This window comes from Rhodococcus sp. 05-2256-B1, from assembly GCF_002258465.1.
Classification (GTDB): domain Bacteria; phylum Actinomycetota; class Actinomycetes; order Mycobacteriales; family Mycobacteriaceae; genus Rhodococcoides; species Rhodococcoides fascians.
In genome coordinates this window covers 112477-167935 of sequence record NZ_NOZA01000038.1, presented here as the reverse complement: position 1 = coordinate 167935, position 55459 = coordinate 112477, and the positions used below count along the sequence as shown (strand labels likewise).

Sequence of the window (55459 nt, the reverse complement as noted above, 5' to 3'; positions counted from 1 at the left end):
GTTGGTCCTCATGGAACCCAGTCCGTATGCCATCCCGCCCGCCTCCATATCGATAGTCGATAACAACGAATATCGATAACCTATCGAAAATCGATACGGTGTCAAGGGGTGGGCTGTGTCATCGGCGTAAGGCCGACTCCAACTGTCGCCCGATTTCGGCGACGAATCGGGTGGAATCGGCGGGCACGACGTCGATCGACGCGTGGGAACGAACGAGGTAGCGGCCGTCCCCGTCGAAGTCCATCCAGAAGAACGAGACGGCATCGGTATCGCGGCGGTGGTCGTAGGTGGCGCCGCGCGCGACGATCACCTCGCCGACTGCCGATCGCGGTCGGGCGAAAAACGCCTCGAATTTCTCGTCCGCAGTCGCGTTTCGAGTGGCCGTGGACAGGATTGCTCCGCTCGATGTGGTTGCAGTGCAGGGATGTTCGAGGGTCGCGGCCGCACGGCGTCCGGCCTGCACGGTCGGCACGGACTCGGCGATCCGTACGGGGGCAGATGCCGGGGTCACCGTGTCGATCGTGACCGAACAGTCCGGCCCGGGTCGTTGGGTGAGGACGACCGCGAGATCGTGGGTCACCGCTGCATGAACGCGCACCGGGCTCTGCCCGAGAGCGTGTGTATCGCTTCGGCATTCGATGCGCACAGCGGGGTCGATCACCACTCCGATGGCTGCCTCGAGCCGCTCGTCCACCAGCGCGTCGATCCTCGCCGACGCTTCGCGCCGCAGCTGTCGGAGCTGACCCTCGGTATCGACGTCGACGGTGACGGCGAGAGGGTAGGGCAGCCGATCCCGTCCGAATCGACTGCAGAGCATCGCGAAATCCATGCCGCGCACGGTCCACTGCGTCACCGTCAGCCGCCGAGCACAGGGGGTGCGACGAGTGGCAGGTCGCCGATCAGTTCGCTGCCGTTGCCGACGTCGATCAAGTAGCCGGGGGTGGTGTGTTCTCCGTCGTTGTCGCCGGTGCCACGACCTCCTGCCGCGCCCATACCGCCCGCTCCGGGCATACCGTGAGCCCCTGCTCGACCGGCCGCCGCCGCACTCGCGCCGCCCGGGCCGCCGCTGGAACCGCCGGAACCGATCGGAGACCCGAGAACAGAGCCGCCGAAACCTGCACCGGAACCCACACCGCCACCGGATCCGTTGTAGCCCGAGCCGCCGTAGTTGGAGCCGCCGTAGCCCGAGCCGCCGTAGCCGGCACCCGGGGAGCCTGTCCCCGAGGAACCGCCGCCTCCCACGTTGCTTCCGAGTCCCCCGGGAGCATTTCCGGGGCCACCGGCTGCGGCGGCCCGGGTTTCCCCGGACCGATCTGCAGGCGGCAGCGGTCCGGATGGACTCGAACCCGGTTGCCCGGGGCCCGATGGTCCAGGCGTCGCGGTGCCGGCATCGGTCTGCTGCGCAGCCGACTGCGCTGCGGGATCGACGGCTCCTGCCGAGCCTGCGCCCCCACCGGACGTCGCACCGCCGCTCCCACTGGCGGCCGGGAAACTGCCTGCCGGGAAACCGCCTGCCCAGCCGCCGGTGGAACCACCGCCTCCGCCGTCGACGGGATTGTGCGCCGTCGGCAGCACCGGAACGTTGGTGTCGGACAGCACCACGCCCGGTACGTACACCGATCGCATGATCCGGCGCGCTTCGTTCTGCTGCTCCTCCTGCACTGCCGCCGCCGTTTTGGTAGCGAACGGAACGGGGAGCAGGGAACCGATCAGGGTGCTGGCCTCGGACGCGACCACCGGCGGCATTCTCGACTTGGTCTGCTCGAATCCCGCGTGTGCTTCGAGCAGCTTGTTCCCGATCAGGCTCATCGACGTGGCCAGCGCGGACGCCGACGAGACGTAATCGCCTACGCCGCCGCGCACGGCGTCGGACATCGGCCCGGACCAGCCCGACGCCATGGCCGCCTCGATTCCCGTTCGGAAGCCGTCGGATCCGGAGCCGGCGGCGGCCGAGAGGTCGTTCCAGTTCTTCGACGAAGTCGCAATGGGACCGATGGCCAACGACCCGACCATGCCCGCGATGTCCTCGTGTGACATCACCTCGAACGGTTCGGTGATCGTCACTTCGTTGGGTTCGTAGTCACCGCGGTAGTCGAATGCCCCGTTCGCTTTCTCGAACGCCTCCCCGAGCATGGTGCCGACGAGCTCGGGCCCCACCGGGGTCACGAATATGTTGGTGACTATCCCGTCGATCGTCGCTTCGAGTTCCTCGTACGGATTCGCCATGCCCACCCCTTGCCACGCGCCTGTCCCCCCGACGAACTGTTAGACGCGGTGCGCAGTGGTTCGGTTCCGCAGCCACTCGAGAATTTCCTCGCTGGCCCGTACGCCGGAGGAATCGGTGACGGTCAACCCGGGGCGGGTGAACCCCAGCAGTTCGAGCTCGCCGTGACGCGGCCTAACTGCCTCGTCGGCGGCCATGAGCATCTCGGCGTCGAGTGCGCCGTCACCGGCAGCGAACACGCCGGCCTCGGCATCCAGGGAACCGTCCTGAACCAGCCTGGCACGGACCTCGGCCACGGCGGAGCTCTTGCACACCGCGTTGGGCATCGTGTAGATCTTGCGACCCTGCTGGGAGACGTTCCAGTCGCGTGCCGCGCACCACTGCGACCAGTCCGAGACGAAGTCCGGCGGGACGGCGGTGACGTCGACGACGAGGTAGCAGAACAGGCCGTCGGCCTCGCGGTATTTGAGCACCCAGTCTTCGGAGACCCTCGATCTCAACTCTGCGCCGATGCCGGCCAGGTCCAGATCGAAGCCCTTGCGCCAGGCCGTATCCGGCTCACCGTCGACGAGAATGTTGCCACCGTTGCTGGTGATGGCGTACCGCCACGGGGCACCCGGCAAGTCGATGCGCTGGAACTGTTCGATGGTCCGCGTCGTCGTCGGAACCACGGGGACGCTCTCGCTCAACCCGCGGAGCAGCGACATCGACCGAGTGCTCATGTACGACAACGGTTTGCCCTCGTACACCTCCACGCACTCGAACGTCTCGTTTAGGGGCACACCGAGCGCGCCTTCGGAGAAGATCATAGTGCGATCGAGGTCGACGGCGACGAGGGCGCTCACGAGGCATCCTCGGTGGAGACGTTCTTGATCAGACCCATGCACGAGTAGGCGAGGTCGGGTACCACGTCGACCGGTACTCCCCTGGCTTCGGCGAGCATCCGAATATGTTGGTGCTCCGGAGCATTCGCGTCGCGCACCAACACGCGCCACGGTACTCGGCGTAGCAGCACCCGCGTGGTCTCGCCGACACCGGGCTTGACGAAGTTGACGTGCGAGATGCCGTACTCCTGGCGGACCTTCTCCACCGATGCCCATCCCGACCAGGTGGGAGTCCTGTCGGACGCGAGCACCGACGACACCGTCTCCGCGACCTCGTCACGCACGTCGTCGAATCGAGCCGTCACCGCGTCGAGTAGATGCCGCGACACGTCGTCGGGTGCGAGATCCGCATAGTACTTCGCGCCGTGGTAGTCTCCGGGACGAATCAGGCTGTCGTTGAGCACTGTTCGCGAAACGAGGCCCGAGACGGTCGAATTCAGGCAGGCCGAGGCGATGAGGAAGTCGTCTCGGGTCCCGTAGGTGCGAGCGCAGTGTCCGGGATCGGCGAGCACGGCCAGATCGTCGTCGAAGTCCGCCCCAGGGAAGTCGCTTAGTGCCGCTGTGAGTTCGCGTGCAATGGCACCTTTGCCGGTCCAGCCGTCCACGAACACCACCGAGCGTGAATCGTGGTGCTCGGCGAGGTAGCGCAGAGCGACGCTGTCGATACCCCGATCACGCACGATCGAGACGGCGTAATGCGGTATCTCGATGCCGTGGGCGGCGAAAGCCCAGCGCCGCATCAGAATTCCCACCGGAGTACCGGCCCGCGCCAGTGATGCGAGCACGATGTCGTGTCCGCGCTCGGCGAGCACCACCTCGGTGACGGTTCCGACGGCGACCGCGAGCCGCGCCGCACTCTCGTGCAGTACCTTCTCGAACAGTTCGCGATACGCGAGATCGGGTTGGAATTCGACCGGCAGCGATTCGGCATAGTGCGCCGTGCCGGCCTGAATCGCCTTCTCGCGCTCTGCCGTTGCCGCTTCCAGCGAGATCCCTGACAGGTCTTTGAGTAGCCAGGTCACCTCGTCCGGCGCGTACGAGCCGAACTCGGGCCCACGCAGCGGACGGGCGCGTCTGGCGATCTCGAGCGCCTGCGGATCGGCACCGGTCACGACCACGACCAGCACGTCGGTGCCCGCCGCTGCGAGTGTCTCCGCCGCGGCGGTGAGTGCGTCGGTATCCGCGGGGGTATCGGCGACGAACACCAGGGTCGAGCCGGCCGGCGCGTCGGCGTTGTAGAGGTAGCGCAGAGAGGATTCGTCCTCGGGCGCTGCGAATTCGAAGCCCCGGCGCAGTGGGTAGCCCGCCACGTCGAGTACGTAGGCGGGCGAGCGGGTGGTCGTCTGGAACAGGGCGCTGTGTCCGCGTCGTTGCAGCGCTGCCGCCAGGCGTAACGGCAGGTACATCAGCTCCTCGTGCCCGACGACCACGACGGCACCCGAGTCGGGGAGCGACGCGTCGACGGTGGCCGCGACTGCTTCGATCGCGTCGTCGAACCCGGCTGCATCAGACCTGAGGAAGCCGTGGCGGCCGCCGTCGGGTAGAGCTGCGGGCCAGTGCGCGTCGATGCGGCGTACCGAACCGGGTTGTGCAGCAATCGGATTGAACGTCGGATCGGGAAGGTTCAGAACCGTCTCCACGAGCCCGGGTGTCAGCTCGACCGATCCCTGAGCGAGGCTGACGTTGTCGATCACGACGCCCAGTTCGGCGGCCGTTGCTGCGGTCGCGTCGAGATGCTCGGCGCTGCGCATGTCCACCAGGGATGCGATGACGTAGTGGGAACGCGCAGCCGTGGAATGGATCTGGCGGAGCGCATCGAGCGCGGTGGCTCCGGTCGAGATCTCGTCGTCGACGAGAACGAGGGGTAGTTCGCCGCCGAGCAGGTCCGCCGAGGTCGGCATCAGCAGATGGTCGGTGGCGTGCGAGTGCCCTTCCTCGAACTCTCCGTGCACCGTCATGCCCGGTACCGTGCGGCGGGTCGAGTGCACATAGCAACGCGCATCGAGGGCGGTTGCCACCGTGTGACCCAATCCCGTTGCCGTCTCCGCGAATCCGAGAACATCGACGTCGGAGCCGTCGACCGCCGCGGCGACCAGGCCGGCCAATTCATCGCCGGCACCGATGACGACGTCCGGATCCACGGGTATGTGTTTGCCGAGCACAGTGGACACCAACAGATGTGCCCGTCGGGGATTACGGCGTAGGCCGGGACGCACCAGTTGTCGTGCCGTCCACGACGACGAGGAGCCGGTGTCGGTCAGGACGATGCCGTCGGCCGGGTTGTCGGTCATCGCTGAGCCAACGCCGTCAGTAGGTCCACGAACGTGATCCCTTCGTTGGTGACCCCGAATGCCCGGGCGCGGACCATCGTCTGTTTCGCCCAATTGCGATGTGGTCCCAGCTCGTTCATCTTGTTTCGGTAGCCGGAGGCCTGCGCGCCGCCCTGATCGGAGGCCAGAATGTCGAGGGCGTCGTGGTATTCCTCGTGCGTCACTGCGGACAATGCGTGCACGGCAGGAACGTGGGATGGATGGATGACCGTCTTGCCCTGGATACCGTTGGCGCGGTCGAGGGCGACCTCGCGCAGCAGTGCGTCCAAGTCGCTGCTGACCAGTTGCTGCCGGAAGCGCACGGCCTCCTGGTCGGCGAACGGCGTCTGGCGCAGCAATGGCCGGAACATGCGTTCGTGGTCTGCGAAGTACTCCCACACCGGCCCGGTGATGACGAATCCCGATCCGTCGTTGCGGCCCAGATGATTGACGATCGCGCTGATCACGTCGGCTACGACGCGGACGTCGTAGATCGTCAGGTCACGGTCGCGGCGAATGCCGAAGGTGCCGCACATGTCGGTGGCTCCGATGCGGACGGCCAGCACGATGTCTCGGTATTTTCCCAGTAGTTCCCGGATGGCAACGAGTTCGGTGTCGCGTGTTTCGCGGTGGACCACCTCGGCCGACTCGAGAACCGGCATCGCCAACAAGCGGGTGTCGTGCGCGGTGGATGCGGCGAGAATCTCGTCGAGGTACTCGGCTCCGGTTGCCGAGGTGAACTTCGGTACGACGAAACCGGCAAGTCCAGCGGCCCCAGGAGCCAGACCGGCGCAGACCGTCCGAATCTGTTGGGCCGTGCGGGCTCGGACGAACACCAGTGCATTCGAACCCGAGAGTTCGTTCAGAGTTCGGATGGTGTTCTCCACCGCGTACTGCAGATCATGATCTGCGACTGCATCTTCGAGATCGATCACGATCGATCGAACGCCCTCGTCGGTGCGCTTGTGCACCGTCGCGGTCAGGTCCGCACGGGTCGCGGGAATGTACAGCGTCGCACCGAGTGCTGTTGCTACGACGTTGTTTCCGTCGCTGACCGCGATGTCCTCCGGTTGCAGGAAGAACATGCGTTCGCGGGTGTCGGCGTCGAGATGGCGAAAGTGTTGCACCATGATCCTTCGTGTGAATGCGGTCGGTGCTAGCTGCGCATGCGTTCGATCACGCCTGCGATGAAGTCCGAAATGGTAGCCAGATCCTGCAGATATGACCAGTAGTCGGGATGGGTACCCGTCAGTGCGTTGCTCGCCCTGTCGATCCGGGCGAGCTGAGCATCCAGCACCGAGCCCCATTCGGCAACCAGACCCCGATTGATCGCGAGTTGTTGAGCGTCACGAAGTTTGAACCGGACCTTGCTCTCGGTCTCGCTCGGATCGGCTTTGACTGCGCGCAGCAGGCGAACACGATCGGTGACGGCATCGACCAGGTGCTCGGCATCGGTCAGGTGCGACCGGGCCTGGGCGACGAGATCCAAGGCCTGCTCGGGGTTGCCCGTGTCGAGCGCCGAACGGGCCGCTCGCAGATCCTCGTCGGCCTGTTCGATGTGGCGTGTGCTCGATCGTTCGTTGTGCGATAGATCCGCCGAGCTCTTGGCATTGAATTCGCGAAGCAAACTCGAGAAGGCCGGCGCGATCCCCTCGGATCTCGTTAGTACGGCTTCGATTCGGGTCCGCACCGAGACCAGTGCGGTCCGGGCCTCCTGCTGGCGTCCGGGGGCCGAGCGAACCGCCTCGCGCAACGCAGTGGATCTGTCCCGGACGACGGCAGCCTGCTCTCGCGCACGCAGCGGATCCCGTCGAACATCGTTCAATTGTGTTGTGGCGGCGTCCAGTTCGTTCCAGGCCTGCCGTAGTGATGGATAGGTGGCGTACTGCTCGTCGACGGTGGACCGCGCAGCGTCCGCCTCGGCCAGTGCGTCCTGCACCAGGCGCGGGGTGGCCGCGAACTGTGCCGAGGCGTGCTCGAGAGTGCTGCGATGAGCCTCGTAGAAACGGTCGACGGCGACACTGGCGTCGTGGAGCAGTCGCGTCGCGTTGTCGAATGCCGACCTGGCGGCGGCAGTGGTGATTCCGTCGAACTGTTCGACGGCAGCGAGATACGCCGCTCCCGCGTCGAAACACAGCTTCTCGGTATCGAACCATCGACGGGCGAGTCCGTCCTCCGGGCGCAGCGCGGTGGATGCCTCGACGCCGGCGGATGCGATGGACTGTCGCTTGTCCATGTCGAGAAAGGCGGCGACAGCGGCGTCCTGGGAACGACGCGCGGCGGCGTCCGATTCGGAACCTCGGCGAAACACCCCAGGCCAGCGACTTGTCACCTGTTCGATACTACCGACGGGAACCTCCGCATCACCGCGCTCGTTGGTCGAGTACGTCCAGAAACCGGACATTCCCACTACGGTTGTACCCGTAACGGGAAACCAATTGCGAAAGGACCTCTCAATGGGCGTCAGCCTCAGCAAGGGTGGCAATGTCTCGCTCACCAAGGCAGCACCGAACCTGACCGCGGTCGTGGTCGGCCTCGGTTGGGACATCCGCACGACGACGGGCACCGACTTCGACCTCGATGCCAGCGCCATCGCATTGAACTCGACGAAGAAGGCCCTGAGCGACGGGCACTTCGTGTTCTTCAACAACTTGAAGTCTCCCGACGGCTCCATCGAGCACACCGGGGACAACACGACCGGTGAAGGCGACGGAGACGACGAGCAGATCAAGGTCGATCTCGCCGCTGTGCCGCCGGAGATCGAGACCATCACGTTCCCCGTGTCGATCTACGATGCGGACGCTCGCTCGCAGTCGTTCGGTCAGGTGCGCAACGCGTTCATCCGCGTCATCAACCAGGCCGACAACTCCGAGCTTGCTCGCTACGACCTCAGCGAGGATGCCTCGACCGAGACCGCGATGGTCTTCGGCGAGCTGTACCGCAACGGCGCGGAGTGGAAGTTCCGCGCGGTCGGCCAGGGCTACGCGTCCGGGCTCGCAGGCATCGCCCGGGACTTCGGAGTAAACGTCTAGTAAAGGCACTCCCAAGATTGGGGATACCCCCGCCTCGTCATTCATGATGGGCGGGGGTTTTTCCGTTTCGTCCCCCAACTTGGTCGCGCCTGCGGGCTCTGCTCCTAGCCAGAAAGGCCACTGACGTGGTTATGAGAATCTTCGGCTGGTCGATTGCGGTCACCATCGTGTCCGTCATCGTGGCCTTCTTGTACGGCGGACTCGAGGCGATGATTCTCGTCCTCATCCTCGGTGTGCTCGAAGTGTCCCTGTCCTTCGACAACGCCGTCATCAACGCCACCGTGTTGCGACGGATGAGTGAGTTCTGGCAGAAGATCTTCCTCACCATCGGCATCGTCATCGCCGTGTTCGGCATGCGGTTGCTGTTCCCGCTGGTCATCGTCTGGGCCGCGTCGGGCCTCGGTCCGGTCGCCGCCATCGACCTGGCGCTCAACCCGCCCGCCGACGGTGCCGCGACCTTCCCGGACGGTTCGCCGAGCTACGAAACGCTCCTCACCGACGCACATCCGCAGATCGCAGCCTTCGGCGGCATGTTCCTGCTGATGCTCTTCCTCGGCTTCATCTTCGAGGATCGCGAGATCACCTGGCTGAGCTGGCTGGAGAAGCCTCTCGCCCGGATCGGTCGCCTCGATCAGCTGTCCGTTGTCGTCGCGGGCCTGCTGCTCGTGCTCAGCGCCGAATTCCTCGCCGACGACGACAAGATTTCCACCGTCATGGTCTCCGGCGTGCTCGGCATGATCACCTACATTGCCGTCAACGGTCTCGGCGAACTGTTCCACATCGAGGAAGAGGGCGAAGAGTCCTCCGGCGGCCCGAGCGAACTGGCGAAGGCGACCGGCAAGGCCGGCTTCTTCCTGTTCCTCTACCTCGAGGTCCTCGACGCGTCGTTCTCGTTCGACGGGGTCATCGGAGCCTTCGCCATCACCGCGGACCCGATCATCATCGCGCTCGGCCTCGGCTTCATCGGTGCCATGTTCGTTCGCTCGATCACGGTGTTCCTCGTTCGCAAGGGAACGTTGTCGGACTACGTCTACCTCGAGCACGGCGCGCACTGGGCAATCGGTGCCTTGGCCCTCATCCTGCTCGTGTCGATCGGCGTTCACATCAACGAACTGATCACCGGCTTCGTCGGAATCCTCTTCATCGGTGCCGCACTGATCAGCAGCATCCGACGCAACAAGCGTCTCGAGAGCGAAGGCGTGGACACCGAAGTCCACGTCTGACCTACGCTCTCGAACCGCAACAGCTCGAAGACTTACAGCTCCGAGATGTCGACGAGTCCGTCCTGCAGGGCCCTAGCCACCAGGGCGGCCTTGGTCGGGGCGGACCGTCCGACAGAGGTGTATTTCGCGCGGATGCGCGTCAAGTGGGTGTTGACGGTTCCCAGCGACAGGAACAGTGCCTTGGCGACCTCGGTCTTGGAGTCGAGGCGAATCCAGCACAGCAGTACCTCGATTTCACGGTCGGTCAGGCCGGGCCGCATGGGGAACGTGTCCAGCTGCTCAGCGGGCGGCACCAGGCTGATCAGTCCGCGAGCGAGCGGTGCGGCAGAGATGGAGTTGCTGTGTTCCGAGGGCATGGGATCGAGCAGTGCGGACATCAGTTCTCCCGAGGGCCGAGGCAGGTTGAGACGGTCTAAACCTGAGCCAACTCATTCTCACAGGTCGATCACAGACTCGCTGCCCTGATTTCTATGGGCATTTGAACCGTCAACTCTGAGGATGCGTCATAAATCGCGTTCCAACCGGTCATCAGTCCTGCGAGGGGAGCTCGGGCATCGGGAGCCACCCGTCTTCGACCGCGCGTTTGTACAGATCGGTTTTGGTCGGTGCCGGACGCCCCGCCTCGGCGTATTTGTTGCGGATGCGCACGAGGTAGTCGTTCACGGTCTGTTCCGACAGTCCGGCCAGGCGGGCGACGCGTCCTGCCTTCTCGCCCGACGCGTAGAGGGCGAGCACCTCGCGTTGACGTGGGCTCAGGCCGACGTCGGGCAGCTGCGGATCGCCGTCGATCGCCGCGGCCCAGTCCGTGGTGACCACCTGCCCGCCGCTCGCGGCTCGCCGGATCGCGGACACGATGGCCGATGCGGGCGCGGACTTGCGCACCACGCCGAGCACTCCCGCGCGTGCAGCGGACCGGACCAGGAATGCGTTCTCGGCACCGGTGTACACCAGCACTCGTGATCCCGCGGCGTGCAACTGTTCCACGTTCGAGCGCGGAGACGATCCGTCGCCGAGGCGCAGATCGAGTACCACCAGGTCGAGCTGCTCTCGGTGGGCGAGCAAATCGTCCACGGTGGAGGCCATGATCACGAGATCGAGATCGGGTTCGTCCGCCAGCATGGCCTTGAGGCCGAGCGCGACGGATTCGTGGTCCTCGATCAAACCGATCCGACGTACCGCGGCAGTGCCGTCCTCGGTACTTCCCTGAGATTGCGACACCTGTGCCATGTTCCCGCCCCGCTCTGCGCCCTTTTTCCCCAGCGCCCTGTTCTACCGACGCTCTAGTGCCTCGGTGATGCCGTCACAGATGTCGTCGACGAACGAGGCGACGTTACCGACTCCGAGTCGGTTTCGCCCGGTTGGGCAAACCGCAGGCGAGCGCGGGCGAACATCACGAACAGCACCACCAGCAGCAGCGCTCGCCCCCAGACTCCGACGAGGACGAAGAATTCCTCGTCGTTGGCGTCGACGCCGGAGGCCAGCGCAGCGAAGTACTTGAACACGCCGATCCCCATCGACAGATCGACCATCAAGTACGCGGCGACGATTCCCCAGGGGATCCGAAGCAACACGAGGAAGGGAAGCAGCCACAGCGTGTACTGGGGTGAGTGCACCTTGTGCAGCAGCATGAAGCCGCACAGCATCGACCCGCTCACTGCAACCCAGGGATACGTGCCGATCACGTTCGCGCGCCGGAAGCCGAGCCACAGCGCGAGCGCGAACGCGACGAACACCAGGAGCGGCGACGCCACGTCGACGACTTTCTGGAACGACGCTTCGGCGTCGTTGTACGCGTCGGGCGTCATGCGGTCGTTGACATAGAGATGGCGCAGCCCCCAGTACCAGATGGAGTTTGTCGTCAGATCCGCCTGGCGCAGCGACTGGAAGGTGAAGGACGCGCGCCAGCCCTCGTAACCGATGACGGCGAACGGCAGGTTGACTGCGACGACGGTGGCGATCGCGGCTCCCGCGACCTGCAGGCCGCCGCGTATGTCGTAGCGGCCACGGACGGTCTCCGGTTTTTCTCGACCGTTCGTTCCGCCGGTGACGACATAGGCAATGAGCGGGAGCACGAACGCGCCCGGATAGATCTTGAGGCAGAATCCGATCGCCAGCAGTACCGAAGCCACAATTGCCTTGCGCCGCAATGCAATCGGCAATGTCATGACGAAGATCGCACCTACCGCAGAGGCGACGACCGGTAGTTCCCAGTTGTGGAAGGCGTACATCACCAGGGGTGGGGAGATGGACCACAGCAGCGCCGGCCAGCCGGCCATCCGCCCGAGCATCCAGGCGGTGAGAAGCCCGAACGGTGCAAGGATCAGTGCCGAGGTCAACAGGAACTGCGCGTCGGTGTGGGCCGGGATCGCGCCGAGCCACATCAGCAGACCGCTCAGAACCGGATACTCGACCGTCCCTCCGGTGAGGATTCCATCGCTCGTGATTGCCCCGTGGATGTAGGGAAATATGTGATTGTCGATATCGCGACCGAGCCACAGGAACTGGATGTCGGAGTAGCAGACGGACGAGTCCTTGATGACGTCGAACACCGTGCTGCGTCCGGACTCGTCGAACGGTGCGACGGCGCAGCGGGCCTTGTTCAGATATCCCAGAATCAACCCGATTGCTGCCATCGCGACGACCACGACAACCGTCGTCGGACTGGCGCGGACCCCGGATCGCATGGTGCAAGAGTATGACGAGCGAATGCCCGACTGTGCGCCCAGAGGGAATTAGCAGGTCAGGGCCCTGTCGTGTATCTTCGAGGGGTTGCTGACGCAACGACCCTCCTGCCACGGATAGTCCGTGGCCGTTTTCACTAGTCCACAGGAGGTGATGAGGTCTTATGCGTCATTACGAATTGATGGTCATTCTCGACCCCAATCTGGACGAGCGCACTGTCGCTCCGTCGCTCGATACGTTCCTCAACGTCGTTCGCAAGGATGGCGGCACCGTCGACAAGGTCGATGTATGGGGCAAGCGTCGTCTGGCTTACGAGATCCTCAAGCATGCCGAGGGCATCTACGCCGTTGTGAACCTCAACGCAGAGCCTGCCACCGTCAGCGAGCTGGATCGTCAGCTCGGACTCAACGAGTCCGTGTTGCGTACGAAGGTCCTGCGACAGGGCAAGTAATTGTCGGTGTCCGGCCCTAGGCTGGCACTCACAACGCTTACTACTGAAAGAGGAACCATGGCAGGCGAGACCGTCATCACCGTCATCGGAAACTTGACGGCTGATCCAGAACTTCGATTCACCCCCGCCGGTGCGGCAGTTGCCAACTTCACGGTTGCATCCACCCCGCGCACATTCGATCGTCAGACGAACGAATGGAAAGACGGCGACGCGCTCTTCATGCGCTGCAACATCTGGCGCGAGGCAGCGGAGAACGTTGCCGAGAGTCTGACCCGAGGCTCACGAGTGATCGTGAGCGGACGGCTGCGGCAGCGTTCGTACGAGACGCGCGAGGGTGAGAAGCGGACAGTCGTCGAGCTCGAAGTCGACGAGATCGGACCTTCACTTCGCTACGCCACCGCAAAGGTCAACAAGGCCAATCGCGGTGGAGGTGGCGGCGGAGGCGGCTTCAACTCCGGCTCGGGTTCCTCCGGCGGATCGGGCGGCGGCCGCTCGAACTCCTCGTCCAACTCCGGTTCCGGTGGAGACGATCCCTGGGGCAGTGCCCCGGCGGCGTCGGGCTCCTTCGGCGGACGTGGCGGAGACGAAGAGCCACCGTTCTAGATCCTTCGATCGAGAACAACCAGATGTAACGGAGAAAGACCCATGCCCAAACCGCCATTGCGCGACAAGGTGCTCAAGAAGAAGGCGTGTTCCTTCTGCAAGGAAAAGAACACGGCGATCGATTACAAGGACACGACGTTGCTGCGTAAGTACGTCAGCGATCGCGGAAAGATCCGTGCTCGCCGTGTCACCGGCAACTGCGTCCAGCATCAGCGTGACGTGGCCGTTGCCGTGAAGAACTCGCGTGAGGTAGCACTGCTGCCTTACGCCGCGACGGCTCGATAGAAAGGGGCGATTGGTATGAAACTGATCCTCACCGCTGATGTGGACAACCTCGGTGCGCCTGGCGACACCGTAGAGGTCAAGGACGGCTACGGCCGTAACTTCCTGCTGCCCCGCGGATTGGCCATCCAGGCCACCCGTGGAGCTCAGAAGCAGGTCGACGGCATTCGCCGCGCTCAGGAAGCTCGGGCCGTTCGCGGCCTCGAGCACGCCAACGAGCTCAAGCAGGCCATCGAGGGCCTCGAGTCCGTCACGCTGTCTGTCAAGACTGCCGGCGACTCGGGCAAGCTGTTCGGCTCGGTCACCGCGTCGGACGTCGCTTCTGCACTCAAGGCTGCCGGTGGACCGGTCGTCGACAAGCGCAGCATCGATCTGCCGAAGGCTCACGTCAAGAGCACGGGCAAGCACGACATCGTCGTGAACCTGCATCCCGACGTGACCGCCAAGTTCAAGCTGGAGGTCGTCGGAAGCTGATTTTCAGCTTTCGGCCCGAAACGGCTGCGAGAAACCCCACGAACTTCGGTTCGTGGGGTTTTTTCGTGCCATCTCACAAAATTCAACTGTCACAACGGTTTCCAAATTGTGAAGGATCTCTCTCGGTGCCACCTTCGGCCGAGGTTTGCGTACCCTTTACTTGGGGGCGACATTCCAAGCCGGAACACGATCGACCGACCTGACGCCTAGACGCCCGGAGGAACTGCCGTGACAACGACAGCAGAGCACGATTCAGAACCCAGTCCGAAGACCCGATCCGAGCCGCCGTCTCGGGTCGGGTCGATAATCAAGTACGACCTACCGGCCTCGCTGGTCGTTTTCCTTGTGGCAGTGCCACTTTCGATCGGTATCGCTGTCGCCTCCGGCGCTCCCATCATGGCCGGCCTCATCGCCGCTGTGGTCGGCGGCATTCTCGCCGGTATTCTCGGCGGATCGCCGTTGCAGGTCAGTGGTCCGGCTGCGGGTCTGACTGTGGTGGTCGCCGAGTTGGTCAACCAATTCGGTTGGGCCACAACATGTGCCATCACGGTGTTGGCCGGCCTCGTCCAGGTTCTGCTGGGTATGAGCCGCATTGCTCGTAGTGCACTTGCCATTTCGCCGGTGGTCGTTCACGCGATGCTCGCCGGCATCGGTATAACCATTGCGCTGCAACAGATTCACGTGCTGCTCGGTGGAGAGTCCGAAAGCTCCGCGGTGCAGAACCTCCTCGCCATTCCGCGTTCCGTGGCCGACGGCCAATGGCCGTCCATCGTCGTCGGCGGCATCGTCGTCGTGCTGATGTTCTCGTGGCCGCGACTGGCCGGCGTGTCCAGTGTGATGGCCAAGGTTTCCAAAGTGCCTGCGGCACTGGTTGCAGTGGTCACTGCAACCGCGGTCTCGATCTTCTTCTCGCTCGACGTCGAGCGAATCGAGTTGCCGGGCAACCTCATCGAGTCTCTGAGCTTCCCGATCATGCCCGACGGTCAGTGGGGTGCATTCGCCACCGGTGTCATCACCATCGCGCTGATCGCCAGCGTCGAGAGCCTGCTGTCCGCTGTGGCCGTCGACAAGATGCACAGCGGTGAGCGCACCAACTTCGACCGCGAATTGATGGCGCAGGGTGCGGGCAACATGGCGTCCGGTGCCATCGGTGGCCTGCCGATCACCGGCGTCATCGTGCGTAGCGCGACCAACGTCAAGGTCGGTGCCAAGTCTCGTGCGTCGGCGATTCTGCACGGCGTGTGGATCCTGATCTTCTCGGTGCTGTTCATCTCGATCGTCGAGCTCGTGCCGTTCGCGGCGCTCGCCGGTTTGCTCGTGATGATCGGTGTGCAGCTCATCAAACTGGCCGACATCAAGATCGCCAACAAGACCGGTGACATCGCTGTCTATGCAGTCACGGTGCTGGGTGTCGTGGCGCTCAACCTGCTCGAGGGAGTGCTGATCGGCCTGGCGCTCTCGATCATCCTGGTTCTGCGACGCGTGGTGCTGGCGAAGATTCGGGCCGAGGAAACGGTCGACGGAACCTGGCGGGTGACTATGGAGGGCTCGCTGAGCTTCCTCGCGCTGCCGCGACTGACTCGTGTGTTGGCCACGGTGCCCGCAGGCACGTCTGTCACCGTCCATCTCGGAGTCGACTTCCTCGACCATGCTGTGCACGACGCGTTGAACGAGTGGGTCCGCCAACACGAGGCGACCGGTGGTTCCGTGCGCGTCGAGGAGGTGGGCACGGCGTCGATGGCTGCGGCCACCGAAGGGCCGCCGCGGCGCGGATCTGCGACGGTCCGCAGCTCGTTGGCACCGTGGCGGGCGTGGCAGCTCAAGAGCGACGACACGCAGGAGGATTCGCCTGCCGCTCTGCGTCCGGTGTTGAGCGGAGTGGCTGAGTACCACCGCACTCATGCCCCCAACATTCGTCCGCACCTGGAAGGTCTGACCGAGTCTCAGGACCCGGACACGCTGTTCCTCTGCTGCGTCGACTCACGCGTCATGCCGAACACGATCACCAGCAGCGGCCCCGGTGATCTGTTCACCGTGCGCAACGTCGGCAACATGATCCCCACCCAAGGTCAGGATTGTTCGGTGGAGGCAGCCCTTGCCTTCGGCGTCGACGAAGTGGGTACGTCGTCGGTCGTCGTGTGTGGCCATTCCGGTTGCGGTGCCATGAAGGCGATTCTCGGCGGGGCGGAGAACGCCGCCGACCCGTCGGTGGCCGAATGGCTCGGGCACGGGAGAGCCAGCCTGGACGCGTTCCGCAGTGGGCACGCGGTGGGCCGCCAAGCGGCGGAGCTGGGCTTCGGCGAGGCCGACCAGCTCGCGATGGTCAATGTCGCGGTGCAGCTGCAGACGTTGACCCGTCACCGGGTGGTGGGACGCGCGAACGCGGAGGGTCGTCTGCGGATCACCGGTCTCTTCTTCGACATCCCGTCGGCCCGGGTGCTGCAGATCGGTACGAAGGAGATCACGGTTCTCGACCCGGCGCTGTGCCCGCAGAAGGCCGATCTCTGACGGATGTTCGAGCGAAGTACGAGGGCCCGATTCCCGACGGGGATCGGGCCCTTCGGCCCGAAAACCAGCTTTAAGACTTTTTCGGTGCCAATTTCCAGCCGGTGTGACGTACTTCACCACGGAGTTCACTCGGCATTTACTCAACACGCCCGAGTTGTCAATTCGGCCGACACGCCGCCCCCAGAACGATGCACAGGCAAAAAACTTTATGTACACGCCTTGACGTGCGGGAATGGTGCAATGTCCAAAAGTTATACCCAGGTTATCCCCAGACGGTCAACACCGTTGTTCAACCTCGTCCACATTTCATCCACAGATCCATCCACAGCCTGTGTTGTGACTCCTGGCGATACCGCTTAACGTCCCTCCAGCGTCTCTCTCGATGCCGTCGAACGGTGCCGGGGCAGCGCGGATCCGGTACCGAACAGGACCTGTCGGTGCCCGGGGGTAGAACTTGCTTGACCGCACGTCCGGGTGTTATCCGGCCGTGCTCGGACTATGGGGAGAGGACGGCCGGTTCGCGTGGCAGTTGTGGACGATCGAGGACAGTCCGACTACTCCGGCTCCTCCTCCAGCGAAGGTCCGGGCGAAGACTTCGGGCGACAGCCGCCACAGGACATGGCCGCCGAACAGTCCGTGTTGGGCGGCATGCTGCTGAGCAAGGATGCCATCGCCGACGTGCTCGAGGTGCTCCGTCCGGGCGACTTCTACCGGCCGGCTCACCAGAACGTCTACGACGCCATTCTCGACCTCTACAGCCGCGGTGAGCCTGCCGACCCGGTGACCGTCTCGGCCGAGCTGGATCGCCGCGGCGAGCTCAAGCGCATCGGCGGCCCGCCGTACCTGATCACGCTGACTCAGACGACGCCCACCGCCGCCAACGCCGGGTACTACGCCGAGATCGTGGCGGAGAAGTCCATTCTCCGGCGGCTCGTGCAAGCCGGTACCCGCATCGTGCAGTTCGGTTACGCCGGAGCCGACGGTCAGGACGTCGCCGAGGTCGTCGACCGCGCACAGGCAGAGGTGTACGAGGTCACCGAGCGACGTACCTCCGAGGACTTCCTCCCCCTCGAAGAGCTGCTGCAGCCCACGATGGACGAAATCGACTCCATCGCCAGCCGCGGCGGCATCTCCCTCGGCGTGCCGACGGGATTCGCCGAACTCGACGAAATCACCAACGGTCTTCACCCCGGTCAGATGATCATCGTTGCGGCAAGGCCTGGCGTGGGTAAGGCGCTGTCACTCGACACGCCGCTTCCCACGCCGGATGGCTGGACCACGATGGGCGAGGTGGCCGTGGGTGACCACCTCATCGACGCCCATGGCATGCCGACGCGTGTCGTGGCGGCCACGGACGTCATGCTCGATCGACCGTGCTACGAAGTCGAATTCTCCGACGGCACAGTCATCGTTGCGGATGCAGAGCATCAGTGGTTGACGGAGACCAGGGCGTCGCGTAAGTCGGCGCAGGCGGCGGCGGTCGACTACAACCGGACTCGCAATCAGAAGACCTTCGCTTCTGTGCGTACCACCGAAGAAATTGCGAACACGGTGCGCTGCGAGACGAAGGACGCCCGCATCAATCACTCGGTCACCAATACCGAGGCCGTTCAGCTGCCCGAGCGTGAGCTTCTGGTGCCGCCGTACACCCTCGGCGCATGGCTGGGAGATGGAACGTCGGCCTGCGCGCAGATCACCAGCGCGGACCCGGAAATCATCGCCAGGATCGAAGGCGAAGGCCTGCACGTGGTGGCGTCGGAGAAAGCCGCACTCCGATACTCGATCAAACTTCCTACCGAGGTTGTCGAGGCAAAGGATTGTGTCGTCTGCGGCAAGCAATTCATGCCGTTTCCGCTCAATGTCCGTACCTGCGGTCAATCCTGCGGTGGCAAGGCACGTTTCATGTCCGCTCCTGTCGCTGCCCCGGCGTGCGTCGACTGCGGCAAGGTAACGACCGGTCTGCGCCGCTGCCAGGCATGCCGCAACTCGGTCGGGACCGTGCAGGCGCGTTTACGGACAATCGGTGTGCTGGGCAACAAGCACGTACCTACCGACTACCTCCGCGGTTCCGAAGCTCAGCGACGTGCGCTCCTTGCGGGTCTGCTCGATACGGACGGCACTGTCACCGGGGGCGGCTCGGTTCAGTTCTCGGTGACCAGCGAGCGGCTCGTTCTCGGGGTGCGCGAGCTGATCGTCAGTTTGGGCTATCGCGTGCAGATGTCGACCAAGAGTGTCCGAGGCCGGAGCGAAGCGTCGTCCACTGCTTTTACTCTGACGTTCGCGACGGACGATGTCGTCTTCGGTCTGCACCGGAAACAGATCCTGCACAAGGAGCGTCGTGCCGCTGGATCGACTGTGCGGTCGGGTTCGCGGTTCATCGTCGACGTTCGTCGAGTCGATTCCGTTCCTGTTCGTTGCGTGGAGGTCGACAACGCGGATCATCTGTATCTCGCCAGCGAATCGATGATCCCGACCCACAACTCCACGCTGTCGATGGATTTCATGCGTTCGTGCTCCATCAAGCACGGTATGCCCAGTGTCATCTTCTCTCTGGAGATGAGTCGCACCGAGATCGTCATGCGTCTGCTGTCCGCGGAAGCGAAGATCAAGCTCGGTGACATGCGTTCCGGAAAGATGACCGACGACGACTGGACCAAGCTGGCCCGTCGCATGAGCGAGATCAGCGAAGCACCGCTTTTCGTCGACGATTCGCCCAACCTGACGATGATGGAAATTCGAGCCAAGGCGCGACGCCTCAAGCAGCGCAACGGCCTCAAACTCATTGTGGTGGACTACCTTCAGCTGATGTCGTCCGGCAAGAAGGTCGAATCCCGTCAGCAGGAGGTCTCGGACTTCTCCCGTCAGCTCAAGCTGTTGGCCAAGGAACTCGAATGCCCGGTGGTCGCGGTCTGCCAGCTCAACCGTGGTCCCGAGCAGCGAACCGACAAAAAGCCGATGGTCTCGGACCTCCGTGAGTCCGGCTCACTCGAGCAGGACGCCGACATGGTGATTCTGCTGCACCGCCCCGACGCCATCGAGCGAGACGACCCCCGCGGCGGCGAGGCCGACTTGATCCTCGGCAAGCACCGTAACGGTCCGACCGCGACAATCACTGTGGCACACCAGCTGCACCTGTCCCGATTCGTGGACATGGCACGGGGCTAGGGACTTGCCCGCGCCACGGAATCCGGCAACGCCTCGAATGGCGGGCTCGACTGGTGGCGTCGCGGACAAGCTAGGTAATAAGTACGAGTTGGCCTGGGCCATCCGTCATGCTTTGTTCTGCATCCAAGACGAGCGCCGCAGTCTCACGCTGGAAGAGATCGACCCGAATTTGGCTGACGGCTCGGAGTTCACCTACGTCAACGAGCACGGCGATATCTCGGTGACCCAGGTGAAGCGCCAGAACAACATCACCGATCACTGGACCGTCGCAGCCCTTAGGGGTCGGGGAGTTTTGGCGGCGGCTGCTCGTCATGTTGCCGATGGGCGTGAGTTCCACTTCAGCTCGATGACGCCGAGCGGGGCACTTCGCGTCATGGCAGGCCTGTCGCGGCAATCGGCTGACGCTAAGCAGTTCGTCGCGCATCAACTCACGCGCGAGATGAGACCGACCTTCGATGAGCTGACCGCGGCGAATGTCTTCGGAAGCGTTGACAGGGCTTGGCAAACCCTGCGGGGGCTGTGGATCGAGATCGAAGTCGAAGAGCAGCTGATCAAAACCAACGCCACGCTCGCCGAAATGAGCTTGGAAGGTGCGACGGGCAATTTAACGGCGGTTGCTATTGGTGCCGTATTGCTCAACAATCTGCGTACGCGAATGACCCGTCGCGGACTGCTCGACGCGCTTGCTCGCGACGGCATCACACCTCGCGATTCCATCGCACGGCAAACATCCCATGAGCAGGTGTTGGCAGCAACCCGGAGCTGGCGGGGCACGATCGAGCGTGAACTGCTTTCACCGCCGATCGAGAGGCACGAAGCTCGCAATCTCGTCGACCTGATGTCTACGACCCGCGTCGCACTTGTAGTTGGGGCGGGCGGTGGTGGGAAGAGTTGTGTGCTTTACCAGGCTGCCCGGGAGTTCGAGACGCAGGACGCCGAGGTATTGGCGTTCCGGCTCGACCGCCGTGGTGCCTTCGGTTCGACAGTGGAACTGGGCAGTCATCTTGGCCTCTCGACCTCGCCGGTCGCGGCGCTGCGGCAAGCAGCAGACGGGCGTGACGCCTTCCTGATCATCGACCAACTCGACGCCGTATCGCTAGCGTCAGGGCGCCTGTCGGAGCGCTTCGACGTCATTGCCGATCTCATTCAAGAAGCAACGACTATTGACGGGGTGCGCGTCATCTTGGCGTGCCGACTGTTCGACGTGGAGAACGACCACCGCATCCGCAAACTCGTCGCGCGGAGCGAAGTCGAGCGCCTGACCGTCGAGCCGCTGTCAGACGAAGCGGCGGCGGACGCTGTCTCAGTCATGGGTCTCGATCCCGACTTACTCACTGCGACACAACGTGCACTCCTCAGGTCGCCGCTCAACCTCGTCCTGCTTGAGACGATCGCCGACCAGCCAGCTGCCCTGAACTTCACCTCCAGAGGATCGCTCTTCGAAGCATTCTGGCAGCGCAAAGAACAGGCTTCTGAGCAGCGAAGGCCCGGAACGTTGTATAACGACGTGCTGGCTCGGATCGCCAACACCGCAAGCGACAACCAGGCGTTGTCCGTCCCCGTCGAAATCCTCGATCCTGGCGACTTCATCAAACACGCCCGAGTCCTCGCCTCCGAACAGGTCATCGCGATCGAAGATGGCCGGGTTTCGTTCTTTCACGAGACGTTCTTCGATTTCACATTCGCCCGCCAATGGCTGTCACGGCAGCAGTCGATGGTCGATTTCCTGTGCGCCCAGGAGCAAGAACTGTTCCGACGCGCGCAAGTGCGGCAGGTCCTCGAGCTTCTCCGTGAGCGAGATCCCGATCGGTTCCGGACTGAGGTCGAAGCGGTCCTGCTCAGCGCGCATGTTCGCTTCCACATCAAGGAGACGGTCGCGGCCGTCTTCGCGAACGTCAGCTCTCCGACACCTGAGGATGTTGATCTTGTGCTGCGCCTTGCTGGCAGCAAATCGACGCTCACGAAACGGCTGTTGCTTCAGCTCGCGCGGCCTACTTGGTTCGGCCCCTTCTACGCCCAGGGTCACATCGAAAAGTGGCTCGACAGCGACGACGCAGCACTATGCGCCAGAGGTGTCCATTGGTTGGGCAACGCCGGCACCGAGCATGGCGACGAGGTGACTGAGCTTCTGAAGGAACGCAACCAGTCACCCGACTACGTGGCGTGGCTCCTTTCGGTGACTCAGCGCACCGACCTGCACCATCACCGGCAACTGTTCGAATTGTTGCTAGACGCAGTCCGTGCCGGCGGAATCAATCCAGCCGCTCAGAACGTCTGGTTCTCGGCACATGAGCTTGTGGAACACAAGCCACTCTGGGCAATCGAGATGCTCAAGGCCTGCTTCGTGGACAGTCCTTCAGCTCTGACGCTCGGCGGCGACGGCAAAGTAGCCCTTCTTGGCATTCGTCAATACGGCGTCACTCAGATGATCGAGGCAGCGTGTAAAGCAGAGCCGCAAGCATTTGCCGAGGCGTTCGTGCCACACCTGTTGGAGGTCATGAAGGCGACATCCTACGACCGCCACGAGCAGGATCTTCTTCGTGACCGGCACTTCTGCTTGAGATTCCCAACGGAGCGGGGGTATCGCAAAGTCGATGACGCGTTGTACAACGGCTCGGCCAACGCCCTCGGAGTGTGGGCGCAAAGGTCGCCGCATACCGTCAAATCGATGCTGCAGCGCCTGGCTACTAGCGAATACGACGCGGCGCAGTCGTTGTTGTATCGCGCCCTCATTGCCGGGGCCGTGACCTTTGCCCAGTGGTCAGCCGACCTGATTCTCCAAGGGGGCAACCGCCTGCAAGCGGGCTACCTATCCAATGTCCACTGGCTTTCGCGCGAGGTAGTCGAGGCCATCGCGCCGCACATCAGCGATGAGGTCCACTTGCAACTTGAGGAGTACTTCCGCGACCTTCCCGCGACATACCAATCTTCCGACCTCCACCACAGGCTCCAGTGGTTCGGAGACACCGCCTTCGAATTCCTCACAGCGCTCGACCCCGGACGGTTAACACCGTTTGGGCTTCGACGGCTGCAGGAGTACCAGCGCAAGTTCGGCCGCGATTTGCCCGAGCCACCGACCGGCATCATCACTTACACGGTCGGTTCTCCGATCGGTGGTCCAGCCACAGGCAAGATGAGCAATGCACAGTGGCTGCAGGCCATGGCGAAGCACGACAACGACGACCGTGAGCTCGGCAGCGAGGTAGGCGGTGCTCGCGAGTTGTCGCAGCAGCTGAAGGCACGAACGGCTGAAGATCCGCTTCGGTTCGCTGAATTGGCCATGCAGTTGACGCCCGAGACGAATAAGGCCTACCCCAGCGCGATCCTGTGGGGCTTCGGAGAAGCCTCTATTCCAGGGGAGGCACGTCATGCCGTGTTCGACGCGATTCGACATGTCATGAGCCTCGGTTTCAACGACTGCGACCGTTGGCTTGGTTGGGCGGTCCGCCACGTCTACGACGAGACACCCCTTGACATCGTTGAGATGGTCCTCGATCGGGCGCTGCACGCTCCTGACCCCGTCAACAACTCGCCCGTCTTCGTACGCCAAGACGACCATCAACCCGGGCGTGACTTGTTCCAGAACGGTTACAACACGTCACGAGGAAGCCTGGCCGAGTCGCTCGGCGACCTCCTGGTCCACGACCCTGACGGCACGCGCACGAAACTCGTGGCTCCGCACCTCACGCAACTGGCGAACGATTCGGTACTGAGTGTTCGCGCATGCGTTGCCCACACCATCGCTGCCTGCCTACGGCACGCACGGCCAGCGGCCTACACAGCCTTCGAACGCCTCATTGACGCTGACGATCTGCTGCTTGCCTCAGACAAAATGGACGATCTGATGATGTACATCGGAAATGCCAATCCAGAATTGATCGATCCACTCATCGATCGCATGCTCAGCTCAACAGATACCGAGGTCCGAAGGGCAGCGGGACGTATGGCGGCATTCGCCGCGATGCAATGGGGGCGTGCAGCCCTGATGGAGCAAGCTCTGGCCGGCGATGTGGAAGTTCGGGGCGGCCTGGCTGAGGTCTGTGCGGCAAGGATTGATCAATCCGCCGATTCAGAACTCGTGTTGTCCACCCTGCGCCACCTGATGCATGACGAGGACGATGACGTCCGTAACAGCGTTGGCAGTCTCGCCGGTCATCTGCGTGGTAACGATCTGCGCCCATACGCCGAATTCCTGTCTGACTTGATCGCCTCACCAAGTTACGTACACGCAACCCCGCAGTTGCTCATCACGCTGCAGGAAGCGCCGGACAAGGTCGATGACCTCGTCGACCGCGCTGCACATCAATTTCTGAATATCCACGGCGAAGACGTCGCTGACATCGCGACCGGCGCTGCCGGGGATGCTCATTACATCTCGGAGCTTGTGATCCGTGGGTTGGCACAGACTCGCGACCCACGGCGCATCGAGGCGCTGCTGGATATCCTTGATCGCATGCTCGAACTCGGTGTTTACGGAGTCGATAGAGCAATTGACGGAGCAATGCGCAACTAAACAGCACGCCACTGCTAGCGGTGCGCATATTCACAGCCGGCTGCTGGGCGCGTTCATTACCTCGGACGTGCTTCGTATCGTGGCCTACGATCCAGAGGGGCAGGAATCCGGCGGGCGATGGAATGGCCATCGTCGCAGCGGGTTTGAGCACTCAGCATGTCGGCCACGTCAACGCTCATGCCACGGCGACCCCGATAGGTGACATGCTGGAGGCTAGGGCTATCGGCACTACCGTGGGCCACGCCTCGGTACACGCGCCCAAGCCCACGCTTCGGCAACGGCGCAGGGCTAGGGACAGCGGCGCTGGTCCAACGCTGGGTCGCGTATTCTTCATGGGGTTCAGACCCCAGCACCCAACGCAGCACATCGACGAAAGTAATCATGCCCGAGGACCAGAACACAGACGTTCCACCGAATCATCTCTCGATCGATCCGAGCAGCCGCTTCTACAACGAAGAGGTTCTTCGCCGCGACGTGGGCATTCGCTTCAACGGCGTCGAGAAGACGAGCATTCGCGAATACAACGTGTCCGAGGGTTGGGTGCGTGTCGAGGTCCCGACCGCGAAGGATCGCTACGGAAACCCCATGCTCGTCAAGCTCAAGGGCACAGTCGAACCGTACTTCCGCGACGCAAAATAGCGGACACCGATAGACAGGTCCGCTGCTGTCGATCAGCCGCGGCCACGTGGATCCCAACGTAGTAGGGGCCCAACGTCACCAGACCACCGCGATAGTCTCTCGGCACACCGGCGTTCCTGTCGAGGTGCGTATATGTAGCGCGGGTGACACCCGAGCATGGACTACTCGAGAGTGGCACCGGCTGCCGCTATGGATTCGAGGGCTCGCTGATGCTCGAATTCGGGCGATCCCGCGCAAGCATCGGAGTGCACCGTGACGCGGTATCCCAGTTCGCACGCACGTTCCGCGGCAATCTGGACCCCGAAATCCGTGAGGTACCCGGTGATCACCACGTGCTCCACCCCGACAAGTCTCAGCTGGGCATCCAGATCGGGGTTGGACCAGATGTCGCGGTCGAACTTCGTTGCGATGAGGTCTCCCGGCCGAGGCGTCATCCTCGGGTGGAAGCGGGCTCCGACGCTCTCCGGGTCGGAACGCAGAGGATCGGCAGCGTCCTGGCTCAGATAGCGGCTGCACACCACCAGTGCGCCCGTAGCGCGCTGGGCTGCACGGACCGATTCGGCGCGAGCCACTGCGTCGGGATCGTGCCCGAGCTCGATGATCCAGGGCTGAAAGTCGATCTCCACCAATGCCGTTCGCGGCATGTCAGTATCTGGTTCCGACTGCAGCGGGTGCATCGTCGAGCGCGGTGAGATCCTCGGCGGTGAGCTTAAGCGCCAGTGCCGCCAGGTTGGCGTCGAAATGCTCGATGTTGGTGGTGCCGGGAATGGGAATCACGTGGGGACCCTGGGCGAGTACCCACGCCAATGCCACAGCGGCAGGGGTGGAGTCGTGCCTCGATGCAACTGCGGACACCACCTGGACGATCGATCGGTTCTGTTCGGCGGCAGCTCCGGAGAATCTGGGAAGTGCCAACCGCATGTCGGTCGCCGGAAGTGTGGAGGTATCGAGTGAACCGGTGAGAAATCCTCGACCCAACGGCGAGAACGGCACGAACACCGCGTCGTTCTCACTCGTCCACTCCACCATGTTTCCCATAGGTTCACCGTCGGGTGTTGTGCCCTGTCCCAGCGCGTTTCGAGTCCATAGGGATAGTTCGGACTGCACCGCGGAGACCGGATGAATACTGTGGGCCACCCGTGCCTGCTCGACGGTGACCTCGCTGAGTCCCAGGGCGCCCACCTTGCCCGCCGCAACCAATTCGGACAGCGCTCCCCAGGATTCCTCGATCGGCACCTGGTCGTCGACGCGATGGAGGTAGTACAGATCGATGGTGTCCACACCGAGGTTCCGCAGGCTCGAGTCGCAGGCCTGCGCGAGGTGCTTCGGCGTACCGTTTCGGGTCAGAACAGGCGCTCCGCCGTCGACGTTGCCGATCAGCCCGGCTTTCGTGGCGATCACGGCATCCGTCCCGGCCAGAGCGCGGCCGACGACCCTCTCGTTGTGTCCGGCGGCGTAGGCGTCGCTGGTGTCGAAGAAGTCGATCCCCGACTCGAGTGCGTGCGCAAGGATTGGTGCACCGGCAGTGTCCGAGGAGGTGTCGGCACCGGCATAGGCCCAGCTGATACCCATGCAACCGAGGCCGATGGCACCAACATTGCGTCCGAGTGCCGGGACGTTACGAGTGGGAATCGACATCAATGCTCCTGTGCTCGTTGAATGATGGGGTGACGACTGCAAGACCGTCACAGTCGAGACCCTGGGCGATCAGGTCCTCGTAGTGCGAAATTTTCGACTCCAGCGCCGACCGTGCTTCGGCGAGACGACGTTGCTTCTCTTCGACACGTACCCGGTGCGCGGTCAGAATGTCGATCCGTTCCTGATGCGTCGACGCACCCAGATTCACCAGAATCACGAATCGGCGCATATCGGCTGTGGGCATCCCGGTCGTCCGCAGACGGACCAGAAGTTTCACGAGTGCGACCAGTCGCGGGCTGAACGCGCGCCGACCCATCGCCGTGCGAGGAATCTCGGGTATCAGGCCCTCCCGCTCGTACCAACGCAGCGTGTCCTGCGTCAGCCCCGAGGACTCGGCCATCTCGGCAATGCCGATACTCACGTCCTCGGCGTCGGTCGCGGCCGGTGAATGCGGTGCTGCGGTCATGGACCAGACGCTACGTCTTGGAGTGCACTCCAACGCAAGCCGAAATCGGCGAGGATCACACCGCTGGTAAACACGGTCGCGCTGCAGCGCGAAAGAGCATGGCGGCGGCAGCGTCGGTGCGTTCGGAATCCCCCGTGGTGAAGCGGTCGAGCAGTAGCCCTCGGAATGCGGCCCCCATGGTTGTCGCCTGTAACGAGGCCGTGGTCGAGTCCATCCCGCAGCGCGCCATCGCACTGGCCAAAGCGTCGGTCAGTGACCGAACACTGTCGCGTGCGAAGTCCGCGAGGACTCCGGACTTGATGGAGGCAATTCCGATGACCTGCATAAGGATTCGTGAGCTGACCACGTCGTGACCGTCGGACATCGACTTCCACAATTCGAGCAGTCGGCTCTCGAGCTGGTCGGCAGTGTCGACGTCGCCGAACATTTCTGCGAACGCCGGCCGCTGACTGGTCAAGGCCTGCACTATCAAGTTCTCGCGGGAATCGAAGTAGTAGACCAGCATTCGCGAGCTGGTGCCAAGTTCGGCGGCCAGGGGGCGAAGGGTCAGATCGTCGAGACCGTGAGTGCCTATGTAGTCGACAACGCGGCTGAGCAGCTCGACGCGCTTGTCGTGATCGAGTGGACGGGCCATGGGTTGACTGTACCGGTCGCTACATGTATCCATGGACTTCATGAGTGAACCGATCGCTACACAAACGCTTCATCGCAACGCCGTCGTCACCGGGTACGTAGCCACGACGGCTCTGGCCGACGACGCCGACACAACATGGGATCGCCTCATGGACGGGCAAAGTGGGATAGGCCCGCTCCTGAGTGACTTCGTTGCGAGGTATGACCTTCCGGTTCGCATCGGAGGTGTCCTTCAGGTGGCGCTCTCCGACCATCTGACCCGCGTGGAGCAGCGGAGACTGTCCTTCGTCGAGCAGTTGGCGGTTGTGCTGGGACGGCGACTGTGGCGTGCCTCGGGTCTGGAGGACATGGACTCGGATCGTCTTGCCGTCGCAGTGGGGACCGGACTGGGTGGCGGCGATGCGTTGATCGGGGCCGTCGACGCGATGAGGGCGGGCGGATACCGGAAGGTGTCGCCGATGTCGGTCCCGATGGTGATGCCGAACGGACCGGCTGCGCACATCGGGCTCGAGGTCGGCGCTCGGGCGGGGGTGTTCACTCCGGTGTCGGCATGCTCGTCGGGTTCGGAGGCGTTGGCTCACGCATGGAGACTGATCGCTTCGGGTGAGGCGGATGTCGTGATCGCTGGTGGCGTCGAGGGGCATATCGACGCAGTGCCGATCGCTAGCTTCTCGATGATGCGGGCGATGAGTACTCGCAATGACGAACCGACGCGGGCTTCGCGGCCCTTCGATCGTGACCGTGACGGATTCGTGTTCGGTGAAGCGGGTGCGCTGCTGATCATCGAGTCCGAGAGACACGCCACGGCGCGAGGTGCACGAATTCACGGCCGACTGCTCGGTGCAGGAATAACATCGGACGGGTTTCACATAGTCGCACCGGATCCTGAAGGTCGAGGGATCCGTAAAGCCATGCAGAAGGCCATAGGCACGGCTGGTTTGACTGCCCGAGACATTGACCACGTCAATGCGCATGCAACGGCAACGCCGATAGGTGACCTGTCGGAGGCCAGGGCCATCGCCGCTACCGTTGGCCATGCATCCGTCTACGCACCGAAGTCTGCACTGGGTCATTCCATCGGTGCAGTCGGAGCAGTGGAGGCGATTCTCGCGATGCTGTCGATTCGCGAATCGGTGGTGCCGCCAACTCTCAACCTCGACAATCAGGATCCCGCAATCGATCTCGATGTCGTCGGTTCACAACGCCGCCAGCAGATCGACTACGCGTTGAGTACGTCGATCGGCTTCGGCGGGCACAACGTTGCCCTGGCGTTCGGGCGCTACTGATCAGAGTCGGTATCGGATCAATCGCGAACTGTTGCCCACCACCGCGACCGACGAGGCGTTGTGCAGGATTGCCGCCAGCACCGGGGACAGCGCACCACCGGCGCTGACAGCCAAGCCGAGAGCGTTGACGGCGATGGACATTCCGTAGTTCTGACGGATGACCGACACCGAGTGCCGGCCGAGGTCACGTACGTCGAGCAGACGCGACAAGTCGTCGCTTGCCAGTGCCACGTCCGCGGTCTCGACGGCAACATCGGTGCCCGCCAACCCCATCGCGATTCCGATATCGGCGACGGCCAAAGCAGGGGCATCGTTGGTGCCGTCACCGACCATCGCCACGACGTAACCTGCGTCCTGCAGTTCTCGGACGGCTTCGAGCTTTTCGTCAGGCATCACTTCGGCCCGCCACTCGGTGATACCGAGTTCCGCTGCGACCGCCGCCGCCGTCTTCGGGTGGTCGCCGGTGAGCATGATGATGCGTTCGACACCGTCGGCACGGAGCGCGTTCAGAACGGCGGATGCGTTGGTACGGACCTCGTCCCGGAGACTGATCAAGCCGACGAGTACGCCGTCGACGGCCAACAGCAGCGGAGTCTCGGCCTCGTCCTGCAGCCGCGAAACCCATTGCTGCGCATCCTCGGACACCGCGACGTCCTCGCTGCGTAGGAGAGATGGACTGCCCAGGAGCAGCGTCCGTCCGTCTGCGACCGTCCGCATGCCGAGTCCGACGATCACCTCGCACTCCTCGTGCGGCGGGATGACGATGTGCCGTTCCTCGGTACTCCGAATGACAGCCTCTGCCAGAGGATGTCGCGAGTGGATCTCGGAGCTCGCCGCGTAGGCCAGCACCTGCTCCGGTTCCCAATCGTCCTGGAACGACACGACATTGGTCACTACGGGGCGTCCCACCGTGAGGGTTCCGGTCTTGTCGAACACGAAGGCGTCGACCCTGCCGGCCTGTTCGAGGTGAGATCCGCCCTTGATGAGAATGCCTCTGCGAGCACCGTTTCCGATGGCTGCGCTGATGGCGGTCGGCGTGGACAACCCCACCGCGCACGGGCACGCCACGAGCAGCATCGTCATGGCACGTCGAACATCCCGGCTGACGACGAGAGTCAGCGCCGACAGGATGAAGGACGCGGGGACGAAGCGTCGTGAAAAGTTCTCTCCTACAGTCTGAATCGGTGCACGATCTTCCTGCGCCTCCTCGACGCGAGAAATGATGCGGCCGATCGTGGTGTCGCGACCGACGGCGGAGGCACGCACGACGAGGCGGCCACGGACGACGACGGATCCCGCATGAATACGGTCTCCGGCGACGATCGATACCGGCAAGGTTTCGCCGGTGATCGCGGACTGATCCACCACCGCGTCACCGTCGACCACGGTGCCGTCGACGGGAACGCCCACGTGGTCGTGCACGACGACCTCGTCGCCGATCTCGAGTCGATCGACGTCGACGGAGATCTCGGAGCCGTCGGGCAGCCTGATCCAGGCGGTGTCCTGTGTGCCGGTCAGCAAATCGGAGATCGCGCGTCGAGTTCGCTTGAGGGTCAATTCCTGCAGGTACTCGCCGATGTTCAGGAGCCACAGCACGGTGAGGGCGACGACGTTCTCGCGCAGCACGAGGCTGGCTACGGTTGCGGCGCTGACGAGTGCGTCGGTTCCTGCCGTCCTGTTGCCGGCCAGCGAGCGCACGGCTCCCTTGAGAAACGGGTAGCCGGTGAAGATCGTTGCGCCGGTGGCAACGAGACGGCTGGTGGGGCCGAGGATGGGCGGCCGACGGAACGCGTAGCGGCGAAGACCGAGAAGGACCAGTGCCGCGCCGCCGATGGTCATCCGCAGCACGTCGCCGCTGGTGACGTCAGCTGAGCGCGGACTACGGACCGGTACCAGGGCCCAATTCGTCGAGCGCCCGGCATTCACCGCGTCGAAGAGTTCTGCCCTGTCGATTCGTGTGCGGGAGTACCAGATGACGACCGACGCCGTCCGCGGGTACGCATGAACGGCGCGCACTCCGCGGATCTTGTCCACATGGTCCTCGACCGCAACTGCACGGCCAGGGCTCGAGCGGAGCCAGTCGACGCGCAGTCGCATACGTCCGGCAGCGTCGGAGAGGATCTCGATGCCGTCTGCCTGCGTCGCGTCGATGTCGAGGGGGCGTTGGGCGAGGGTCGTCATAATCGGAAGCAGTCCCGGTCAGTGCGCGTGGCCGTGGCCTGCATCGGAGGCCGTGGGCGGCTGAACCTCTTCACCGATCCGGTCCCGGGCCTCGGCGACGACGTCGGACACGGCCAGTCGGGCCGATTCCGCGTGAACCTCGGCCTTGCGCGCTGCGCGCAGACCGAGTTCGGTGGCCGACACCGCAGCCTTGCGGACGGGGGCCTTCTCGTACAGCTTCTTGGCACCGTTGTATGCGGCGACGCCGACTGCACCCGTCACGACCGTCGATACTGCCTTCGCGACGATGATCGGAAACGCCATGATTGAACTCCTCGTATTCGAACCGGTACCCACTTATTGGGAATCATATTCGTTTCCTGTGATCATGGCGACTTGCGGGGTCCCCGGGGCGCAGGGCCACCCATACGTCGATCGGGCCCGGGTGAGGTTGGGCGAGCCAGTCGCAGGCACGTCGATCGACGTGTAAATACCCCAATGTCACCACCAGTGTTCCATCGCTGTCGCGATACGCGCCCGACGCGCTACGAAGATCCGAAGCGCTCTGCTCTACGGATTCCAGGACGGCATTCCTGGTCCAGGTACTCCCGGCCGGACCAGGAATGCGCAGTGCGGGTTCCCCAGGAAATTCGGGCCTGTCGATGCCATCGATCACGTCGGCTTCGATGGCTCCATCGAGCAACGTGCCGCTTAGCGACACCCACCCACCCGATGGCATGACGGGGCTGCGTACAGACACCGGGACGGTCGCTGCGCTTTCGGTCGCTGCCCGCTCGTCGGGGGCATTGGGCGTGAAGCGAATCGATCCGTCTCGGACGAGTAGTGCGCCGATTCCCACGATCGAATCGCCTGATTCGACAACGAACGAACCGATTTCAGATGTCATCGGTTCGCCTGGTGGATCGAAACGCTCTGGTCACATAAGGCAGGTGGATCGTTGTGGACCCATGCAGCCCTAGCTCGTCGAACAAGGTGGCGAGATTCTGATCTATGCCGTTGCGCTCGTCGGCCGTCGCGGTGATGTAGAAACTGCGCGATCGAACCAGGTCGGTCAACAGCGATCGGTTCACCGTGCGAGACCACGCCCATCGTCGCTCTTCGAGATGGTCGAAGGGCTCCGCTATCGGCGGCGGTCCGTCGTCGAACATGGCCATCGCTCCGCCGCGTGAGACCACCGAGTTGAGGCGGCGAACCCAGGCCTGTGACTCGTCGCGAACGTTCCAGATCAGGCCCAGCACGCCGCCCGGACGCAGGACCCGTCCGATCTCGCGTGACGCCACAACCGGATCCACCCAGTGCCAGGCCTGTCCGAGCAGCACTCCATCGAGACTTCCTTCTTCGACGGGGAGGGACTCGGCAGTACCGACCAGGATCGGGACACCCGGTACCGCGATGCGCAGGGCGTCGAGCATAGCGGGATCAGGGTCGACGGCAATGGCGTCGCAACCAGCGGCAACGATGCTGCGCGTGAGCTTGCCCGTGCCGGCACCGACGTCAGCGACTCGTGGGCGACGATCGGACGCGAGAGTGGGCTCCAACATCCACGCGACTGCGTCCGACGGGTATTCGGGACGAGCAGATTCGTACACCTCGGCGGCGGTCCCGAACGACGTCGAGCTGTTATCCCGGCTAACCATAAGGTCACGTTACCCGTCCGGTTCGAGCTCGAGTTCGTAGTAGAGAGCCTTCGGTCCCTCACCGCGTCCTTCGTGGCAGTCGAAGCCGCGCTTCTCGTACACATGGCGCGCTGCCTCGTCGTCTTCCGAGGTATTGAGGTCCATATAGGTCGCACCCCTGCCGCGGGCATGGTTGATGACGTCGTCGAGAAAGGTTGTGCCGTATCCCTTCCCGCGTAGACCAGGCTGAATGTAGAACTCGGCGAGATAGGCCTCGATATCTGCGCTCCACGTTCCGGTCCGGAATCGAAGAACTGCAACACCGATCGGGGGAGTCCCGAATGTCAAGACGCTTGTGTCACCGGATGTGACCAGCCTGTTCAAATGGGCTGCAAACCATTGGGGCTCGGGTGCCGGGTCGTCGTACTCGCGATTGAAATCGACCAACAGGTTCGCGGCCTCGAAGAGCCCGTCGGAATCGCTGACGTCACTTGTGCCGGTCATGTCTACTCCTCGAGGTGTCAATTTTCTGGTTGAACAAGCCTTTTGGCATCGAGCAAACCGAGACCGGGATGCATTTCGCGCAGCGCTTTGATGGCGTAGACAGTTCGGCCGGATTCTGCGACAACCGCGTCGACATCCTCGGCGGGTACGGCCTCAGGAGCAATCTTGTTGGGCACGAGCCAGGACCGTCCGTGTCGGTACCAGAGCCACGGGGCGGCTACCGCCAGCACTACCAGCTTCGACCAGTTCCACATCGACGACGGTTCGGACACGATATCGGCGATCGCTGAAAATACGAGCAAGGCCAGCCAGATGCCGAGCAGGTACCGGGTCCAACGACGTTGACGATCGTTCATGCCTCCATGCTGTCACTGCCGTTCGATCCCGACAACGCGTCAGCGTCGCAATTCGGCATCGAGTTGAGTGAGAAGTGTGCCGAAACTCGTGCGCCCGGTGGCCGGTGTTGGAAAGCGGCGCAAGACCGAACGCACGGTCGCGTCGGCTCGATCATGGATCCATTCGATCTGTTCTACAACAGCTTTGGAGTCCGTCAGCATCAGATGCACGGCAGAACCGAGAATGTGCTTGACCTGATGGGGGCTGTACAGCGGATGGAGAAAGGCGGCACCGGCGGCGTGCATGGCGGACAGTGCGGCGTCCGTGGCCGCAGATGCCGGCACCTCGCGGGCAGCTTTGTGCGCTGCCCAGGCGAGTTGGCGGAGTGCTGCCGTGCGTTGGCCGGTCTCGGCAAACGTCTCAGCCCCGTCGATCGCCGAACGTGGACGGAGATCGTTCGGGTGCGAGGCCTCGAAAACCGGCAAGGCACGACGGGCGCAGGTAGCTGCGAACGCCGTCACGTGTCGAATGTCGTCGATACTCAGATCAACCTCAGCGGATTCGCCCACCTCAGAATCGCCTCAACCGTCGTACACCTCTGTAGTGATGCAGAAGGGGTGGCCGGCGGGGTCGAGGAGAACTCGCCACCGCGGGTCCGGTTGCTCCTCTGCTTCTGTTGCCCCACATTCGACTGCATGAGCGACGGATTCGTCGAGGCTCACTCCCGCATCGAGATCGAAGTGCACGATGGACGCCGACGGCCATGTGGGCGGGATGTACTTCGCCACCTTTTGCGCAACGATGTTCAGGCCCGAGTGCGTGCGAATCCCCGAGCTCGACGTGTTCTCCCACAACAGGTCTCCGCCCAGAAGCGCAAGGTAGAAGCGAGCGAGGTCTACCGGTTCGGGGCAGTCGATGGATATCCCTGCTAAGTCGAGGTGTGGACGCGACATGTCACGAGAATACGATGGCCCCCAGCGTGACGACGACAATCACGAAGACGACCAGAAGCGGCCAGCCCTCCCAGGTGTGCGGGCTGATTCCCCAGCCGTACCGTTTCGGGCCAAACCACGTTCGGGGTGGATTGAAAGCCATAGCGCCGTCCTGCCTGTTCGGAGTCGCGTCCACCCTACGAAGGCACCAGACTATTCGCAATGCTAATGACTTGGTCGTCGGTGGTGCGCTGAGTGTCCACAATTCGGCTCGAGAATCGGGAAAGCGCGTCGGCCTAGTAATAGTGGACACGGAGCACACCTTCCGAGAGGATCCAGCCGCGACGTCAGCTGTACAACCGCGCCGTTGCCGTAGCCCGTTGAGCCAATTCGTCGCGAATTGTGTTCGGCTGCAGCACTGTTACCGCAGGCCCGCAGTGCCACAACGCCCCCACAGCGTGATTGTGGCCGGAAAACTCGATGACTGCGAGGCGTCGTCCGTCGTCCTGTACTTGGTCGCTGATCACGCGAACGACGTTCTTCGTCAACAAGATCCATACCGATTCTTCTGCGATGCAGGTGATTTCGATGTGGGTCAAACTCGCACGGAACGACCTCCAGTGTGCGGTGAAGGCGGCCTCCAGGTCCACGGTGGAAGCGCGGTGAGCCTGCTCGTCGAGCACGGTCAGCTCGTCGATCCGAGATACCCGGTAGACACGTTCGGTGCCCTCACGCCCGGCGAGTAGGTACCAATGATCGCCGGCGTAGACGAGCCCGATGGGGTCGAGGATTCGATCGTTCACCGAACCGCTGTGATCGCGATACGTGATTCTTATCCGCACACCGTCTATGACGACCCGTTGGAGTTCCACCAGATGTTCTTCCGGTTCGTGGGGATACGCGAAACCGTCGGGCCGGACCAGGATTCGTTGTGAGGCAGTGCTTGCCGCTGCTCGGTGAGCGTCGGGTATCGCGGCGATAACCTTGCGCATGGCGCTCGCGAACGCCGGGGTGGCGACGCGTCCCGCGCCGGAAGCGAGCAATGCCGTCGCCTCGGCGGCCGTCAGACCGGTCAGCTCGGTGCGATAGCCCTGCAGCAGACTGATGCCACCACCGCGACCGCGATCGGTGTAGACCGGAATGCCCGCCGAAGACAACGCTTCGATGTCACGCAACACGGTGCGCGTGGACACTTCGAGCTGTTCGGCGATGTCGGCAGCATTCAGTCTGCCCCGGTGTTGGAGCAGCATGACGATGGACAACAACCGGTCTGCGCGCACCCGAAAAGTCTCTCACCAAAAGATGACAGAAGATGTCATGTTCACCCGATCTACTTCTACCCAGCAGGCCACACCGGTGGCCGCGAAACGGAAGGATCGACAATGAACACCATCGAGACCACGCAGCAGACGGATCCGCGCGAGGTGTACTTCACGTCCGCCGCATGGGTGAGCGGTCTGCTCACAGGCGTGCGCGCCGACCAACTGGACCTTCCCACTCCGTGCGACGAGTTCGATGTCCGGACGCTGGCAGGCCATCTCGTTGCGACGGTCCGAAGGCTGATTGCGATCGCCGAACTCGGGAGTCCGGACTCTGTGTCGCCCTTGTGCTCCGATCATGACGCCGCATCCTTCGACACGTCGGTGACGCAAGCCCGTGCCGCGTGGGCCGACGATGAATTGCTCGATGGCCCGGTCGCGGTCCCGTGGGGTGAAGTGCCGGGGCGATCGGCTGTGTGGGGATATGCGCGGGAGTTACTGGTGCACGGATGGGATCTTGCCGTTGCGACAGGACAACCGGCCCACGCCGACCCGGCTCTCGTCGATCCGGTCGCCGTGGAACTTCGAGCACTGCTGCCGGCGGAGAGTCGGGTTCCAGGAGTCCCTTTCGGGCCCATCGTGGAACCCCGTTCCGAGGCAGGGCCGTTGGAACGCCTGGCGAACTTCGCGGGACGGTCGTCGGACGGTTGGGTGTAGTACGTCGCTCTTGACCTCGAGTGCACTCGAGGTTGCAGGGTGGTCCCATGCAGATGACTTTCGAAGAGTTGCCTCAACTCATGACGCTGATGACCGGCGACGAAAAGCACGGTGCCAGCGCCACATCCACGCTTGACGTGCTGTGGGTGCTGTACTCCGACATTCTTCGTCTCGACGCGGCGCAGCCCGACGATCCCGATCGCGACAGGTTCTACCTCTCCAAGGGGCACGGCCCGATGGCGTACTACGCAGTGCTCGCTGCACGGGGCTTCTTGACGCCGAACGAGCTTGCTTCGTTCGGCAGCTACCACTCACCGCTTGGCAATCATCCGGACCGCACGCTGATTCCCGGGGTCGACATCGGATCGGGATCACTCGGCCATGGTGTGGCGTTGGCGGCCGGAACTGCTGTGGCGCTTCAGATTCAGCGAAGCCCGGCTCAGGTGTTCGTACTGATCGGTGACGCCGAGCTCGACGAGGGCAGCAACATGGAAGCCATCCAATTCGCCGGCCGATCGCAGCTGGGCAACCTGACCACCGTGGTGATCGACAACGATTCGGCTGGTCTGGGTTGGCCCGGCGGCATCGCGTCGCGCTTCGCCGTCGAGGGGTGGTCGACCTCCGAAGTCGACGGGAGGGACCACAGCGCGCTCCGGCAGGCGTTTCGCATCGATCGCGGCGACCGGCCGCATGTGGTGGTCGCCCACGTGGAGAAGAAGGAGAACTGAGTGACGTCGACGATGAACAGGACTGCGGATCAACGCGAATTCTTTTACCGGCTGGTGCCGGAGCTGTTGGCGCAGGACCAGCGAATTGTGCTGGTATTGGCCGAGATCGGCGCTGCCTATCTCGAACCGAACCTCACTCCTGACATCCGATCGCGTGTGGTCAACGTGGGTATTCGAGAGCAGGCGATGATCGGTGTCGCAGGCGGTATGTCGCTCGCCGGAATGCGTCCGATCGTGCACACCTTTCACCGTTTCTGATCGAGCGACCCTTCGAGCAGGTGAAACTCGATCTGGGACATCAGGATGTCGGCGCGATCCTGGTCAGCTCGGGCGGCTCCTACGGGTGGCCGCAAGGCGGTGAGACGCACTTCGGCCAACGCGATGTCGCGCTACTGGACACCCTGGACGGGTGGACGATGCACGTGCCAGGGCACGTCGACGAGGTCGAATGGATGCTGCGCGGTGCCGCTGCATCCGACGACCGCGTTTACATCAGGCTTGACGGCGTCTCGAACGATCACTCGTACGGTCGACCCGGAGGTTCGATGACCGTTCTGCAACAGGGTAATTCGGACACTGTGATCTCGGTCGGTCCGATGACGGACCGGGTCCTGGCCGCGGCCCGTGGACGTGACGTCACCGTGATGCACGCGTCGACGATCAGGCCCTTCGACGGTACGACTCTTCGAGAAACGCTGACTGCGCCGGACATCATGATCGTCGAGCCCTATCTCGCGGGAACCTCTGTGCCGCAGATCGATCGAGCGATGGCAGACATACGGCATCGCGTACTGGGGATCGGGGTGGAGCCTGGAGAGCGTAGGAAGTACGGAACGGTGGCCCAACACGACCGAGCCAACGGCCTCGACATCGAAGGACTATCCCGATCGATGGACGACTTCTTCGAGTGATCAGTGTCGGCGGCGCTCGTACCTGTCCTTGGTGACGCTGTACGCAGATTCGAGGAGTTCCCCGATCTGCGATTCGGTCTGCGAAGACGGGTTGACCACCGACAACCAGCCCGCAGTGCCGTACTGAGGGTGGGCGGCAAGGGTGTCGTCGGTATCGGCCTGGGGTGCGTGGGCTGCTTCGCGTGGGGGCACTCCCAATAGCCGCTCGAACTCCTGCTTTCCTGCAATGACATTGACACGGAACGCGTCGGGCCGGTCCAGCCGGGACAACTCGTCACCCGGATAGTTCTTCGTCACGATGGTCGCGAACGGCTGGGTGGACGACGGAACAGTTCCGTCCGGCGAGTAGTAGAAGAACACATCGCCCCATGCGAGTTCCGGAGTCCCATCACCCTCCCGAGGCAGCTGCGCCAACGTGCCGTCGAAGCTGCCGACCAGATTTACGATGTCATCGAGTGTCATTCATCGATCGTCACATGTTCTGCGGTCTCTGCCCAGAGTTCAGCCGACTTTGTAGGTTCCCGTGCCGGTTGCGACGAGGCGGCCGGATTCGGTCCCGACGATGTCGACTCGACACGTCTTCAGGCTCCGACCCGCGTGTATCCGAGTACCGACTATATCGACACCCTCGGCATATACCGGTTCCATGAACTGCACAGACATGGAGACCGTGACGCCCCGAAGCTTCTCGGGCACCTCGGATCCGGCCCATGCTGCGGTCATGATCCCGATATCGATACAGCCGGCGATCACGCCGCCGTGCAGCATCTGGCCGACGGTGGACAGCTCGTCGCGGTACGGCAGCCGCAGTCGAGCTGTGCCCTCGTCGATGTCGACCAGCTCGATGCCCAGTTGCTGCACGAACGGTGATTGCGGGAGAAACATGGTCATCGCCGAGCTGCCGCTGTCCGGTGCCAGTACTTCGTTGGCTGTCATCGCTACCCCTCTATCATAATTGGATTCCGATATCGGAATCAGAGTATGATAAAGTTATGGTCTTGGATACCCCCACCGACAAGCGGAAGCGTCGAACACACACTGCGGTGCTCGACGGCGCTCGTTCGCTCTTCCTACGCCACGGATATCGGGCAACGACGATCGAGATGCTGGCCACCGCAGCCGATGTGGCGGTGAGTTCGATCTACGCAAACTTCCCCGCCGGCAAGGTGGACATCTACGCCGCTCTCGCGTGGCGAACCGCCCAGAGCCACGCTGAGCAAATGACTGCCCCCACCGATGCGGTCGAATCTGCGCACGTCGTTGCCGAGTTCCTCGATCGCTACATCGCGTTTCACCGCGACGATCCATTGGCGTTGCGGCTGCTGGCGCTGACGGATGTGGACAAGTCCGAGTCCGCGTCGGTCGGTGAGGCGAAGGAAAAGATCGACACTGCGCTCGGTGAACTCATCGATTCGGTGACGCGTGCGGTGGAGGACGCCGGTGCCGACGTCCTCCCCCGTGCACTGGTTCTGAATGCCTGGGCGGCGATGAACGGTGCTGTGTCACTGCATCAACGACGCATCGTCGATCGATCCATGCTCGACGCCATGCTCGCGATCACGCGGGCGGATATGCTCCGCCACCTGAAGGGAACACCCGATGAAACCCGGTGAGCTGAGCGCAGGTCATCGTGCGCGAATAGTGGCAGCTGCTGTGCGAGAACAACTCGCGATGTTGCCCGGTACCGTGCTCGGTCCCCGGCGACGTTCGGCGGGTTCCGCATGGCACACAGTCGATGCTCCGGATTCACGGTTGTGCCGGGAAGCACTGGAGGAGGCCAGAGAGTGCCTCAGTGAGCCCATGTTGATGCACAGCGTGCGGTGCTGGCAGTACGCGTCGGCGTTTGCGGTCATCGACGGTCTACGGCCGGATCGGGAGGCGCTGTACGTCGCGTGCCTGTTGCACGACATAGCTCTCGGCGCAGAACAGAACCCGGTGGCTGGATGTTTTGCGGTGATCGGAGCCGGGAGAGCCGAAGAGTTCGTCCGCCGACACGAAGGCGACGACCGAACGGCGCAGATCGTCCACGAGACTGTAGCCAGGCACATGGACGTCGAGACACCGATGGGATCGGAGGCGGCCCTGCTGCACGATGCGGCACACCTGGACGTCAGTGGCCGTCGGATTCGAGACCTCGATCCGCACTGCGTGGATGTCATCGAATCCAGCTATACGCGAGAAGGTTTCGCCGCAGACTTCGCATCCAGGATGAAGATCGAATCGAGAAGGAGACCGCAGTCGACGGCTGCGACCTTGTGGCGCTCAGGAATGTACCCGGCGATGAAGGCGAACCCCCTGGAGCGCAGGGTCATATCGTCGAAGTAGCTGTTGCGCGATGGATGATCTGTTCGATTCGATCTGCGTCGTCGGAGTCTCTCGGTGCGTAGAGGAAGACGTAGGTTTCGGGAAGTCCGGGGCCAGGGCGTCCGGCGAGGGGGTGTAGCTCACCCCAGCCCGCGGAGATGACGGTCTGAGCATCGTCGGGCTGCATGACGACGTGCATCGATCCTTCGGTCTCGTGGACGTGGAGTATCTCGCCGTTGGTTCGCGAAATCCACGGTGCAGCAGCGGTGACATCCGTCAGATACAGCGCGTCCCCTCGCCTCTCGAAGTGGCTGCGCGCCAGGCGGTATCGATTGTTCATGCGCGCTTCGGCAGCAACTGCGCCGGTGATCCTGTCTGTCAGTACGGGCGTAGCACGGTCGGTGAGCTGACGATGTGGAATCGGGTACGGGGCGATCGTCGGCCGTGGTCCTCGGCGCGGTTCGAGGTGCCAGTGCCGGCCTGCGGGCGACGCGCCGGCGACGGTCATGAGGTCACGTCTGGACAACGGTCGTAGCGCGGTGGCGATCAACCATCCACCGACGTTGGCCGGTAAGCCGCCCGGCCCCAAGGCCCTCCACGTCGTGTAGTCGTTCTTGACGGTCTGCACAAGTCCCCCCAGGTCGTATACGTCCGCACCACGGTAACTGCGCGACGACTCCGGCGGTAGGCCTACATCGTCCGATGTACGACGAGATACACGTGCAGACCGATGTGCAGGAACGTTCGGGTCCATAGCGTTGTGGTCGTCAACGAAACAGCGAAGAACAAGCACAGCAGAGGAACCGTCATGCACGCCGCAGTACTACTTTCACAACAACATTCGACCACCGAGCAGGTACTCGGGTTCGGGCTGGGAACCATCGTCTTGGTGGCGGTGCTCGGCGCGGTCGTTCTGTTCGTCGCCGCGCTCGTCAGCATCCTTCGCTCACCCAATTACAGTGTCGCGGGCCGTGCGGTGTGGATCTTCGTCGTGCTCGCGTTTCCGTTCCTCGGGCCACTGGTCTGGTTCGTGTGGGGTCGCACGTCGACGTTCGCCGTCGAAGCGTCGAACAGTCTCAGATGACCGATCCGATCGTCCGTGCCGCGTCCGGGAACTCACCGGCGTTCGAGCCCGCGTAGTTCAAACGCAGGAACTTGCCGGTGGGTTCGGCCGGGAAGTAATCGTCTCCCGCTCCGACGATGACACCCGCCGATTTGCATTTGTGCACAACGTCTTCCAGGTCGATGTCGTCACGCAGGCGCATCCACAGATTGAGTCCGCCCCGGGGGATCCGATCGAGATGACCGCGAGGAGCGAACTCGATCAGGCTGTGGGCCAGTAGGTCTCGACGCGCTTCGAGTTGCGTGCGTAGGCGTCGTAGGTGTGTGCGCCAGGCGGGTTGGGTGACGACGTCGAGAGCGACGGTCTGCAGGATGCCGCTGACGTACATCGATTCGGCTCCCGTGTCGGCGAGGATGCGTTCGTGGGCCGGGCCACGAGCGATCAAGCCTGCCAATCGAATCGACGGTGATACGACCTTGGTCAGCGAACGCAGGTACACCACATGTCCGCCGTCGTCTTGTGCGGCCAGTGGGCTGGGTTCGGCGGTGATGCCGAAATCGTGGGCGGAGTCGTCCTCGATCAGGAACGCACCGTGTCGTCGAACGATGTCGAGCACACGTTCGGACAGGTCCGGAGACCACTGTGCTCCGGTGGGGCTGGCGAAGGTCGGTTGAGCGTAGAACGCCCGCGCGCCGGACTCGGCGAATGCCTGTGCCAGCGCGTCCGGGTCGGGTCCGTCGACCCCGGTGGGGACCGGGACCACGCGAACGCCTGCCTGCGTTGCCGCCAGAATCGCTCCCCAGTACGTCGGTGATTCCATGAGAAGTGGGCGTCCCGCACCGACCAGCGCCCGAAAGGCCGTGCTCAGGCCGGTCTGGCTGCCCGGGATGATGACCACGTCGCTGGCCGAGGGCGGCGTGACGCCCAGCGGGGTGGAAGCGCCGAGTTCCGCGGCGAACCAAGCTCGAAGCTCGGGCAGACCTGCGGTCGGTGGCCGGGCAACCACTGCGTCGGTGCGTGAAGCTCGGGTGAAAGCAGCGTGAACGAGTCGCTCCGGCAACAGCTCTCGGGCCGGGTAACCGGAATGCAGAGCGATCACGTCACTCGACGTGGACTGCAGTGCGGCGGGGAGTTGCAATCTGTTTCCGGGTGCACCGAGCGCGGCAGTCTGCCACCCGTAGTCGTTCGGGCGGGCCGTGTGCACGGTCTTGACGAATGTTCCGACGCCAGGCCGTGTTTCGATGACACCCTGCGAAATGAGCGTGCGCAGTGCTTTCTGCACCGTCACGGGGCTGGCCGAATGCTGGGCCACCAGCGCACGAGTGGATGGCAGCTTCGCCTCGGGCGGGGCGGTTGCGATCCAGGTTCGCAGTGCAGACACGATCCGGGAACTGCTATCGTCGGACATGACACAGCATAGTAGCGCTACCCAGCTCGCGCCGGGACTGCTATCCCGAGCCGGCCTCTTGTGGGGACTGGCGGGTGTCACGGCGTTCTCGTTCACCGTGCCGCTGACTCGGATTGCCGTGACCGGTGGCCTGTCGCCGCTGTTCGTCGGGTCCGGACGCGCCGTCGTCGCCGCGGCCCTCGCTGCTGCCGCCCTGGCCCTGACCTCGCAACGGTTGCCACGCGGACGGCAATGGGTTCGACTGGGTGTCATCGCGGCCGGGGTCGTCATCGGTTTCCCCGTGCTCACGTCGTTCGCTCTGACCACCGCCTCCGCCGGCCACAGTGCCGTCGTCATCGCGCTTCTGCCGGCTGCGACCGCGGCCTTCGCCGTCGTCCGCGAGCGGCAACGCGTCCGGCCGATGTTCTGGTTGGTTGCGGCCATTGGTGCTGCGGTCGCTGTCGGATTCGCGGCCGTGCAGGGCGGCGAGGTCGCCGGACTGGGGTGGTCGGATCTGCTTCTCCTCGGAGCCGTCGTGGCGGCCGCGGTGGGATACGCGGAGGGCGGGCTGCTTGCGCGTGAACTGGGAGCGTGGCAGACGGTCTCGTGGGCGCTCGTCGTCTCTGTTCCGGTGACCGGAGCGATGACGGCGTTCGCGTGGTGGCATCAACCCACGAGCGGAGGTGTCGCAGAGTGGGCTGCGTTCGCCTATCTGGCCGTCGTGAGCATGTACCTGGGGTTCTTCGCCTGGTATCGGGGGTTGGCTATCGGTCCGATGTCGAGCGTGAGCCAGGTGCAGCTCGTTCAGCCGGTGCTGACGATCTGCTGGGCCGCGATCCTGCTCCACGAGGGACTGACGTGGCCGGTGGTCGTGGGTGGAGCAGCGGTCATCGTATGTGCAACAGTGGCGGTCCGAACTCGGATGTCGCCGTCCGTTCGACAGGAGGAACTTTCGTCATGACGCGATCGATCGATCAGGCACGCAAGCTCGAGAATGTTCGCTACGACATTCGTGGCCGCATCCTGGACAAGACCGAGGAACTCGAGGAGCAGGGGCACAAGATCCTGCGCCTCAACGTGGGTAACCCGGCCCCGTTCGGTTTCGAGGCACCCGACGAGATCATGATGGCGATGATTCGCAATCTGCCTACCGCGCAGGGATATTCCGACTCGCGGGGCCTGTTCTCGGCGCGCACCGCGGTGGTGCAGTACTACCAGACAAAGGGCCTGAGCGACCTCGACGTCGGCGACGTCTACCTGGGCAACGGGGTCTCCGAGCTGATCACCATGACGATGCAGGCGCTGTGCAACCCCGAGGACGAGGTGCTGATCCCCTCCCCCGACTACCCGCTGTGGACGGGTTCGGTTGCTCTCGCCGGAGGCACTCCGGTCCACTACTTGGCAGACGAGACTCAGGACTGGGCTCCGGACTTCGAGGATCTGGAATCGAAGATCACCACCCGTACCCGGGCCATCGTCGTGATCAATCCCAACAACCCCACTGGTGCGGTGTACTCACGCGACGTTCTGCAGCGTTTCGTCGACCTCGCGCGCGAGCACGATCTGATTCTGCTCGCCGACGAGATCTACGAGAAGATCGTGTACGACGGTTCCGAGATGACCAATCTCGCAACTCTCACCGGCAAAGATGTGCTGTGCCTGACCTATTCGGGGTTGTCGAAGGCCTACCGAGTGTGTGGATTCCGTGCCGGATGGCTGGCGATCACCGGTCCACGACGCCGTGCGGCGAGCTTCATCGAGGGCATCACGTTGCTGTCCAACATGCGCATGTGCGCGAATGTGCCTGCACAACATGCAATACAGACGGCGCTCGGCGGCCGTCAATCGATCGAGGACCTTCTGCTGCCGACGGGTCGGTTGACCGCGCAGCGGGATCTGGCGCATCGAATGCTGAACTCCATCGACGGGATCAGCTGTGTGCAGGCTGCGGGCGCGCTGTACATGTTCCCCAAGCTCGACACCGACCGTTTCGGCATCGTCGACGACGAGAAGTTCGTCCTCGACCTGCTCGAATCCGAGAAAATCCTGGTCAGTCACGGTCGAGCGTTCAATTGGGATGTGCCCGACCACTTCCGGCTCGTCACCCTGCCCAACGTGGACGATCTCTCGACCGCACTAGAGCGGCTCGGCAACTTCATGAGTTCGTACTCGCAGTAGTGCTCAATTCTTATCGGGCTCGAACAGGTCCTCGATCGTGCAGTCGAAAGCTGCGGCAAGGCGAAAGGCGACGGGCAGGCTCGGGTCGAATCTCTCCTTTTCAATGGAGATGATCGTCAGGCGGGTGACGTCGATGCGTTCGGCCAGCTCGCTCTGAGACCACCCCTTCTCGGTGCGACGACGTCGAACATCGTTCTTCACTCGGACAGGGCCCGGTAGCGCGCGAACGCGTACCGCGCAGTGAACGATGCGAACGCAGCCAGCAGCAAGCCCGTCAGAAGCAGCGTGGCCGGGGGGTCGACTCTTGCGATGGACACCACCGCAAGGGTCAGACCCAGTACGGTCACCAGATCGGTGGCCGTACCGCTGGACGCGGATGTCGTCCAATGGCTTTCGATGCTGTCGCCCGAGGTGTAGGTCTGGTCGGCGGTGACCGGCGCGACGAACAGTATCCAGCCCAGCATCGCGCCGAAGGGCAGCGCGGTGACGCCGAACACCAGCGCGGAAACCCCTGGCGCGATGGGTGACACGAGCCAGGCGAGCAGTGCCGTCGCCGATGCAGTGGCCAGGCCGACAGCGGCGACCGATATCCATCTGAGTCTCACCTGAATGCTCCGTTCGTTGGTATAGCTCGCTATACGTATAGGAAACCATACATCCCACTCCGATGTGTGGTCCGCAGCAAGCTACTGGCGGTATGGTTCGAGCACGTGGATTGCCGGATTTCGGCGTCGTACTCAGCCCTAGGAGCCTGATCGTGCATTCGTCTTCACTCGGAGATCACTGATGGCCGGCGGACTGGTAGCCCTGCTCGACGACGTGGCCGCGCTGGCACGGCTGGCGGCAGCATCGATCGACGACGTGGGAGCCGCTACCGGCAAAGCGACGGCCAAGGCCGCCGGTGTCGTGATCGACGACGCAGCGGTGACCCCGCAGTACGTTCGCGGTCTCGCGGCCGAACGTGAATTGCCCATCATCAAGCGCATCGCCGTCGGCTCGCTTCGGAACAAGCTGCTGATCATTCTGCCGATCGCCCTGCTGCTCAGTCAGTTCCTCCCATGGCTGCTGACGCCTATTCTGATGCTCGGTGGCTGCTACCTCAGCTACGAGGCCGCGCACAAGATCTGGGGAGCGCTGTTCGGCCACGGCGATCATCACGCCGAGGCAGAGGACGAGCCGCGGGACGAGGACAGCGTGGTGTCCGGTGCCGTTCGGACCGACCTGATTCTCTCCGCCGAGATCATGGTCATCGCTCTCGACACCATTGCGAGCGAGGGCTTCTGGAGTCGCCTCATCATCTTGGCGGTCGTCGCGGTGGTCATCACCATCGTCGTCTACGGCGTCGTCGCCCTCATCGTCAAGATGGACGACATCGGTCTGAAGCTGGCCGAGGGCTCGTCCGGGTTCGTCGAAAAGTTCGGCCGCGGACTGGTCAAGGGCATGCCGAAGGTGATGGCAGTGCTGTCGGTCGTCGGCACCGCAGCCATGCTGTGGGTCGGTGGGCACATCCTTCTCGTGGGCATCGACGAGCTCGGTTTCCACCCCATCTACGAGCTGGTGCACCACGGTGAGGATGCGGTGCGTGGGGTCGCGGGTGTCGGCGGAGTGCTGGCGTGGATCGTCAACACTCTTGCGTCGGCAGTCATCGGTGCGATCGTCGGCTGCATCATCGTTGTTGCGCAGCTCGGGATCTCGAAGGTGCTCGCCAAACGGGCCGCCGCGAAGTAGTGCCTGTATCGGCGACGTTCGCCGTCGTTCATCCCTCCTCGGAGCCGGCGCTCGACATCCTGTTTCGCTACAACGTCGATATCGTCGGACGCTTCTACGGCCGCGAGGCGTCGGACGAGGAAGTACGACGAGTCATGGTCGACGAGCCGAGTGACGATCTCGTGGGTGATTCGGGCCTGTTCGTTGTCGCATACCTGGGCTCGACGCTGGTCGGTTGCGGTGGTGCTCGTTTCGTCTCCGGCGACATCGCAGAACTGACCCGGGTTTTCGTCGACGCGCGTGCCCGTGGAAACGGCGTCGGGTCGTCGATCGTCGAGTTCGTCGAAGGATCGGTTCGCCAATCGCGCCGCAGGACAATGCGATTGGATACGCGAGCGGACCTCGTCGAGGCCCGGGGCCTGTACTCCAAGCTCGGCTATCTGGAGGTACCGGCGTTCAACGCCGAGCCGTACGCCGAGGTATGGCTGGAAAAGCGACTGCTTTGAACAGCTTTCGTCACCGACGAGCCAGCTCGAGGACCCGTCGCTCTGAGACAGAAATCAGTCCCGCCAGATGGCCGAGAATTCGTACCAGGGACCGTCCAGGTGCGTGGCGGTGAAGTCGTCGAATCCCGCGGGCGGTCCACCTGGTGCATACGCCCAGCCCGAGGCGCTCATGAGGGAGAAGCCGCCGTCTTCGGTGAAGTAGACCTCGCCGCCAGATGTGGCGCGTGCCGAGCTGATGTCGAACGGGCCGATCTCGATGTGTTCGCGGCTACTCGAGGGCTGTGCACTCAATTCTCGCGCAACGGCCTCGAATTCGTCGCGATGGTCCAGCATATTGTCCGGTGGCAGCAGTACCAGAACAGCCGCTGCCAAGCCCACCACCACCGGAGCCGGCGCTATCCACCACGACCATCTTCGATCCTGGCCGACGACGTGGAGGGTGCGAATTGCCCAGATGAGCCCGACGATCAGCAGCACCAGGATCGATGACGCGCCGGCGAGGAGCGGATCGAACCAGGCGAACTGTCCGTAGGGCGAGGGCCACCAGTTCCTGGACACGCATACCCACGTGACGACGGCGATCGTGGTGAACACCAGCAGGATCGGCCCGGGCGGTTTCGCGGCTTTTCGAGGTGCGTTCGCCGACTCGATGAGGCGGTTCTTCAGGCGCTCGATGATGGTCGTGTTCCCTACGCGTCGGAGGTGGCATCCGCACTCAGGGTCCCACATTTGTCGATGACTTCGGGGCTAACTGCTGTGCACGGTGACGGCGTATCCGTCGGGGTCACGTAGGACGAAGGTCTTTCCGAAGGGGCCGTCGAAGGGGGCGGTCACGATCGTCACGCCGGCGGCGACGAGATTGTCGTGGAGCGCTTCGGCGTCGTCGCACACCAGCCAGAGGGCAACTCCGAGTCCCGGCTGACCACTGCCGAGATCTGTTTCGGGAGCGGGGTTTCGGACGGCGAACGGTATCGGTGAGGTGGTGAACACCACCGCGCCGGGTGGTGCCTGGGGTGCCCGGACGAGGCCCAGCTGCGATTCGTAGAAGTCTGCACTGACGGCGAGGTCACGTACCTGGAGGGAGAGGAAGCTCGGTCCGGAAACGGTCGCAACGGTCATGTCGGGTCCTTTCGGCGGTTCGTCAAGTTCTTGACGACGAGAAATGTATGTCAAGATGTTGACATGAGTCAAGTGGATGTCGACACCTCGATCGGCTACGCCCTCAAGCGGGCCACGTCCGCCCTGCGTTCGGCGATGGACGAGTGCCTACGCGATCTCGATATCACCGTCTCGCAGTACTCGAGCCTCGAACTCCTCGCGCACAAACCGGGACTGTCCAACGCCGAACTCGCGCGCGCGGTATTCGTCAGCAGGCAGGCAACCCATCAACTGCTGGCCGGGCTCACGCGCGGCGGCCTGGTGGAGATCGAGGGGGTAGGTCGAGACCAGCGTCTGTACGTGACGACCCTGGGCAGGGAGCGCCTGCGGCAAGCGTCGGCCGCTGTCGCCGCGGTGGAAAATGCCATGATTGCGTCGCTGTCCAAGAGCGAGCGAGAAGTGCTGCACCGCAACCTTGTTACGTGTGCCGAGGCTCTGGACGGGCGCGAGCGGTCGTAACCTCAGTCGATCGAGTCGAGGAATTCCAGCATCGCCGCATTGAACTCGTTCGGCCGGTCCATGTTGGCAGCGTGACCGCAGTTCTCCAAGACCACAGATCGACCACCCGAATTGAGCTTCGCGGACTCGGAAGCATGTGCAGCAGGCCAGAACTGGCTGTCGCGTCCGGCGATCATGAGGTACGGCCTATCGGTACCCGACATGGTTGCGCCAGTCCTGCGCCGCATGATCGGCCAGTAGCGCCTTCATCGGGGCCGTGTCGGGTGATGCCATCTTCGGCATCGCGCGCAATGCAAACGCGAGTTTCAGTAGTGCAGGCACCGACTTCCACTGCGGTCGGCCGTGGCCCGTGTCGGGTATTCCGCTGTCGAAGAACGACGTTCGATTGCTGTCGGTCAGACCGTAGAAGCCGTTCGACCAATCGTCGCTGTTCGCCATCTTCGGTGTCTGATCCACCGACACGATGGCTCGAACGCGGTCGGTGCCGAACTGCGAGACGTAAGACCAGATGGTGTTGGCCCCCATGGAACCTCCGATCAAGACGGCTTCGTCGACGCCCACCTCCGAGAGGAAATTCGCGATATCGCGTCCGTGCCGCTCCATCGACGCTCCGTGTGTCGGTGCATCGGAGGTGCCGTGACCCCGTCGATCGAGGGCGAGAACACGGTATCCGACTCGCACCAACGCTTTCTTCTGCAACATCCAGGTGGTCGCCGGTGCGCAGAAGCCGGCGACGAGAACCACGGCCGGGCCGGTGCCTTCGTCGAGATAGTTCAGGGAGACGGCATCGTCGGTGACAACGGTTGGCATGGTGAATCTCCCTGTGTCAGAAGAACTCGGTCAGGCGAAGCCGGCGTGCATTTCCCAGATCAAAATTTCGCTCGCCGTCGATGCTGTCACACGGTGACCTCCGGCGGCGGTGAGTCGGACCGCGTCACCCTGGGCAACGTCTCCGACGGTCTCGAACACTGCGGAACCGTCGGCGACGAAGACGTGACCGTACGGCGCGTCAGGGACGGTGACGGACTCCCCCGGTGCGAGTCGGGCGGCATGCAGCGTCGCGTAGCGGTTGCCGATCCGAACGCCGCCGCGGCCCGGCATGCCGGACGCCACCGGAACCAGCTCGCCGTTCGCCAGCTGGTCCTGTACGTCCAGCTCTTCGTAGGAGGGATCGGTTCCATCGGTGTCGGGTGGGATCCACATCTGCACCACGCGCAGCTTTTCTCGGCTGGACCGGCTCGATGCATTGGTCTCGGTGTGCCGAATTCCGGTTCCGGCACTCATGCGTTGAACGAGGCCGGGGTAGATCAGCCCCGAATTACCCTCGGAGTCAGTATGTTTCAGCGTCCCTTCCAACACCCACGTGACGATCTCCATGTTCTCGTGCTGATGGGAGTCGAACCCTTCGCCGGGAAACACCGTGTCCTCGTTGTGCACCATCAGTAGCCCGTGCGCATTGGCCGCCAGGTCGTAATTGCCGGTGGCGGGAAACGACTGCTTGGAATCGAGCCATTCGTTCCACCAGTGATGGCGTTGCGCACCGGGTATGTGAGTCACGGTCACGATGCGTGGTTCCGCATCGCCGTGAAAGTCCGCGTCAGAGCCGCGAGATCGTTCGGGTCCACCAGATCGAACATTTTCTCTCGTACTGCCTCGACGTGTCCCGGGCTGGCGGCGGCGAGCGTGTTCATGCCCGCTTCGGTGAGTTCGGCGGACATTCCGCGCTTGTCGTCGTCGCATTTGACGCGTGTGACCCAGCCGTTGTCGACGAGTCGGCTGATGGCTCTGGTGACGCCGCTACGAGTCGTGGTGACGGCGTCGGCCAGTTCGCTCATTCGTCGGCGACGGTCGGGTGCCTCGGACAGTACGACCAACAGCTCGAAGTCGGTGAAGGAGATCCCGGAGTCGCGTGTGAGTTGATTGTCGAGGTCGCGAAGCAGCAGCCGCGTCGCATCGAGGTATGCGCGCCAGGCCTGCTGTTCGTCGGCACCGAGCCACCGTGGTGAGTCCATGCCCCCATGCTAGTTGACAACGCAACTAACCGGTGTACTGTTCTCGGTAGTTGACGAAGCAACTACCTGACCGGAGGCCGAAGCGATGACCGAAACCAACGAACTGACTGCAGACGAGACACGCCGCGCGCAGGAGCACGCCGAGCAGCGGGACCGCATCCGTCAGCAGTACATGAAGCCTGCAGGTGAGCGTCCGGCGTCGTCTGCCCGCGGACTCCATCACACGGCACTGGTCAGCAGCGATGTCGAGGCGACCGTGCGGTTCTATCAAGACCTGCTCGAGTTTCCCCTGACCGAGCTCATCGAGAACCGTGACTACCCGGGTTCGTCGCACTTCTTCTTCGACATCGGCAACAGCAACCTGCTGGCCTTCTTCGACTTCCCCGGACTCGACGTCGGTCCGTACGCGGAGGTGCTGGGCGGCCTGCATCACGTGGCCATCAGTGTCGAGCCCACCCGCTGGGAGCACCTGCGCACCAAGCTGATCGACGCGGGAATCGAATTGATCGAGCACAGCGAGGTCTCGCTCTACTTCCGCGATCCCGACGGCGCACGGCTCGAACTGATCGCCGATCCGCTCGGTGAGATGTACGGCTCGCACGTTCTCTGAGAACACACCTACTTTCGAGATTCGAGGCAATGACATGACCTCTGCAGCAACCACACTCGACCTCCGCCGCGCCGACGACCGATTCAAGACCAAGATCGGCTGGCTGGACTCCAAGCATTCCTTCTCGTTCGGCAACCACTTCGATCGCGGTAACACCCACCACGGCGTCCTCATGGTCAACAACGACGACATCGTCACCCCGGGAATGGGATTCGATACCCACCCGCACCGCGACATGGAGATCATCACCTGGGTTCTGCAGGGATCGCTGGTGCACCAGGATTCGATGGGCCACTCCGGAGTCATCTACCCCGGCCTCGCGCAACGCATGAGTGCGGGCACCGGAATTCTCCACTCGGAGAAGAACGATTCGTGGCGACTCGGCGATACTGCCGGCTCGTACTCGGGCAAGCACGGCGATCCTGTTCGCTTCGTCCAGATGTGGGTCGTGCCCGACGAGCAGGGCATCGCCCCGGGCTACGAACAGCTCGAGATCGACAACGAATTGCTCAGCGGTGGACTGGTTCCCGTCGCATCCGGCATGCCCGACCACGCTGATCACGCCGCCATTCGCATCAAGAACAAGTACGCCGCCATGCACGTGGCGCGCCTACAGCCCGGGCAGGCTCCGGTGCAGATTCCCGATGCACCGTTCGTGCATATCTTCGTGGCCGAGGGTGAGACGATGCTCGAGGGAGTCGGACCCCTCGCGCAGGGCGACGCCGTGCGCGTCAGCGGAGGCGGCGGTCAGAAACTGAGCACTTCCAGTGGCGCCGAAGTGATCGTCTGGGAGATGCACGCCGCGATCGCCGGTTAATCGGTCTCTCGGTGTGGGCGGAACGAATGCTCCTCGTGGTCGAGTTCGTGTTCGAGGCTGCGCATGCTGTTGTCCGGTAGCCGGCCGGCATCGCGCCAGCAGAGCAACTCCTCTCGCTCCACATCGAGGATTCGGCGGCGCGTACTCATCGCGGCAATCTGTTCCGGTGAGATGACCGCGTCGCCGACGTCCGTCTCGTCGAGATGATCGAGTCGACGGTGGTACCGGTCGATGCGATGCTCGAGTTCGCTCCGCAGGATCTCCCGGCCTTCGTCGTCGAGGTTCTCTTCGTCGGCGATGCGATCGAGCTGTGACAGTGCAGCTTTGGCCGATCCCTCACGTGCTTCGTTTCGCAGACGCGCCTCTGCGGCGGGGTCCGCGACGACGTTCAGCTTGCGGACCAGTGGAGCGAACGTGAGGCCCTGTCCAACGACCGTCACCAGCACGACGAGAAATGCGCAGAACAGCAACAGGTCTCGGCTCTCGAACGGCTCGCCCGAGTCGATCGTCAGAGGGAGCGTGAACACCGCGGCGACGGTGATGACGCCGCGGGTGCCGGCCCAGCTCATCACCACCGCCTCGCGTGGGGACAGCCCGGTCGTGAGCAACCACAGCGGACGCAGTAGGAGCACGCCGGCCAGAGTGACCGTGACCGCGAGAGCGATGGTCGTTCCCGAGTAGGCCGAGAGGCCGCCGACCACGGTGGGCAGTTGCTCACCGATGAGCAGAAATACGAAGCCCTCGAGCAGCAGATCTATCAGTCGCCACACGGCGCTGGTCTGCAGTCGGCTGGCCCCGGAGATGGCGTGGCGGGTGTGGTGCCCGATCACCAGAGCCGCGACGACCACGGCGAGAACACCCGAGGCGTGAACTTCCTCTGCCGCCAGGTACGCCACGAACGGCGTCGCCAGCGACACGATGTTGAGCAGCAGCGAATCGTGAACGTAGCGCTGTACGAGGCGAATCAGCAGGGCGACGACCAATCCGACGACGATTCCGCCGGCCGCCGCCAACACGAACAACCCACCCGCGTGGACGAAGGTCATGTCCTGACTGGATATCGCGGCGATCGCAACGGTCAGCATCGTCAGCGCCGTCGCGTCGTTCAGCAGTCCCTCACCTTCGATGAGGGTGACGAGTTTCGGTGGGATACCGGCGCGACGACCCACCGCAAGGGCGGCGACCGGGTCCGGCGGCGCAACCGCGGCACCGAGCGCCATACCGGCGGCCAGGGTGATGCCCGGAACGAGCAACCACATGCCGACGCCCACGAGGGCAGCCGTGGCCACCACGAGGGCGACCGACAGACTCAGGATCGTCCAGACGTTGCGGCGGATCGCAATCAACGAGGAGTTCAGCGCGGCGCTGTAGAGCAGCGGCGGAATCACCAGAGTAAGCACGACTTCGGGGTCGAGAACGATGTCGGGCAACGCCGACGCCGAGACGGCCAGGCCGGCCAAGGTCAACAACGCTGCCGCGGGCAGCGCCGTCTTATTCGAGATCACCTGCGCGGCGACGATCAGACCCGTAGCAGCCAGGACCAGGCCCAGAGTTTCTATCACCCGGCTGTATTCCACCAGGTCAGGGGTTCAAACTATCTCTTCAGCCCGAACATCTTCGCAATCGTCTTCTCCATGAATGTCGCCGGCAGCAACCGTCGCGCCAGAAACACGACCGGTGCGTTGCTTCCTCTGGCGTACAAGGGTTTCGGCTTGTCGGCCTCGATGGCCTTCAGTACTACTTCGGCGACGTCCTCGGCGGAGATTCCGGTTCCCTCCTTACGATCCAGTGACGAGATCGCTGTGTGGAAGTCGTCTCGGTGGACCGAATCCGCTGCGATGTACTTGGTGCGTCGTTCGCTGATTCCGGTGTTGATCGATCCCGGTTCGACGGTGGTCATCCAGACGCCGAACGGAGAGAGTTCCAGCCGCGCGGCGTCGGAGAAGCCCTTGATGGCTGCTTTCGTCGACGCGTACGAGGAGCGGTAGGCGAGCGGAAAGCTCGCCAGCATCGACCCGACCATGACGATGCGGCCGTACCCGCGCTCACGCATGCCGGGAATGACGTTCTGCGACAGCGTCACTGCGCCGAAGACGTTCAATTGGAACAATCGCTCGATGGCGTCGGTCGGCAGTTCCTCGAAGGGCCCGGACTGGCTCTCTCCGGCATTGTTGACCAGAACATCGACGGCACCGAGCTCGGTCACGAATGCGGTGATCGACGCGGAATCGGTGAGATCGAGAGCGCGGTACTCGACGCCTGCTGCCCGTTGATCGGAGGTCATCGAATCCGGATTCCGAGAAGTGCCGATAACTCGGTAGCCGCGGGCGACCAGCGCCGACGCGACGGCCCTTCCGATGCCCGACGAAGCTCCGGTGACCACTGCGGTGCGATTCATGCCCAGATGGTACCGGTGCAGTCGGTTCGCAGCGCATGACGAAACCGCCCATACCGGCTAGTCTGTTACCCGTGCAAACGAATCCTCCCGCTTTGCTGCTCGAGCACATGTGCATGGCCTTTGGCCCCAAGATTGCGGTCGACGACCTGTCGTTGATGGTTCCGCCCGGGTCGATGTTCGGGTTGGTCGGCCCCAACGGTGCTGGTAAGACGACCTGTCTGTCCATGGCGGTCGGGCTGCTCAGACCGCAGTACGGCCGAAGCCTCGTTTTCGGGCGTGACGTCTGGGCCGATCCGATCGCGGCGAAGGAGCTGCTCGGCGTGCTACCCGACGGACTGGCATTGCCTTCCCAGTTCACCGGCCACGAGCTCCTGACCTATATGGGTCGACTGCGCGCGATGCCGGAGGACGTCATCGCGCAGCGTCGCGACGAGCTGCTGAACGCGTTGGGTCTCGCCGATGCAGGCGGAACCGTCATCGCCGACTATTCCGCCGGAATGACCAAGAAGATCGGATTGGCCTCGGCGCTGTTGCACGGGCCTCGCCTCTTGGTGTTGGACGAGCCCTTCGAAGCCGTCGATCCCATCTCGTCCACGACGATCCGCAACATCCTGATTCAGTTCGTTCGCTCCGGTGGCTCGGTGATCCTGTCCAGTCACGTCAT

General features: G+C 63.4%; 63 protein-coding genes and 1 pseudogene (2 of these 64 running past the window's edge). 27 read left to right on the top strand and 37 right to left on the bottom strand.

Going from position 1 to position 55459, the window contains the following annotated elements; genetic code table 11:
* The 7 genes from CH285_RS25175 to CH285_RS25145 form a co-directional block, all read right to left on the bottom strand.
* On the bottom strand, window positions 1-12 hold the 5' end (the start) of the coding sequence (locus CH285_RS25175) for a hypothetical protein (RefSeq protein ID WP_237606142.1). The gene continues 567 nt to the left of window position 1, outside the view; 12 of the gene's 579 nt are visible here — the first part of the coding sequence; the start codon lies at window positions 10-12; its stop codon lies beyond the left edge, outside the window.
* 106 nt (window positions 13-118) lie between these two features.
* Window positions 119-853: an ESX secretion-associated protein EspG gene (locus CH285_RS25170; RefSeq protein ID WP_094644120.1), complete on the bottom strand. Its 735-nt coding sequence runs from the start codon at window positions 851-853 to the stop codon at window positions 119-121.
* Window positions 854-855: 2 nt separating this feature from the next.
* The gene (locus tag CH285_RS25165; RefSeq protein ID WP_094644119.1) at window positions 856-2226 is read right to left on the bottom strand and encodes a PPE domain-containing protein; all 1371 of its coding nucleotides are present in this window, start codon (window positions 2224-2226) and stop codon (window positions 856-858) included.
* A 39-nt stretch (window positions 2227-2265) separates the two neighbouring features.
* A complete protein-coding gene (locus CH285_RS25160; protein ID WP_176458583.1) occupies window positions 2266-3069 on the bottom strand; it encodes an HAD family hydrolase in 804 nt (267 codons plus the stop codon).
* Window positions 3066-5399, bottom strand: a complete 2334-nt coding sequence (locus CH285_RS25155; protein ID WP_094644118.1) for a phosphoribosyltransferase — start codon at window positions 5397-5399, stop codon at window positions 3066-3068. The genes CH285_RS25160 and CH285_RS25155 overlap by 4 nt, the downstream gene beginning before the upstream one ends.
* Entirely contained in the window at window positions 5396-6544 is a 1149-nt protein-coding gene (locus tag CH285_RS25150) for an HpcH/HpaI aldolase/citrate lyase family protein (protein WP_032407975.1), read from the bottom strand. The genes CH285_RS25155 and CH285_RS25150 overlap by 4 nt, the downstream gene beginning before the upstream one ends.
* Window positions 6545-6573: 29 nt before the next feature.
* A complete protein-coding gene (locus CH285_RS25145; RefSeq protein ID WP_094644132.1) occupies window positions 6574-7653 on the bottom strand; it encodes a hypothetical protein in 1080 nt (359 codons plus the stop codon).
* A gap of 220 nt (window positions 7654-7873) precedes the next feature.
* On the opposite strand from CH285_RS25145, the gene CH285_RS25140 reads away from it, so the two are divergent.
* Together CH285_RS25140 and CH285_RS25135 are read left to right on the top strand one after the other, a co-directional pair.
* Window positions 7874-8449, top strand: a complete 576-nt coding sequence (locus CH285_RS25140) for a TerD family protein (protein WP_027495074.1) — start codon at window positions 7874-7876, stop codon at window positions 8447-8449.
* A 125-nt stretch (window positions 8450-8574) separates the two neighbouring features.
* Window positions 8575-9672 carry a DUF475 domain-containing protein gene (locus CH285_RS25135; RefSeq protein ID WP_032373439.1) on the top strand — a complete coding sequence of 366 codons (1098 nt, stop codon included), beginning with the start codon at window positions 8575-8577 and terminating at the stop codon, window positions 9670-9672.
* Window positions 9673-9704: 32 nt separating this feature from the next.
* On the opposite strand, the gene CH285_RS25130 is transcribed toward CH285_RS25135, so the two are convergent.
* The 3 genes from CH285_RS25130 to CH285_RS25120 form a co-directional block, all read right to left on the bottom strand.
* On the bottom strand, window positions 9705-10049 hold the full coding sequence (locus CH285_RS25130) for a response regulator transcription factor (protein WP_094644117.1): 345 nt from the start codon (window positions 10047-10049) through the stop codon (window positions 9705-9707).
* A gap of 151 nt (window positions 10050-10200) precedes the next feature.
* The gene (locus tag CH285_RS25125) at window positions 10201-10899 is read right to left on the bottom strand and encodes a response regulator transcription factor (protein ID WP_094644116.1); all 699 of its coding nucleotides are present in this window, start codon (window positions 10897-10899) and stop codon (window positions 10201-10203) included.
* 53 nt (window positions 10900-10952) lie between these two features.
* Entirely contained in the window at window positions 10953-12356 is a 1404-nt protein-coding gene (locus tag CH285_RS25120) for a glycosyltransferase family 87 protein (RefSeq protein ID WP_027495078.1), read from the bottom strand.
* Window positions 12357-12517: 161 nt separating this feature from the next.
* Between CH285_RS25120 and rpsF the strand changes: the two genes are divergently transcribed.
* The 9 genes and pseudogenes from rpsF (at window position 12518) to CH285_RS25075 (ending at window position 24989) form a co-directional block, all read left to right on the top strand.
* On the top strand, window positions 12518-12805 hold the full coding sequence (rpsF, locus tag CH285_RS25115) for a 30S ribosomal protein S6 (protein ID WP_008711385.1): 288 nt from the start codon (window positions 12518-12520) through the stop codon (window positions 12803-12805).
* A 57-nt stretch (window positions 12806-12862) separates the two neighbouring features.
* Complete coding sequence (locus tag CH285_RS25110) at window positions 12863-13408, top strand: single-stranded DNA-binding protein (RefSeq protein ID WP_027495079.1); 546 nt, start codon at window positions 12863-12865, stop codon at window positions 13406-13408.
* A gap of 42 nt (window positions 13409-13450) precedes the next feature.
* The gene (gene rpsR / locus CH285_RS25105) at window positions 13451-13693 is read left to right on the top strand and encodes a 30S ribosomal protein S18 (protein ID WP_027495080.1); all 243 of its coding nucleotides are present in this window, start codon (window positions 13451-13453) and stop codon (window positions 13691-13693) included.
* 15 nt (window positions 13694-13708) lie between these two features.
* Entirely contained in the window at window positions 13709-14164 is a 456-nt protein-coding gene (gene rplI / locus CH285_RS25100) for a 50S ribosomal protein L9 (protein WP_027495081.1), read from the top strand.
* A 228-nt stretch (window positions 14165-14392) separates the two neighbouring features.
* On the top strand, window positions 14393-16672 hold the full coding sequence (locus CH285_RS25095; protein ID WP_032399387.1) for a SulP family inorganic anion transporter: 2280 nt from the start codon (window positions 14393-14395) through the stop codon (window positions 16670-16672).
* A 522-nt stretch (window positions 16673-17194) separates the two neighbouring features.
* Window positions 17195-19837 carry a replicative DNA helicase gene (dnaB, locus tag CH285_RS25090; RefSeq protein ID WP_094644115.1) on the top strand — a complete coding sequence of 881 codons (2643 nt, stop codon included), beginning with the start codon at window positions 17195-17197 and terminating at the stop codon, window positions 19835-19837.
* Window positions 19838-19925: 88 nt separating this feature from the next.
* A complete protein-coding gene (locus CH285_RS25085) occupies window positions 19926-24350 on the top strand; it encodes a hypothetical protein (RefSeq protein ID WP_217900679.1) in 4425 nt (1474 codons plus the stop codon).
* A pseudogene (locus CH285_RS28750) lies at window positions 24346-24622 on the top strand (beta-ketoacyl-ACP synthase); the annotation flags it as partial. The gene CH285_RS25085 and the pseudogene CH285_RS28750, both read left to right, overlap by 5 nt.
* 109 nt (window positions 24623-24731) lie before the next feature.
* On the top strand, window positions 24732-24989 hold the full coding sequence (locus tag CH285_RS25075) for a DUF3297 family protein (RefSeq protein WP_032367678.1): 258 nt from the start codon (window positions 24732-24734) through the stop codon (window positions 24987-24989).
* 161 nt (window positions 24990-25150) lie between these two features.
* Here the strand turns inward: CH285_RS25075 and CH285_RS25070 are convergent, their stop codons facing one another.
* The 4 genes from CH285_RS25070 to CH285_RS25055 are packed head-to-tail and all read right to left on the bottom strand — an operon-like array spanning window position 25151 to window position 27727.
* On the bottom strand, window positions 25151-25633 hold the full coding sequence (locus CH285_RS25070; protein WP_176458584.1) for a cysteine hydrolase family protein: 483 nt from the start codon (window positions 25631-25633) through the stop codon (window positions 25151-25153).
* Between the two features lies 1 nt (window position 25634).
* Window positions 25635-26627 (bottom strand): aldo/keto reductase, encoded by a 993-nt coding sequence (locus tag CH285_RS25065; protein ID WP_094644112.1) that lies wholly within the window; start codon window positions 26625-26627, stop codon window positions 25635-25637.
* The gene (locus CH285_RS25060) at window positions 26608-27093 is read right to left on the bottom strand and encodes a MerR family transcriptional regulator (protein WP_052068794.1); all 486 of its coding nucleotides are present in this window, start codon (window positions 27091-27093) and stop codon (window positions 26608-26610) included. Before CH285_RS25060 ends, CH285_RS25065 begins: the two co-directional genes overlap by 20 nt.
* A 55-nt stretch (window positions 27094-27148) precedes the next feature.
* Entirely contained in the window at window positions 27149-27727 is a 579-nt protein-coding gene (locus CH285_RS25055) for a TetR family transcriptional regulator (RefSeq protein ID WP_094644111.1), read from the bottom strand.
* A 40-nt stretch (window positions 27728-27767) separates the two neighbouring features.
* Between CH285_RS25055 and CH285_RS25050 the strand changes: the two genes are divergently transcribed.
* Window positions 27768-29012, top strand: a complete 1245-nt coding sequence (locus tag CH285_RS25050; RefSeq protein ID WP_032370078.1) for a KasA/KasB family beta-ketoacyl-ACP synthase — start codon at window positions 27768-27770, stop codon at window positions 29010-29012.
* On the opposite strand, the gene CH285_RS25045 is transcribed toward CH285_RS25050, so the two are convergent.
* From CH285_RS25045 to CH285_RS25005, 9 genes are all read right to left on the bottom strand, one after another.
* A complete protein-coding gene (locus CH285_RS25045) occupies window positions 29013-31193 on the bottom strand; it encodes a heavy metal translocating P-type ATPase (protein ID WP_094644110.1) in 2181 nt (726 codons plus the stop codon). It abuts the gene before it with no gap.
* A gap of 18 nt (window positions 31194-31211) precedes the next feature.
* A complete protein-coding gene (locus tag CH285_RS25040; RefSeq protein WP_027495086.1) occupies window positions 31212-31496 on the bottom strand; it encodes a DUF1490 family protein in 285 nt (94 codons plus the stop codon).
* Between the two features lie 43 nt (window positions 31497-31539).
* Window positions 31540-32079: a hypothetical protein gene (locus CH285_RS25035; protein WP_094644109.1), complete on the bottom strand. Its 540-nt coding sequence runs from the start codon at window positions 32077-32079 to the stop codon at window positions 31540-31542.
* Entirely contained in the window at window positions 32069-32830 is a 762-nt protein-coding gene (locus tag CH285_RS25030; protein ID WP_094644108.1) for a class I SAM-dependent methyltransferase, read from the bottom strand. The genes CH285_RS25035 and CH285_RS25030 overlap by 11 nt, the downstream gene beginning before the upstream one ends.
* Window positions 32831-32839: 9 nt before the next feature.
* Window positions 32840-33313, bottom strand: a complete 474-nt coding sequence (locus tag CH285_RS25025; protein WP_094644107.1) for a GNAT family N-acetyltransferase — start codon at window positions 33311-33313, stop codon at window positions 32840-32842.
* 17 nt (window positions 33314-33330) lie between these two features.
* Window positions 33331-33669 carry a hypothetical protein gene (locus CH285_RS25020; protein ID WP_057474567.1) on the bottom strand — a complete coding sequence of 113 codons (339 nt, stop codon included), beginning with the start codon at window positions 33667-33669 and terminating at the stop codon, window positions 33331-33333.
* Window positions 33670-33708: 39 nt separating this feature from the next.
* Entirely contained in the window at window positions 33709-34218 is a 510-nt protein-coding gene (locus tag CH285_RS25015; protein WP_094644106.1) for a putative immunity protein, read from the bottom strand.
* A 12-nt stretch (window positions 34219-34230) separates the two neighbouring features.
* Window positions 34231-34602 carry a VOC family protein gene (locus CH285_RS25010; protein ID WP_094644105.1) on the bottom strand — a complete coding sequence of 124 codons (372 nt, stop codon included), beginning with the start codon at window positions 34600-34602 and terminating at the stop codon, window positions 34231-34233.
* A gap of 326 nt (window positions 34603-34928) precedes the next feature.
* The gene (locus CH285_RS25005) at window positions 34929-35861 is read right to left on the bottom strand and encodes a helix-turn-helix transcriptional regulator (RefSeq protein WP_094644104.1); all 933 of its coding nucleotides are present in this window, start codon (window positions 35859-35861) and stop codon (window positions 34929-34931) included.
* 102 nt (window positions 35862-35963) lie between these two features.
* Here CH285_RS25005 and CH285_RS25000 point away from each other — a divergent pair, with 102 nt between their 5' ends.
* Genes CH285_RS25000 through CH285_RS24990 form a run of 4 tightly spaced genes read left to right on the top strand, consistent with a single transcriptional unit; the run spans window position 35964 to window position 38196 of the window.
* Entirely contained in the window at window positions 35964-36557 is a 594-nt protein-coding gene (locus tag CH285_RS25000) for a TIGR03086 family metal-binding protein (protein ID WP_176458585.1), read from the top strand.
* A gap of 47 nt (window positions 36558-36604) precedes the next feature.
* On the top strand, window positions 36605-37285 hold the full coding sequence (locus CH285_RS24995) for a thiamine pyrophosphate-dependent enzyme (protein ID WP_032389410.1): 681 nt from the start codon (window positions 36605-36607) through the stop codon (window positions 37283-37285).
* The gene (locus tag CH285_RS28510) at window positions 37286-37543 is read left to right on the top strand and encodes a hypothetical protein (RefSeq protein ID WP_255032295.1); all 258 of its coding nucleotides are present in this window, start codon (window positions 37286-37288) and stop codon (window positions 37541-37543) included.
* 20 nt (window positions 37544-37563) lie between these two features.
* On the top strand, window positions 37564-38196 hold the full coding sequence (locus CH285_RS24990) for an alpha-ketoacid dehydrogenase subunit beta (RefSeq protein WP_255032296.1): 633 nt from the start codon (window positions 37564-37566) through the stop codon (window positions 38194-38196).
* Here CH285_RS24990 and CH285_RS24985 read toward each other — a convergent pair whose 3' ends face one another.
* Together CH285_RS24985 and CH285_RS24980 are read right to left on the bottom strand one after the other, a co-directional pair.
* Window positions 38197-38658: a DUF6194 family protein gene (locus CH285_RS24985; protein ID WP_032370017.1), complete on the bottom strand. Its 462-nt coding sequence runs from the start codon at window positions 38656-38658 to the stop codon at window positions 38197-38199. It lies immediately after the preceding gene.
* A gap of 39 nt (window positions 38659-38697) precedes the next feature.
* Window positions 38698-39132 (bottom strand): PaaI family thioesterase, encoded by a 435-nt coding sequence (locus CH285_RS24980; RefSeq protein ID WP_032389408.1) that lies wholly within the window; start codon window positions 39130-39132, stop codon window positions 38698-38700.
* Window positions 39133-39188: 56 nt separating this feature from the next.
* On the opposite strand from CH285_RS24980, the gene CH285_RS24975 reads away from it, so the two are divergent.
* Both CH285_RS24975 and CH285_RS24970 read left to right on the top strand, forming a co-directional pair.
* Window positions 39189-39809 (top strand): TetR/AcrR family transcriptional regulator, encoded by a 621-nt coding sequence (locus CH285_RS24975; RefSeq protein ID WP_032407920.1) that lies wholly within the window; start codon window positions 39189-39191, stop codon window positions 39807-39809.
* Window positions 39796-40521, top strand: coding sequence for an HD domain-containing protein (locus tag CH285_RS24970; protein ID WP_094621836.1), 726 nt, complete (start codon window positions 39796-39798; stop codon window positions 40519-40521). The genes CH285_RS24975 and CH285_RS24970 overlap by 14 nt, the downstream gene beginning before the upstream one ends.
* On the opposite strand, the gene CH285_RS24965 is transcribed toward CH285_RS24970, so the two are convergent.
* Window positions 40505-41128 (bottom strand): luciferase domain-containing protein, encoded by a 624-nt coding sequence (locus CH285_RS24965; protein ID WP_094644103.1) that lies wholly within the window; start codon window positions 41126-41128, stop codon window positions 40505-40507. The genes CH285_RS24970 and CH285_RS24965 overlap by 17 nt on opposite strands.
* A gap of 180 nt (window positions 41129-41308) precedes the next feature.
* On the opposite strand from CH285_RS24965, the gene CH285_RS24960 reads away from it, so the two are divergent.
* Window positions 41309-41584 carry a PLD nuclease N-terminal domain-containing protein gene (locus CH285_RS24960; protein WP_027495096.1) on the top strand — a complete coding sequence of 92 codons (276 nt, stop codon included), beginning with the start codon at window positions 41309-41311 and terminating at the stop codon, window positions 41582-41584.
* Here the strand turns inward: CH285_RS24960 and CH285_RS24955 are convergent.
* The gene (locus CH285_RS24955; RefSeq protein WP_094644102.1) at window positions 41577-42971 is read right to left on the bottom strand and encodes an aminotransferase-like domain-containing protein; all 1395 of its coding nucleotides are present in this window, start codon (window positions 42969-42971) and stop codon (window positions 41577-41579) included. The two genes, CH285_RS24960 and CH285_RS24955, sit on opposite strands and share 8 nt — an antisense overlap.
* Here CH285_RS24955 and CH285_RS24950 point away from each other — a divergent pair.
* Entirely contained in the window at window positions 42970-43911 is a 942-nt protein-coding gene (locus tag CH285_RS24950) for a DMT family transporter (protein WP_032389404.1), read from the top strand. The genes CH285_RS24955 and CH285_RS24950 overlap by 2 nt on opposite strands.
* Window positions 43908-45128 carry a pyridoxal phosphate-dependent aminotransferase gene (locus CH285_RS24945; protein WP_027495099.1) on the top strand — a complete coding sequence of 407 codons (1221 nt, stop codon included), beginning with the start codon at window positions 43908-43910 and terminating at the stop codon, window positions 45126-45128. The genes CH285_RS24950 and CH285_RS24945 overlap by 4 nt, the downstream gene beginning before the upstream one ends.
* Before the next feature lie 3 nt (window positions 45129-45131).
* Here the strand turns inward: CH285_RS24945 and CH285_RS24940 are convergent, their stop codons facing one another.
* Both CH285_RS24940 and CH285_RS24935 read right to left on the bottom strand, forming a co-directional pair.
* Window positions 45132-45329, bottom strand: coding sequence for a helix-turn-helix transcriptional regulator (locus CH285_RS24940; RefSeq protein ID WP_027495100.1), 198 nt, complete (start codon window positions 45327-45329; stop codon window positions 45132-45134).
* Window positions 45326-45733, bottom strand: a complete 408-nt coding sequence (locus CH285_RS24935) for a hypothetical protein (protein ID WP_094621841.1) — start codon at window positions 45731-45733, stop codon at window positions 45326-45328. Before CH285_RS24935 ends, CH285_RS24940 begins: the two co-directional genes overlap by 4 nt.
* A 181-nt stretch (window positions 45734-45914) precedes the next feature.
* On the opposite strand from CH285_RS24935, the gene CH285_RS24930 reads away from it, so the two are divergent.
* Window positions 45915-46856 carry a DUF808 domain-containing protein gene (locus CH285_RS24930; protein ID WP_032367693.1) on the top strand — a complete coding sequence of 314 codons (942 nt, stop codon included), beginning with the start codon at window positions 45915-45917 and terminating at the stop codon, window positions 46854-46856.
* Complete coding sequence (locus CH285_RS24925; protein WP_032389403.1) at window positions 46856-47341, top strand: GNAT family N-acetyltransferase; 486 nt, start codon at window positions 46856-46858, stop codon at window positions 47339-47341. Before CH285_RS24930 ends, CH285_RS24925 begins: the two co-directional genes overlap by 1 nt.
* Window positions 47342-47395: 54 nt before the next feature.
* On the opposite strand, the gene CH285_RS24920 is transcribed toward CH285_RS24925, so the two are convergent.
* Both CH285_RS24920 and CH285_RS24915 read right to left on the bottom strand, forming a co-directional pair.
* Complete coding sequence (locus CH285_RS24920; RefSeq protein ID WP_230597402.1) at window positions 47396-48070, bottom strand: DUF1109 domain-containing protein; 675 nt, start codon at window positions 48068-48070, stop codon at window positions 47396-47398.
* Window positions 48071-48088: 18 nt separating this feature from the next.
* On the bottom strand, window positions 48089-48460 hold the full coding sequence (locus tag CH285_RS24915; RefSeq protein ID WP_032389402.1) for a VOC family protein: 372 nt from the start codon (window positions 48458-48460) through the stop codon (window positions 48089-48091).
* Window positions 48461-48523: 63 nt separating this feature from the next.
* Between CH285_RS24915 and CH285_RS24910 the strand changes: the two genes are divergently transcribed.
* Entirely contained in the window at window positions 48524-48958 is a 435-nt protein-coding gene (locus CH285_RS24910) for a MarR family winged helix-turn-helix transcriptional regulator (protein WP_032389401.1), read from the top strand.
* Window positions 48959-48960: 2 nt separating this feature from the next.
* On the opposite strand, the gene CH285_RS28505 is transcribed toward CH285_RS24910, so the two are convergent.
* The 4 genes from CH285_RS28505 to CH285_RS24895 are packed head-to-tail and all read right to left on the bottom strand — an operon-like array spanning window position 48961 to window position 50970.
* The gene (locus CH285_RS28505; protein ID WP_230597401.1) at window positions 48961-49161 is read right to left on the bottom strand and encodes an alpha/beta fold hydrolase; all 201 of its coding nucleotides are present in this window, start codon (window positions 49159-49161) and stop codon (window positions 48961-48963) included.
* The gene (locus tag CH285_RS24905) at window positions 49145-49768 is read right to left on the bottom strand and encodes an alpha/beta fold hydrolase (protein ID WP_230597400.1); all 624 of its coding nucleotides are present in this window, start codon (window positions 49766-49768) and stop codon (window positions 49145-49147) included. Before CH285_RS24905 ends, CH285_RS28505 begins: the two co-directional genes overlap by 17 nt.
* Window positions 49769-49798: 30 nt before the next feature.
* Entirely contained in the window at window positions 49799-50521 is a 723-nt protein-coding gene (locus tag CH285_RS24900; protein ID WP_094644101.1) for a pirin family protein, read from the bottom strand.
* Window positions 50518-50970, bottom strand: a complete 453-nt coding sequence (locus CH285_RS24895; RefSeq protein WP_027495110.1) for a MarR family winged helix-turn-helix transcriptional regulator — start codon at window positions 50968-50970, stop codon at window positions 50518-50520. Before CH285_RS24895 ends, CH285_RS24900 begins: the two co-directional genes overlap by 4 nt.
* Window positions 50971-51055: 85 nt before the next feature.
* On the opposite strand from CH285_RS24895, the gene CH285_RS24890 reads away from it, so the two are divergent.
* Both CH285_RS24890 and CH285_RS24885 read left to right on the top strand, forming a co-directional pair.
* Window positions 51056-51580, top strand: coding sequence for a VOC family protein (locus CH285_RS24890; protein ID WP_027495111.1), 525 nt, complete (start codon window positions 51056-51058; stop codon window positions 51578-51580).
* A gap of 34 nt (window positions 51581-51614) precedes the next feature.
* Window positions 51615-52397 (top strand): pirin family protein, encoded by a 783-nt coding sequence (locus tag CH285_RS24885; RefSeq protein WP_094644100.1) that lies wholly within the window; start codon window positions 51615-51617, stop codon window positions 52395-52397.
* Here the strand turns inward: CH285_RS24885 and CH285_RS24880 are convergent.
* Entirely contained in the window at window positions 52394-53959 is a 1566-nt protein-coding gene (locus tag CH285_RS24880; RefSeq protein WP_094644130.1) for a Na+/H+ antiporter, read from the bottom strand. The two genes, CH285_RS24885 and CH285_RS24880, sit on opposite strands and share 4 nt — an antisense overlap.
* A 32-nt stretch (window positions 53960-53991) precedes the next feature.
* Entirely contained in the window at window positions 53992-54795 is an 804-nt protein-coding gene (locus CH285_RS24875) for an SDR family oxidoreductase (RefSeq protein WP_027495114.1), read from the bottom strand.
* A 35-nt stretch (window positions 54796-54830) separates the two neighbouring features.
* On the opposite strand from CH285_RS24875, the gene CH285_RS24870 reads away from it, so the two are divergent.
* Window positions 54831-55459: the 5' portion of an ABC transporter ATP-binding protein gene (locus tag CH285_RS24870; protein ID WP_094644099.1), read on the top strand. Its footprint extends 172 nt past the window's final position; the window shows 629 of its 801 coding nt (coding positions 1-629); its start codon is at window positions 54831-54833; the stop codon falls past the right edge of the window.

Excerpts from the sequence above, each read along its gene's own strand:
- CH285_RS25165 (WP_094644119.1), bottom strand. The coding sequence starts at position 2,226 with ATGGCGAATCCGTACGAGGAACTCGAAGCGACGATCGACGGGATAGTC.
- CH285_RS25155 (WP_094644118.1), bottom strand. The coding sequence starts at position 5,399 with ATGACCGACAACCCGGCCGACGGCATCGTCCTGACCGACACCGGCTCC.
- CH285_RS25145 (WP_094644132.1), bottom strand. The coding sequence starts at position 7,653 with ATGGACAAGCGACAGTCCATCGCATCCGCCGGCGTCGAGGCATCCACC.
- CH285_RS25140 (WP_027495074.1), top strand. The coding sequence starts at position 7,874 with ATGGGCGTCAGCCTCAGCAAGGGTGGCAATGTCTCGCTCACCAAGGCA.
- CH285_RS25130 (WP_094644117.1), bottom strand. The coding sequence starts at position 10,049 with ATGTCCGCACTGCTCGATCCCATGCCCTCGGAACACAGCAACTCCATC.
- CH285_RS25125 (WP_094644116.1), bottom strand. The coding sequence starts at position 10,899 with ATGGCACAGGTGTCGCAATCTCAGGGAAGTACCGAGGACGGCACTGCC.
- CH285_RS25120 (WP_027495078.1), bottom strand. The coding sequence starts at position 12,356 with ATGCGATCCGGGGTCCGCGCCAGTCCGACGACGGTTGTCGTGGTCGTC.
- rpsF (WP_008711385.1), top strand. The coding sequence starts at position 12,518 with ATGCGTCATTACGAATTGATGGTCATTCTCGACCCCAATCTGGACGAG.
- CH285_RS25110 (WP_027495079.1), top strand. The coding sequence starts at position 12,863 with ATGGCAGGCGAGACCGTCATCACCGTCATCGGAAACTTGACGGCTGAT.
- rpsR (WP_027495080.1), top strand. The coding sequence starts at position 13,451 with ATGCCCAAACCGCCATTGCGCGACAAGGTGCTCAAGAAGAAGGCGTGT.
- rplI (WP_027495081.1), top strand. The coding sequence starts at position 13,709 with ATGAAACTGATCCTCACCGCTGATGTGGACAACCTCGGTGCGCCTGGC.
- CH285_RS25075 (WP_032367678.1), top strand. The coding sequence starts at position 24,732 with ATGCCCGAGGACCAGAACACAGACGTTCCACCGAATCATCTCTCGATC.
- CH285_RS25070 (WP_176458584.1), bottom strand. The coding sequence starts at position 25,633 with ATGCCGCGAACGGCATTGGTGGAGATCGACTTTCAGCCCTGGATCATC.
- CH285_RS25065 (WP_094644112.1), bottom strand. The coding sequence starts at position 26,627 with ATGTCGATTCCCACTCGTAACGTCCCGGCACTCGGACGCAATGTTGGT.
- CH285_RS25060 (WP_052068794.1), bottom strand. The coding sequence starts at position 27,093 with ATGACCGCAGCACCGCATTCACCGGCCGCGACCGACGCCGAGGACGTG.
- CH285_RS25055 (WP_094644111.1), bottom strand. The coding sequence starts at position 27,727 with ATGGCCCGTCCACTCGATCACGACAAGCGCGTCGAGCTGCTCAGCCGC.
- CH285_RS25050 (WP_032370078.1), top strand. The coding sequence starts at position 27,768 with ATGAGTGAACCGATCGCTACACAAACGCTTCATCGCAACGCCGTCGTC.
- CH285_RS25045 (WP_094644110.1), bottom strand. The coding sequence starts at position 31,193 with ATGACGACCCTCGCCCAACGCCCCCTCGACATCGACGCGACGCAGGCA.
- CH285_RS25040 (WP_027495086.1), bottom strand. The coding sequence starts at position 31,496 with ATGGCGTTTCCGATCATCGTCGCGAAGGCAGTATCGACGGTCGTGACG.
- CH285_RS25035 (WP_094644109.1), bottom strand. The coding sequence starts at position 32,079 with ATGACATCTGAAATCGGTTCGTTCGTTGTCGAATCAGGCGATTCGATC.
- CH285_RS25030 (WP_094644108.1), bottom strand. The coding sequence starts at position 32,830 with ATGGTTAGCCGGGATAACAGCTCGACGTCGTTCGGGACCGCCGCCGAG.
- CH285_RS25025 (WP_094644107.1), bottom strand. The coding sequence starts at position 33,313 with ATGACCGGCACAAGTGACGTCAGCGATTCCGACGGGCTCTTCGAGGCC.
- CH285_RS25020 (WP_057474567.1), bottom strand. The coding sequence starts at position 33,669 with ATGAACGATCGTCAACGTCGTTGGACCCGGTACCTGCTCGGCATCTGG.
- CH285_RS25010 (WP_094644105.1), bottom strand. The coding sequence starts at position 34,602 with ATGTCGCGTCCACACCTCGACTTAGCAGGGATATCCATCGACTGCCCC.
- CH285_RS25000 (WP_176458585.1), top strand. The coding sequence starts at position 35,964 with ATGAACACCATCGAGACCACGCAGCAGACGGATCCGCGCGAGGTGTAC.
- CH285_RS24995 (WP_032389410.1), top strand. The coding sequence starts at position 36,605 with ATGCAGATGACTTTCGAAGAGTTGCCTCAACTCATGACGCTGATGACC.
- CH285_RS24985 (WP_032370017.1), bottom strand. The coding sequence starts at position 38,658 with ATGACACTCGATGACATCGTAAATCTGGTCGGCAGCTTCGACGGCACG.
- CH285_RS24980 (WP_032389408.1), bottom strand. The coding sequence starts at position 39,132 with ATGACAGCCAACGAAGTACTGGCACCGGACAGCGGCAGCTCGGCGATG.
- CH285_RS24975 (WP_032407920.1), top strand. The coding sequence starts at position 39,189 with ATGGTCTTGGATACCCCCACCGACAAGCGGAAGCGTCGAACACACACT.
- CH285_RS24970 (WP_094621836.1), top strand. The coding sequence starts at position 39,796 with ATGAAACCCGGTGAGCTGAGCGCAGGTCATCGTGCGCGAATAGTGGCA.
- CH285_RS24960 (WP_027495096.1), top strand. The coding sequence starts at position 41,309 with ATGCACGCCGCAGTACTACTTTCACAACAACATTCGACCACCGAGCAG.
- CH285_RS24950 (WP_032389404.1), top strand. The coding sequence starts at position 42,970 with ATGACACAGCATAGTAGCGCTACCCAGCTCGCGCCGGGACTGCTATCC.
- CH285_RS24955 (WP_094644102.1), bottom strand. The coding sequence starts at position 42,971 with ATGTCCGACGATAGCAGTTCCCGGATCGTGTCTGCACTGCGAACCTGG.
- CH285_RS24945 (WP_027495099.1), top strand. The coding sequence starts at position 43,908 with ATGACGCGATCGATCGATCAGGCACGCAAGCTCGAGAATGTTCGCTAC.
- CH285_RS24930 (WP_032367693.1), top strand. The coding sequence starts at position 45,915 with ATGGCCGGCGGACTGGTAGCCCTGCTCGACGACGTGGCCGCGCTGGCA.
- CH285_RS24920 (WP_230597402.1), bottom strand. The coding sequence starts at position 48,070 with ATGTGGGACCCTGAGTGCGGATGCCACCTCCGACGCGTAGGGAACACG.
- CH285_RS24915 (WP_032389402.1), bottom strand. The coding sequence starts at position 48,460 with ATGACCGTTGCGACCGTTTCCGGACCGAGCTTCCTCTCCCTCCAGGTA.
- CH285_RS24910 (WP_032389401.1), top strand. The coding sequence starts at position 48,524 with ATGAGTCAAGTGGATGTCGACACCTCGATCGGCTACGCCCTCAAGCGG.
- CH285_RS28505 (WP_230597401.1), bottom strand. The coding sequence starts at position 49,161 with ATGTCGGGTACCGATAGGCCGTACCTCATGATCGCCGGACGCGACAGC.
- CH285_RS24905 (WP_230597400.1), bottom strand. The coding sequence starts at position 49,768 with ATGCCAACCGTTGTCACCGACGATGCCGTCTCCCTGAACTATCTCGAC.
- CH285_RS24895 (WP_027495110.1), bottom strand. The coding sequence starts at position 50,970 with ATGGACTCACCACGGTGGCTCGGTGCCGACGAACAGCAGGCCTGGCGC.
- CH285_RS24890 (WP_027495111.1), top strand. The coding sequence starts at position 51,056 with ATGACCGAAACCAACGAACTGACTGCAGACGAGACACGCCGCGCGCAG.
- CH285_RS24885 (WP_094644100.1), top strand. The coding sequence starts at position 51,615 with ATGACCTCTGCAGCAACCACACTCGACCTCCGCCGCGCCGACGACCGA.
- CH285_RS24875 (WP_027495114.1), bottom strand. The coding sequence starts at position 54,795 with ATGAATCGCACCGCAGTGGTCACCGGAGCTTCGTCGGGCATCGGAAGG.